51 protein-coding genes and 1 pseudogene are annotated in these 56,959 nt (G+C 71.4%); 29 read left to right on the forward strand and 23 right to left on the reverse strand.

Features of this window, described 5'->3' with window-relative positions; translation table 11 throughout:
* Nucleotides 1–82 precede the first annotated feature (82 nt).
* The gene (locus KUM44_RS24310) at nt 83–865 is read right to left on the reverse strand and encodes a TSUP family transporter (protein ID WP_217211033.1); all 783 of its coding nucleotides are present in this window, start codon (nt 863–865) and stop codon (nt 83–85) included.
* A 203-nt stretch (nt 866–1,068) separates the two neighbouring features.
* Between KUM44_RS24310 and KUM44_RS24315 the strand changes: the two genes are divergently transcribed.
* The 4 genes and pseudogenes from KUM44_RS24315 to KUM44_RS24330 all read left to right on the forward strand — a co-directional run.
* Nucleotides 1,069–2,280, forward strand: coding sequence for an NAD(P)/FAD-dependent oxidoreductase (locus tag KUM44_RS24315; protein ID WP_217211034.1), 1,212 nt, complete (start codon nt 1,069–1,071; stop codon nt 2,278–2,280).
* A complete protein-coding gene (nirB, locus tag KUM44_RS24320) occupies nt 2,280–4,886 on the forward strand; it encodes a nitrite reductase large subunit NirB (RefSeq protein ID WP_217211035.1) in 2,607 nt (868 codons plus the stop codon). Before KUM44_RS24315 ends, nirB begins: the two co-directional genes overlap by 1 nt.
* The gene (gene nirD / locus KUM44_RS24325) at nt 4,883–5,233 is read left to right on the forward strand and encodes a nitrite reductase small subunit NirD (protein WP_217211036.1); all 351 of its coding nucleotides are present in this window, start codon (nt 4,883–4,885) and stop codon (nt 5,231–5,233) included. Before nirB ends, nirD begins: the two co-directional genes overlap by 4 nt.
* 712 nt (nt 5,234–5,945) lie before the next feature.
* Nucleotides 5,946–6,335: pseudogene (locus KUM44_RS24330) on the forward strand (glycosyltransferase); the annotation flags it as partial.
* Here KUM44_RS24330 and KUM44_RS24335 read toward each other — a convergent pair.
* From KUM44_RS24335 to KUM44_RS24355, 5 genes are all read right to left on the reverse strand, one after another.
* Nucleotides 6,317–6,502: a hypothetical protein gene (locus KUM44_RS24335; RefSeq protein WP_217211037.1), complete on the reverse strand. Its 186-nt coding sequence runs from the start codon at nt 6,500–6,502 to the stop codon at nt 6,317–6,319. The pseudogene KUM44_RS24330 and the gene KUM44_RS24335 overlap by 19 nt on opposite strands.
* A gap of 14 nt (nt 6,503–6,516) precedes the next feature.
* A complete protein-coding gene (locus tag KUM44_RS24340) occupies nt 6,517–7,284 on the reverse strand; it encodes a hypothetical protein (protein ID WP_217211039.1) in 768 nt (255 codons plus the stop codon).
* A gap of 616 nt (nt 7,285–7,900) precedes the next feature.
* Nucleotides 7,901–8,434 (reverse strand): chloramphenicol phosphotransferase CPT, encoded by a 534-nt coding sequence (gene cpt, locus KUM44_RS24345; protein ID WP_217211041.1) that lies wholly within the window; start codon nt 8,432–8,434, stop codon nt 7,901–7,903.
* A 52-nt stretch (nt 8,435–8,486) separates the two neighbouring features.
* A complete protein-coding gene (locus KUM44_RS24350; RefSeq protein WP_217211043.1) occupies nt 8,487–10,214 on the reverse strand; it encodes a SulP family inorganic anion transporter in 1,728 nt (575 codons plus the stop codon).
* Nucleotides 10,211–10,816, reverse strand: coding sequence for a carbonic anhydrase (locus KUM44_RS24355; protein WP_217211045.1), 606 nt, complete (start codon nt 10,814–10,816; stop codon nt 10,211–10,213). Before KUM44_RS24355 ends, KUM44_RS24350 begins: the two co-directional genes overlap by 4 nt.
* Nucleotides 10,817–11,008: 192 nt before the next feature.
* On the opposite strand from KUM44_RS24355, the gene KUM44_RS24360 reads away from it, so the two are divergent.
* The 4 genes from KUM44_RS24360 to KUM44_RS24375 all read left to right on the forward strand — a co-directional run bounded on the left by KUM44_RS24360 (nt 11,009) and on the right by KUM44_RS24375 (nt 15,313).
* Nucleotides 11,009–11,842, forward strand: coding sequence for a response regulator transcription factor (locus KUM44_RS24360; protein WP_217211047.1), 834 nt, complete (start codon nt 11,009–11,011; stop codon nt 11,840–11,842).
* Nucleotides 11,839–13,323 (forward strand): HAMP domain-containing sensor histidine kinase, encoded by a 1,485-nt coding sequence (locus tag KUM44_RS24365; RefSeq protein WP_217211049.1) that lies wholly within the window; start codon nt 11,839–11,841, stop codon nt 13,321–13,323. Before KUM44_RS24360 ends, KUM44_RS24365 begins: the two co-directional genes overlap by 4 nt.
* 270 nt (nt 13,324–13,593) lie before the next feature.
* The gene (locus tag KUM44_RS24370) at nt 13,594–14,754 is read left to right on the forward strand and encodes an alkaline phosphatase PhoX (protein ID WP_217211050.1); all 1,161 of its coding nucleotides are present in this window, start codon (nt 13,594–13,596) and stop codon (nt 14,752–14,754) included.
* Between the two features lie 85 nt (nt 14,755–14,839).
* Nucleotides 14,840–15,313, forward strand: coding sequence for an excalibur calcium-binding domain-containing protein (locus KUM44_RS24375; RefSeq protein WP_217211056.1), 474 nt, complete (start codon nt 14,840–14,842; stop codon nt 15,311–15,313).
* Nucleotides 15,314–15,478: 165 nt separating this feature from the next.
* Here KUM44_RS24375 and ppdK read toward each other — a convergent pair whose 3' ends face one another.
* Both ppdK and KUM44_RS24385 read right to left on the reverse strand, forming a co-directional pair.
* Entirely contained in the window at nt 15,479–18,199 is a 2,721-nt protein-coding gene (ppdK, locus tag KUM44_RS24380) for a pyruvate, phosphate dikinase (protein WP_217211058.1), read from the reverse strand.
* A gap of 453 nt (nt 18,200–18,652) precedes the next feature.
* Nucleotides 18,653–19,849: an ROK family transcriptional regulator gene (locus KUM44_RS24385; protein WP_217211199.1), complete on the reverse strand. Its 1,197-nt coding sequence runs from the start codon at nt 19,847–19,849 to the stop codon at nt 18,653–18,655.
* A 135-nt stretch (nt 19,850–19,984) separates the two neighbouring features.
* Between KUM44_RS24385 and KUM44_RS24390 the strand changes: the two genes are divergently transcribed.
* The 3 genes from KUM44_RS24390 to KUM44_RS24400 all read left to right on the forward strand — a co-directional run bounded on the left by KUM44_RS24390 (nt 19,985) and on the right by KUM44_RS24400 (nt 26,118).
* Nucleotides 19,985–21,391, forward strand: coding sequence for a hypothetical protein (locus KUM44_RS24390; RefSeq protein ID WP_217211060.1), 1,407 nt, complete (start codon nt 19,985–19,987; stop codon nt 21,389–21,391).
* Nucleotides 21,388–23,325 carry a glycogen debranching N-terminal domain-containing protein gene (locus tag KUM44_RS24395; protein WP_217211062.1) on the forward strand — a complete coding sequence of 646 codons (1,938 nt, stop codon included), beginning with the start codon at nt 21,388–21,390 and terminating at the stop codon, nt 23,323–23,325. Before KUM44_RS24390 ends, KUM44_RS24395 begins: the two co-directional genes overlap by 4 nt.
* Nucleotides 23,326–24,450: 1,125 nt before the next feature.
* On the forward strand, nt 24,451–26,118 hold the full coding sequence (locus tag KUM44_RS24400; protein WP_308402714.1) for a sulfatase-like hydrolase/transferase: 1,668 nt from the start codon (nt 24,451–24,453) through the stop codon (nt 26,116–26,118).
* On the opposite strand, the gene dusB is transcribed toward KUM44_RS24400, so the two are convergent.
* The gene (gene dusB / locus KUM44_RS24405) at nt 26,119–27,285 is read right to left on the reverse strand and encodes a tRNA dihydrouridine synthase DusB (RefSeq protein WP_217211064.1); all 1,167 of its coding nucleotides are present in this window, start codon (nt 27,283–27,285) and stop codon (nt 26,119–26,121) included.
* Nucleotides 27,286–27,349: 64 nt separating this feature from the next.
* On the opposite strand from dusB, the gene KUM44_RS24410 reads away from it, so the two are divergent.
* The 3 genes from KUM44_RS24410 to KUM44_RS24420 all read left to right on the forward strand — a co-directional run bounded on the left by KUM44_RS24410 (nt 27,350) and on the right by KUM44_RS24420 (nt 29,817).
* Nucleotides 27,350–28,795: an MFS transporter gene (locus KUM44_RS24410; RefSeq protein ID WP_217211066.1), complete on the forward strand. Its 1,446-nt coding sequence runs from the start codon at nt 27,350–27,352 to the stop codon at nt 28,793–28,795.
* 171 nt (nt 28,796–28,966) lie between these two features.
* Entirely contained in the window at nt 28,967–29,185 is a 219-nt protein-coding gene (locus tag KUM44_RS24415) for a hypothetical protein (RefSeq protein ID WP_217211068.1), read from the forward strand.
* A complete protein-coding gene (locus KUM44_RS24420) occupies nt 29,182–29,817 on the forward strand; it encodes an N-acetyltransferase (protein WP_217211069.1) in 636 nt (211 codons plus the stop codon). The genes KUM44_RS24415 and KUM44_RS24420 overlap by 4 nt, the downstream gene beginning before the upstream one ends.
* Nucleotides 29,818–29,841: 24 nt before the next feature.
* On the opposite strand, the gene KUM44_RS24425 is transcribed toward KUM44_RS24420, so the two are convergent.
* The 3 genes from KUM44_RS24425 to bla all read right to left on the reverse strand — a co-directional run bounded on the left by KUM44_RS24425 (nt 29,842) and on the right by bla (nt 32,558).
* Nucleotides 29,842–30,438, reverse strand: a complete 597-nt coding sequence (locus KUM44_RS24425) for a TetR family transcriptional regulator (RefSeq protein WP_217211076.1) — start codon at nt 30,436–30,438, stop codon at nt 29,842–29,844.
* 31 nt (nt 30,439–30,469) lie between these two features.
* A complete protein-coding gene (locus tag KUM44_RS24430; RefSeq protein ID WP_254390032.1) occupies nt 30,470–31,495 on the reverse strand; it encodes an aldo/keto reductase in 1,026 nt (341 codons plus the stop codon).
* 85 nt (nt 31,496–31,580) lie between these two features.
* On the reverse strand, nt 31,581–32,558 hold the full coding sequence (bla, locus tag KUM44_RS24435) for a class A beta-lactamase (RefSeq protein ID WP_217211081.1): 978 nt from the start codon (nt 32,556–32,558) through the stop codon (nt 31,581–31,583).
* 160 nt (nt 32,559–32,718) lie between these two features.
* Between bla and KUM44_RS24440 the strand changes: the two genes are divergently transcribed.
* Nucleotides 32,719–33,624, forward strand: a complete 906-nt coding sequence (locus KUM44_RS24440) for a LysR family transcriptional regulator (protein WP_217211082.1) — start codon at nt 32,719–32,721, stop codon at nt 33,622–33,624.
* Nucleotides 33,625–33,942: 318 nt separating this feature from the next.
* Here the strand turns inward: KUM44_RS24440 and KUM44_RS24445 are convergent, their stop codons facing one another.
* Together KUM44_RS24445 and KUM44_RS24450 are read right to left on the reverse strand one after the other, a co-directional pair.
* On the reverse strand, nt 33,943–34,200 hold the full coding sequence (locus KUM44_RS24445) for a DUF3263 domain-containing protein (RefSeq protein WP_217211083.1): 258 nt from the start codon (nt 34,198–34,200) through the stop codon (nt 33,943–33,945).
* Between the two features lie 44 nt (nt 34,201–34,244).
* Entirely contained in the window at nt 34,245–35,537 is a 1,293-nt protein-coding gene (locus KUM44_RS24450; protein ID WP_217211202.1) for an ABC transporter substrate-binding protein, read from the reverse strand.
* Between the two features lie 99 nt (nt 35,538–35,636).
* On the opposite strand from KUM44_RS24450, the gene KUM44_RS24455 reads away from it, so the two are divergent.
* The 3 genes from KUM44_RS24455 (at nt 35,637) to KUM44_RS24465 (ending at nt 38,965) form a co-directional block, all read left to right on the forward strand.
* Nucleotides 35,637–36,638: an ROK family protein gene (locus KUM44_RS24455; RefSeq protein ID WP_217211084.1), complete on the forward strand. Its 1,002-nt coding sequence runs from the start codon at nt 35,637–35,639 to the stop codon at nt 36,636–36,638.
* Between the two features lie 131 nt (nt 36,639–36,769).
* Nucleotides 36,770–37,876 (forward strand): N-acetylglucosamine-6-phosphate deacetylase, encoded by a 1,107-nt coding sequence (gene nagA, locus KUM44_RS24460; protein WP_254390033.1) that lies wholly within the window; start codon nt 36,770–36,772, stop codon nt 37,874–37,876.
* Between the two features lie 159 nt (nt 37,877–38,035).
* Nucleotides 38,036–38,965, forward strand: coding sequence for a 1-phosphofructokinase family hexose kinase (locus KUM44_RS24465; RefSeq protein ID WP_217211090.1), 930 nt, complete (start codon nt 38,036–38,038; stop codon nt 38,963–38,965).
* A 10-nt stretch (nt 38,966–38,975) separates the two neighbouring features.
* Here KUM44_RS24465 and KUM44_RS24470 read toward each other — a convergent pair whose 3' ends face one another.
* Both KUM44_RS24470 and cdgB read right to left on the reverse strand, forming a co-directional pair.
* On the reverse strand, nt 38,976–39,941 hold the full coding sequence (locus KUM44_RS24470) for a CBM35 domain-containing protein (RefSeq protein WP_217211091.1): 966 nt from the start codon (nt 39,939–39,941) through the stop codon (nt 38,976–38,978).
* Between the two features lie 119 nt (nt 39,942–40,060).
* A complete protein-coding gene (gene cdgB / locus KUM44_RS24475; protein WP_217211095.1) occupies nt 40,061–41,752 on the reverse strand; it encodes a diguanylate cyclase CdgB in 1,692 nt (563 codons plus the stop codon).
* Between the two features lie 339 nt (nt 41,753–42,091).
* Here cdgB and KUM44_RS24480 point away from each other — a divergent pair, with 339 nt between their 5' ends.
* Both KUM44_RS24480 and KUM44_RS24485 read left to right on the forward strand, forming a co-directional pair.
* Nucleotides 42,092–42,700, forward strand: coding sequence for a flavin reductase family protein (locus KUM44_RS24480; RefSeq protein WP_217211099.1), 609 nt, complete (start codon nt 42,092–42,094; stop codon nt 42,698–42,700).
* Between the two features lie 102 nt (nt 42,701–42,802).
* Nucleotides 42,803–43,306: a GNAT family N-acetyltransferase gene (locus tag KUM44_RS24485; RefSeq protein ID WP_217211100.1), complete on the forward strand. Its 504-nt coding sequence runs from the start codon at nt 42,803–42,805 to the stop codon at nt 43,304–43,306.
* A gap of 145 nt (nt 43,307–43,451) precedes the next feature.
* On the opposite strand, the gene arfB is transcribed toward KUM44_RS24485, so the two are convergent.
* A complete protein-coding gene (arfB, locus tag KUM44_RS24490) occupies nt 43,452–43,889 on the reverse strand; it encodes an alternative ribosome rescue aminoacyl-tRNA hydrolase ArfB (RefSeq protein ID WP_217211101.1) in 438 nt (145 codons plus the stop codon).
* Nucleotides 43,890–44,071: 182 nt separating this feature from the next.
* Here arfB and KUM44_RS24495 point away from each other — a divergent pair, with 182 nt between their 5' ends.
* The 3 genes from KUM44_RS24495 to KUM44_RS24505 all read left to right on the forward strand — a co-directional run bounded on the left by KUM44_RS24495 (nt 44,072) and on the right by KUM44_RS24505 (nt 45,863).
* A complete protein-coding gene (locus tag KUM44_RS24495; protein ID WP_030050335.1) occupies nt 44,072–44,647 on the forward strand; it encodes a TerD family protein in 576 nt (191 codons plus the stop codon).
* Nucleotides 44,648–44,822: 175 nt separating this feature from the next.
* Nucleotides 44,823–45,383 carry a GNAT family N-acetyltransferase gene (locus tag KUM44_RS24500; protein WP_217211102.1) on the forward strand — a complete coding sequence of 187 codons (561 nt, stop codon included), beginning with the start codon at nt 44,823–44,825 and terminating at the stop codon, nt 45,381–45,383.
* A 21-nt stretch (nt 45,384–45,404) separates the two neighbouring features.
* Nucleotides 45,405–45,863, forward strand: coding sequence for a hypothetical protein (locus KUM44_RS24505; RefSeq protein ID WP_217211104.1), 459 nt, complete (start codon nt 45,405–45,407; stop codon nt 45,861–45,863).
* 14 nt (nt 45,864–45,877) lie between these two features.
* Here KUM44_RS24505 and KUM44_RS24510 read toward each other — a convergent pair whose 3' ends face one another.
* The gene (locus tag KUM44_RS24510; RefSeq protein WP_217211106.1) at nt 45,878–47,278 is read right to left on the reverse strand and encodes a M1 family metallopeptidase; all 1,401 of its coding nucleotides are present in this window, start codon (nt 47,276–47,278) and stop codon (nt 45,878–45,880) included.
* Between the two features lie 41 nt (nt 47,279–47,319).
* On the opposite strand from KUM44_RS24510, the gene KUM44_RS24515 reads away from it, so the two are divergent.
* The gene (locus KUM44_RS24515; protein WP_217211108.1) at nt 47,320–47,820 is read left to right on the forward strand and encodes a hypothetical protein; all 501 of its coding nucleotides are present in this window, start codon (nt 47,320–47,322) and stop codon (nt 47,818–47,820) included.
* A gap of 293 nt (nt 47,821–48,113) precedes the next feature.
* Here the strand turns inward: KUM44_RS24515 and KUM44_RS24520 are convergent, their stop codons facing one another.
* On the reverse strand, nt 48,114–48,830 hold the full coding sequence (locus tag KUM44_RS24520; protein ID WP_217211110.1) for a pentapeptide repeat-containing protein: 717 nt from the start codon (nt 48,828–48,830) through the stop codon (nt 48,114–48,116).
* A 151-nt stretch (nt 48,831–48,981) separates the two neighbouring features.
* On the opposite strand from KUM44_RS24520, the gene KUM44_RS24525 reads away from it, so the two are divergent.
* From KUM44_RS24525 to KUM44_RS24545, 5 genes are all read left to right on the forward strand, one after another.
* Complete coding sequence (locus KUM44_RS24525; protein ID WP_217211112.1) at nt 48,982–50,184, forward strand: FAD-dependent oxidoreductase; 1,203 nt, start codon at nt 48,982–48,984, stop codon at nt 50,182–50,184.
* A 79-nt stretch (nt 50,185–50,263) separates the two neighbouring features.
* Nucleotides 50,264–51,244, forward strand: coding sequence for a zinc-binding dehydrogenase (locus KUM44_RS24530; RefSeq protein ID WP_217211113.1), 981 nt, complete (start codon nt 50,264–50,266; stop codon nt 51,242–51,244).
* A 61-nt stretch (nt 51,245–51,305) separates the two neighbouring features.
* Complete coding sequence (locus KUM44_RS24535) at nt 51,306–52,229, forward strand: aminoglycoside phosphotransferase family protein (RefSeq protein ID WP_374202071.1); 924 nt, start codon at nt 51,306–51,308, stop codon at nt 52,227–52,229.
* 9 nt (nt 52,230–52,238) lie between these two features.
* On the forward strand, nt 52,239–52,724 hold the full coding sequence (locus KUM44_RS24540) for a GNAT family N-acetyltransferase (protein ID WP_217211116.1): 486 nt from the start codon (nt 52,239–52,241) through the stop codon (nt 52,722–52,724).
* Complete coding sequence (locus KUM44_RS24545; protein ID WP_217211219.1) at nt 52,721–52,870, forward strand: hypothetical protein; 150 nt, start codon at nt 52,721–52,723, stop codon at nt 52,868–52,870. The genes KUM44_RS24540 and KUM44_RS24545 overlap by 4 nt, the downstream gene beginning before the upstream one ends.
* Here the strand turns inward: KUM44_RS24545 and KUM44_RS24550 are convergent.
* The 4 genes from KUM44_RS24550 to KUM44_RS24565 are packed head-to-tail and all read right to left on the reverse strand — an operon-like array spanning nt 52,849 to nt 56,919.
* On the reverse strand, nt 52,849–54,129 hold the full coding sequence (locus KUM44_RS24550; protein WP_217211117.1) for a wax ester/triacylglycerol synthase domain-containing protein: 1,281 nt from the start codon (nt 54,127–54,129) through the stop codon (nt 52,849–52,851). The genes KUM44_RS24545 and KUM44_RS24550 overlap by 22 nt on opposite strands.
* A complete protein-coding gene (locus KUM44_RS24555) occupies nt 54,126–55,343 on the reverse strand; it encodes a beta-ketoacyl synthase (RefSeq protein WP_217211119.1) in 1,218 nt (405 codons plus the stop codon). Before KUM44_RS24555 ends, KUM44_RS24550 begins: the two co-directional genes overlap by 4 nt.
* Nucleotides 55,340–55,615, reverse strand: coding sequence for an acyl carrier protein (locus tag KUM44_RS24560; protein ID WP_217211121.1), 276 nt, complete (start codon nt 55,613–55,615; stop codon nt 55,340–55,342). Before KUM44_RS24560 ends, KUM44_RS24555 begins: the two co-directional genes overlap by 4 nt.
* Before the next feature lie 26 nt (nt 55,616–55,641).
* Complete coding sequence (locus KUM44_RS24565; protein WP_217211123.1) at nt 55,642–56,919, reverse strand: WS/DGAT domain-containing protein; 1,278 nt, start codon at nt 56,917–56,919, stop codon at nt 55,642–55,644.
* Nucleotides 56,920–56,959: the final 40 nt, after the last annotated feature.

Here is a 56,959-nt window from a genome sequence, read left to right on the forward strand (position 1 = left end):
CCGAAGCCGAAGCCGAAGCCGAAGCCGAAGCCGAAGCCGAAGCCGAAGCCGAAGCCGAAGCCGAAGCCGAAGCCGACAGAACCTAGGCCACCCACTGCTCGTACGCCAGCTTCGCCACCAGTGCGAACACCACCGTCAGCAGTACCACCCGGACGAATCCGCTCCCCTTCTTCAGCGCCGTGCGCGCCCCCAGCATGCCGCCCGCCAGGTTGAACACAGCCATCACCACGGCCAGCTGCCACAGGACCGTGCCCTGCCAGGCGAAGGTGGCGAGCGCTCCGGCGTTGGTGCAGCAGTTGACGATCTTGGCGGTGGCGGAGGCGGTGACGAGATCGAGGTGGAGGACGGCGGTGAGGGCGAGGACCAGGAAGGTGCCGGTGCCGGGGCCGATCAGGCCGTCGTAGAAGCCGATGCCCAAGCCGGCCAGGCCGATCGCGGCGAGGACGCGGCGCGGGGAGGCCGGGCCGGTCGCCGGGGCGGTGCCGAAGGCGGGGCGCAGGATGACGAAGGCGGCGACGGCGAGCAGCACCACCATGATCACGGGCTTCAGCACCTCGGTGCTCATGCCGGCCGCGAAGAAGGCGCCGCCGGAGGAGCCCGCGAGCGCCGCGAGGCCGATGCGCACGGCGAGCCGCACGTCCACGGGTGCCTTGCGGGCGTACGTCACGGCGGCGCCGGTCGTGCCTACGATCGCGACCGCCTTGTTGGTGCCGAGCGCGTAGGCGGCGGGGGTGTTCGCGGGGAGTCCGAGCAGCAGGGCCGGGAGCAGCAGGAGGCCGCCGCCTCCGACCACGGCGTCGATCCAGCCGGCCACCAGGGCCGCGAGGCACAGGACGACGACCATGGTCAGCGATATGTCGGGCATGATCGCGACCCTAGGCAGCGGATGCGTGTGCCGTCCATGTACATGAGGAGTATCTGAGGTTCGGCCGCGCCCGGCCTCACAGCCCGCCCGCACCGTGCCCGCCGAACCCTCACACCCGCCCCTCGCGCCCGCTGAGGGCAGCGTTCCTCACGGGAAACAGATGCGATGCGGTCGGGAAACACCGGCACCGCACGCTCGATGCCATGACCTCGAATACGCGTGTGGTGGTGATCGGCGCCGGCCTCGCGGGCGTACGACTCGCCCGGCGGCTCGGCGAGCTCGGCACGCCCGTGACGCTCGTCGGCGACGAGGAGCACCGCCCGTACAACCGGGTGCTGCTCGCCGAGGTGCTGGCCGGCCGGTACAGCCCCGAGGTGATCGCCCTCCCGGCGCCCGCGGAGCTGACGCGCGGCCGGGTCACCGGCATCGACCGCGAGATGCGAGCCGTACATCTCGCGGACGGGTCGGAGATCGCATACGACACACTGGTGCTGGCCACCGGCTCGAACCCGGTACTGCCGCCGCTGCGCGGCCTGTTCACGCCCGACCACGAGCTGCCGGAGGGCGTCCACGCCTTCCGCACCATGGACGACTGCCTGGGCCTGTCCAAGGCAGTCCGGCCGGGCGTGCGGGCGGTCGTGATCGGCGGCGGGCTCCTCGGGGTCTCCGCGGCCCGCGCGCTCGCGCTGCGCGGCGCGCAGGTCGTGCTCGCCCAGCAGGGCGAGCGGCTCATGGAGCGCCAGCTCGACCCGAGCGCCTCGAAGCTCGTGCAGCGGCATCTGAAGGACCTCGGCGTCGAGATCCACACCGAGTGCCGCGTGCGGGACGTGCGCTGCGTCGGCGGCGCGGTCCGCTCGGTGGAGATGGCCGACGGATACGCCCTCGACGCCGACCTCGTCGTCCTGGCCTGCGGTGTCCACCCGCGCGCGGGCCTCGCCAAGGACGCGGGGCTCGCCGTCCACAAGGGCGTCCTCGTCGACGACGAGCTGCGTACGTCCGACCCGCACATCCGGGCGATCGGCGACTGCGCGCAGCACGACGGCACGGTGTACGGGCTGGCCGCGCCCGCGCTCGAACAGGCCGATGCGCTGGCCGAGTTGCTCGCCGGGGACGGCGCCGCCCGCTACACCGGCACCCGCGCGCTGACCCGGCTGACGCTGGCCGGTGAGGGCTTCTTCGACCTCGCCGCGTTCGGCGAGACCGAGCCGCGTCCCGGGGACGACGTCGTCCAGCTCACGGACGCCACCCGCGGCACCTACCGCAAGGTCGTCGTCCGCGACGACCGCCTGGTCGGCGGGGTTCTCGTCGGCGAACTCGGCACGGTCGGCGCGCTCGCCCGCGCCTGGGAGGGAGCAGAGCCGCTCCCCGACGACGGCCCGCTGCTCCACCTGCTCACCAACGATGGAGGCTCCTGATGACCGCCACCCCGGAGGCCACGGAGGCCACCCCCACGATCGTGCTCGTCGGCCACGGCATGGTCGGCCAGCGCTTCCTCGAAGCGCTCGCCGCGCGCGGCCTGACCGCCACGCACCGCGTGGTCGTGCTGTGCGAGGAGCCGCGTCCGGCGTACGACCGCGTCGCCCTCACCTCGTACTTCTCGGGCAAGACGCCCGAGGACCTCTCCATGACGGACATGGAGTTCATCAAGGACCACGGCATCGAGCTGTACATCGGTGACCCGGCCGTCTCCGTCGACCGCGAGGCGAGGAAGGTCACCGCCCGGTCCGGCGAGGTCTTCGAGTACGGCACCCTCGTCCTCGCCACCGGCTCCTACCCCTTCGTACCGCCGGTCCCGAACAAGGACGCCACCGGCTGTTTCGTCTACCGCACGATCGAGGACCTCCTCGCGATCGAGGAGTACGCGAAGACGAAGGCCACGACCGGTGCCGTGGTCGGCGGCGGTCTGCTCGGCCTGGAGGCGGCCGGTGCGCTGAAGGGCCTGGGCGTCGAGGCGCACATCGTGGAGTTCGCGCCGCGTCTGATGCCGGTGCAGGTCGACGACGGCGGCGGCGCCGCGCTGCTGCGCACCATCGAGGACATGGGCCTGAGCGTCCACACGGGCGTCGGCACGCAGGAGATCGTGGTCGACGCCGAAGGCGCCGTCACCGGCATGAAGCTGTCCGACGGCTCCGAACTCGCCACCGACATGGTGGTGTTCAGCGCCGGTGTCCGCCCCCGCGACCAGCTGGCCCGCGACTGCGGGCTGACGGTCGGCGAGCGCGGCGGCATCACCGTCGACGAGCAGTGCCGTACGGTCGCCGACCCGCACGTCTTCGCGATCGGCGAGTGCGCGCTGGCCTCCGACGGCCGGGTGTACGGCCTGGTGGCCCCGGGTTACGAGCAGGCCGAGACGGCCGCCGCGACCATCGCGCAGGACGAGGCGGAGTTCACCGGCGCCGACCTCTCCACCAAGCTGAAGCTGCTCGGCGTGGACGTGGCGTCCTTCGGTGACGCGCACGGCACCGCCGAGGACTGCCTGGACGTCGTCTACTCCGACTCCCGTGCGGGCCTGTACAAGAAGCTGGTCATCGGCCGCGACGGCACGCTGCTCGGCGGCATCCTGGTCGGCGACGCGGAGGCGTACGGCACGCTGAAGGCGTTCACCGGCTCGGTCCCGCCGGTCTCCCCCGAGTCTCTGGTCCTGCCGGCCGGCGCCGGTGCGCCCGCCCAGCTCGGCCCGTCCGCGCTGCCGGACGAGGCGATCATCTGCTCCTGCAACAACGTCACCAAGGGCACGATCCGCGGCGCGGTCACGGACCACCGGTGCACCACCGTGCCCGAGGTGAAGAAGTGCACCAAGGCCGGTACGACCTGCGGCAGTTGCGTCAAGGTCCTCGGCCAGCTGGTCACCGCCGAGCTGGAGGCGTCCGGCGTCGAGGTCGACAAGGGCCTGTGCGGCTGCTTCTCGCAGACCCGCGAGGAGCTGTACGAGATCGTCCTCGCCCTGCGCATCAACACCTACCAGGACCTCCTGGACCGTTACGGCCGTGACGGCGCCAAGGGCGGCGACGGCTGCGAGATCTGCAAGCCGGCGGTCGGCTCGATCATCGCCTCCCTCGCCCCGACCATCGGCGCGAGCGGCTACGTCCTGGACGGCGAGCAGGCCTCCCTCCAGGACTCCAACGACCACTTCCTGGCCAACCTCCAGAAGAACGGCTCGTACTCGGTCGTCCCGCGCATCCCCGGCGGTGAGATCACCCCCGAGGGCCTCATCGTGATCGGTGAGATCGCCCGCGACTTCGGTCTCTACACGAAGATCACCGGCGGCCAGCGGATCGACATGTTCGGCGCGCGGGTCGAGCAACTCCCCCTCATCTGGACCCGGTTGGTGGACGCCGGCTTCGAGTCCGGCCACGCCTACGGCAAGTCGCTGCGCACGGTGAAGTCCTGCGTCGGCCAGACCTGGTGCCGCTACGGCGTCCAGGACTCGGTCCGCATGGCGATCGACCTGGAGCTGCGCTACCGGGGCCTGCGCTCCCCGCACAAGCTCAAGTCGGCGGTGTCGGGCTGCGCCCGCGAGTGCGCCGAGGCCCAGTCGAAGGACTTCGGCGTCATCGCCACTTCGGCCGGCTGGAACCTGTACGTCGGCGGCAACGGCGGCGCGACCCCGCGCCACGCGGACCTGCTCGCCCAGGACCTGTCCGACGCCGAACTGATCAGGCTGATCGACCGTTTCCTGATGTTCTACATCCGCACCGCCGACCGCCTGGAGCGCACCTCGACCTGGCTGGAGCGGATCCCCGGCGGCCTGGACCACGTCCGCGACGTCGTCGTGGAGGACTCCCTCGGCATCTGCGAGGAGCTGGAGTCCCTGATGGCGGCCCACGTGGCGCACTACGCCGACGAGTGGGCGACCACCATCAACGACCCCGAGAAGCTCGCCCGGTTCGTGTCCTTCGTGAACGCCCCCGACACCCCCGACCCGGTCGTCGGCTTCGTCCCCGAGCGCGACCAGATCAAGCCCGACCTGCCGCTGCTGACCATCGGCCACCGCCCCCTGGAAGGAAGCGCCCAGCGATGACCCTGGCACCCGAGACGACCGACCTGAAGATCGAACTCCAACTGGAGAACGGCTGGTTCACGGTCTGCGAACTGTCCCGGCTGCTCCCCGGCCGCGGCGTGGCGGCCCTGCTGCCCGACGGCCGTCAGGCCGCCCTGTTCCGCGACCGCTCCGGCAAGCTGTACGCCATCGACAACCGCGACCCGTTCGGCGGCGCGGCAGTCCTCTCCCGCGGCCTGACCGGCACCCACCAGGGCCGCCCGTTCGTCGCCTCGCCCCTGCTGAAGCAGCGCTTCGACCTGGAGACCGGGGTGTGCCTGGACGACGAGTCGGTGCGGGTGGCGACGTACGAGGTGCGGGTCGCGTAAGCGGACTTCTTGACGGCCTACGTGATCAACAGCGCGCTCGCCCGGCTCGATGCCCTCCCAAACCCCGGCCGACCAGCAGCGTCCCGTTGGCGGAAATCTCCGCCCTGAACGACCGGAGAGGGTCCGTCAGCAAGCTGACGGACCCTCATGCAAGACCGAGGTCAGGAAGGAATCCAGGTCCACAGGTAATAGATAACGCCGTGGTCAGTGACCTGGCGCTCACACTTCCATCCGTAACCGGAGTTACTGGTGTAGGACCGTCCCCTCGCCTCGCATTTCGCCAGCGTGGAGTGACTGCTCTCGATTCCCCAGGTGACCGCTGCGGGGCCGTAGCTCTGGTGTGCGGCCGCGGCAGTACTGCTGGGCTCTGACTGCGCGATGGCCGGAGACGCTATGCCCATCGCTCCCACCGCGGCCAGCATGAGCACGGACGCCACATGTCGCACCTTCACGGTGTCCCGCCGTACAGGCGTCATGTGCACTCCCCTTTCTTGTGTCGTTCATGTCCGCTTCCAGGTACGTGCACCGTCAGCATGGAGAACGCCCACTGCTCTGCGTACCTATAACCTTCAAGGGTCGGAACCACCGATCCGGGCTATGGCGGGGTGCGCAGTTGAGGCCGACCAGCGGGCGGCCCAACGGCCACTCGTCTGAAGGCGCGCCGGCTGCACGGAAGTCAATACGGCTGTAGGCCGGCTGGAAGCCCTCCGCCCTGGTGGCCCGCTACTACCTGACCGGGTTCGTCGGCAGCGAGCTGCCCGATGTGCTGGCTCTGGCCGATGTGGTGATCTCCCGCAGCGGTGCCGGGACGATCGCCGAACTGACCGCACTGGGCAAGGCCGCGGTGTTCATCCCTCTGGCGTCGTCGGCCGGTAACGAGCAGGCGCACAACGCCCGTCATTTGCAGGACGCCGGTGCCGCCGTCGCCCTGTTGGGCGAGGTGTCACCGGCGAGCCTGGAGGCAGCTGTCGGTCCGCTGCTGACCGACGGCGGACGGCGCGCCAGTGTCGCCGAGCGGGCACGTGCTCACGGCCGCCCCGACGCGGCGGACCGGCTGGTCGATGCGATCCTGTCGGCCGCGGGTCAGCCGTCCGGACGCTGAAGGTGGCGGGCGGCGCCCGCGACGATCGTGTCGATGCAGCCGTGGAAGGCGCTGTCCGGCTGCCCGAACGGGTCGGGTACGTCGCGGTCGCCCAGGTAGAGCACGAGTCGGCCGACCGTGTGCGCGTCGGCCGACTCGTGCGACGCCGCCAGGTTCGAGGCGTCCATGGCCAGGAATGCGGCTAGATGCTTGATCCGCCGCCGGAGGTGTTGTTCCACCAGGCGCTGTAGGAGTTCAGCGAGTACCGCTTCTGTACGCCGCTGGTCGAGGTGATCTCGAGGCCGAACTGCATCGTGTCGAAGGTCGTGTTGCGCAGGAGGTTCTGCGACGCGGCCCATCGCCAGACCGCCGCGGCGTCGATGGTGCCGGTGTTGCTCTGCTGGGCGGGGATGAACTGGAGGACGTTCCAGCCGGGATCGGCCTGCCAGACCGACGCGTACCGGACGCCGCCGATGGTCACGTTGGACGCGACCTGCCTTCCCCAGCCGCCCAGCGGTCCCGGGGTCCAGCTGGTGAAGACCATGATCTCGTCCTGGTTGTTGGTGGACCAGAGGTCGGCCGTCCAGCCCCAGTTGTCACCGCCGGCGGCGGGAGCCGACGACGTGTTGTACCAGAAGCCCGCCGAGTTCAACTGCGACAGCGGCGTCTGGGGCCGGACCGAGGTGTTCGAGTAGGACTTGATCCCGCCGCCGGAGTGGTTCGCATCGATGTACCAGGACTTGATGCTGTCGACGGTCAGGCACTGCCTGCCGTGGTTGTCGCCCCATAGGTTGTTGTGGATCGTCCAGGTGCCCTGGGTGTACTGACCGTACCGCTCGCAGGTGGAGTACACCGCTGCCTGCGCCGGAGACGCGAAGCTCAGGAATCCGGCGATCACGGCGACGATCAGGGCCAGCCGACCGAACCCGGCCGACTTGCCGCTTATGGATTTACGGGCTTGCCATCTCATGTGTCCCTCCAAGGACGGCGATGGGTGGTTCTTCCGGCCCCCCCGGTCTGGTGGCGGACTCTGGCGCCGCGAGGTGTCGCTCGCCGGCGAGTCCTGGCTCGGGACGGCGCGACTCAGCTCCGTCCGAGGTGCTTGCGCAGCTGGCCGACCGATCGGCTCCGTAAGCGAGGCGGCCGAGACGGTCGATCAGCTGACGTGTTGACACCTTCGCTCCGTTCGCATGCGGTGCTGCTCGCGATGGTGGGTGGCTCGTGTCGTCGAGGTGGCGCGCTCAAGAACTGCGGGAACGGTGCTCGGTCCCCTTACTTCCAAGCACCGGGCTTGCCAGACGCAGGCGCTGAAGTGTCGAAGCGCTTGCGTCTGCGGGGACAGTAATGATGGGGTCTTTGAACAGCAAGACTCTGCGCAGGCGGACACATTTCTTTCACCTGCGGACGCCATCGTCGAATCGCTTCGAATGACATCGGCCGCGTCCGCCACCTGGCCTTCACGGAACCGCGACTGGCCCTGGTGGATGTGGCGGAAGGTGCCGAGGCAGGTGCCGGGGCAGGTGCCGATGTGACGGGTGAAGAACTTCCCGAAGTCGGTGGGGTCGGGAAAACCCAGACGGCGGACCTCAGCCGACCCGTGCGGCGATGGCCCGAGCGCACTCCAGGGACTCGGTGTGCGTGGTGTCGACCTCCAGGTCGTAGACCACGCCCTCGTGCACCATGTCCGCCTGCAATGCGGCCATTCCCGGGGCCCGGTCCCCGCGCGCGATCTCACGGCCCGCCGCGACCGCGCTCTCGCACCTGACGCCGACCCACAGCACGTCCAGGTCGCCGAGATGCCGCCGCCACCGCCGCTGGGTCGCCGCCGCGCCGAGGAAGACGTCGTCGACAACGACCCTGGAGCCCGCGCGGACCATCGCCACGACGCCCTCCGCCCAGGCCGCCTGAAGCTCCATGAAGTCCGCCCCGACGCTCACCCCGCCGTCCGCGGCGAACGTGATCCCCGCGTCCGACGCCTGCATCCTCGCGGGCAGCGCCTCGACGAACGAGTCGCACCCGAACGTCAGCCACGGCTCCGGCAGTACGGCCTGGAGACACCGCACGATCCCCGACTTCCCCGAGCTGGAACCGCCGTTGAGGATGATCATCCGCGTGGTCATCACGTCACAGTAGGGCGCCGCCCACATGGAGCGAAGCGATTTTCGGCGCCGCTCAGCCCACGAGCGGTGGGCGCTGCGCGTAGCCGGTGGCGTCGGTCGGCAGTGGCCGGGTGTCCAGGTAGAACCACTCGGCGTCCGGGCCGGGAGCGGACGGTGCGGCCGTCGGGGGCGGTGCCGGCATCGGTGCTGGTGTCGGCTCCGGCTCGGTCGTCGTGGGAGCCGGCTTCGCCGGGCCCGGCATCAGCAGCTCCACCCGCAGGCCCAGCCCCCGCTGCTGTGCCGTGAACTCCTCCACCTGGTTGCGGCAGGCGTGGTCCAGATGGGTGATGCCGGTCAGGTCGAGGCGGATGCGGGGCCTGCCCGAGGCCGCGGCGGCTTCCAGTGCCTCGATGACCTGGGGCAGCCGGAGGAACGTCGCGTTGCCGGCCATGACGACCTTCGCGGTGTCGTCCTCGACGTGCTGCCGGATCACCGTATGCGACATGCGCAGGGCGGCCAGCACGATCCCGGCGGCCAGTCCGATGAGGACCCCCTCCAGCAGCGCCGTCGCCACGATGACCACGGTCGTCACCGTCATCACCACGAACTCGCCCCGGTCCTGCCGCCACATCTTCGGGAACTCCTCCGGTGCGAACAGCTTCCAGCCGCTGTGCACGAGGACGCCCGCGAGCACCGAGATCGGGATCAGGGCCAGGACCTGCGGCAGCAGCAGCGCGAAGGCCAGCAGCCACAGGCCGTGCAGGGTGCGGGAGATACGGGTCTTCGCGCCGGCCTGGACGTTCGCCGAGCTGCGCGCCACGACCGCCGTGACGGGGAGGGCGCCGAGGACGCCCGCGACCGTGTTTCCGGCGCCCTGGGCGATGAGTTCGGTGTTGTAGCGGGTGCGTGGGCCGCTGTGCATACGGTCCACGGCGGCCGCGGTGAACAGGCTCTCCGCCGAGGCGATCACCGTGAAGGTGAGGATGGAGGTGAGGATCGCGGGCTGCGCGAGACCCGCGAACTGCTCGGCCCCCGGCACCTGCACCGACGCCAGCAGATTGCCGACCTGGAGCGTCTTCACGTCCACGCCGGGCAGTGCGGCGACCGCGATGCCGATGCCGACCGCGACCAGCGCGGCCGGGATCTTCTTCGCCGGGCCCGGCACCTTCTTCCACACGAAGCTCAGCACGATCGTGGCGACGCCGAGCAGCGTGGCGATCATCGCCTGGGGGTTGGTCAGGATGCCGGCGAACAGGCCCGGGATGCCGGCCATGTTCTCGATCGGCGTGCCGGGCGCCTTGGCGTCGGCCATCGGGTAGGCCTGGCTGAACATCAGCGGCAGCCCGATGCCGGCCAGCATGCCCTGGACCACGGCGAGGGAGATCGCCTGGAACATCCGCCCGAGGCGCACCACCCCGAGCACGATCTGGAGGATGCCCGAGAACAGCACGATCACACCGAGCATCGCCACGCCGTGCTCCAGCACCGTCTCCGCGACCAGCGCGGCGAGCCCGGCGGCCGGCCCGCTGACCTGGAGCGTACTGCCCCGGACCGCGCCGACGACCAGACCGCCGATCACCCCGGAGATGATGCCGAGTTCGGCGGGGACACCGGAGGCGACGGCCACGCCGATGCACAGGGGCAGGGCGACCAGGAAGACGACGAGGGAGGCGGTGATCTCGCCCGCCAGGTCGAGCTTCGCACCCCCGGCCTTCGGCACCTCGGCGGCGCCACCCCCACCCCTCGGCGCGCTCACCTTCGTACGCCCGGGACCCCTACCGCGCGCATGCGCCCCGCTCATCCGGTATGCACCCGGAACAGCCCGTCGCCCTCCAGCTCGTGCACCTGCCCGGTGTCGACCTCGTAGTACCAGCCGTGCAGCCGCAGCCGCCCGCCGTCCAGCCGCTGCCGCACCACCGGGTAGCTCCGCAGTACGGCAAGCTGGTTGACGACATTGCCCTGGGCCACGTCGGGCAGCGACGGGTCGTCGGACGCGGCGTCGAGGACCGGCGCCAGTTCGGGACGGGCCAGCCGCAGCCAGGCGTCCACGCCCGGGAGCGCGGACAGGTCGTCGCCCGCCTTCAGCGCGCCCATCGCACCGCAGTGTGAGTGACCGCACACGACGATGTCCTGAACCCCGAGCACCTCCAGCGCGTACTCGATGGTGGCGGCCTCCCCGGACACGCCGGGGCTGCCGTACGGCGGCACGATATTGCCCGCGTTGCGCAGCTCGAATATCTCTCCGGGCCGGGCGCCGGTAATCAGGGCGGGAATCACCCGCGAGTCCGAGCAGGTAATGAAGAGTGCTTCGGGATATTGCCCCTCGGCCAGTTTCCGGTATTCACCGCTCTCGAAATCGACCCGACGCTTGAACGAGCGGGCACGGTCCAGCAGCGCCTTCAACGATGCCTCCTCGATGGGGAGTTCGGCCAGTTGACAGCACCGTAGAGGAGCGCGCGCCAGCGGAAGGTTAAGCAAAGGCCAGAGCACGTCCAGTAATTGGACATTCTTTGTCGCAATGCCCTGCAAGCGCTTGTCTCTTGTAGCGTGTCGACGTCAGGGCAGAGAATGCAAATTCACGGAGAGACAGGACGCATGGGCATACGAGTGCTGCTCATCGAGGACGACGAGACGATCGCCGAACCGCTCGCCGAGGGCCTCGGGCACTTCGGACTGACGGTGGATCATGTGACCACCGGCGCCGAGGGACTGAGAAGACCGTACGGTGATGTCGTCCTGCTCGACCTCGGGTTGCCGGACATGGACGGCATCGACGTCTGCCGCGGCATCCGGCGGGTCTCGGACGTGCCGGTCATCATCCTGAGTGCGCGGGGTGAGGAGGCCGACCGGGTGCTGGGGCTGGAGCTGGGCGCGGACGACTATCTGGCGAAGCCGTTCAGCGTACGGGAGTTGGTGGCGCGGGTGCGGGCGGTGACCCGGCGGACCCAGCGCACGGAGGCGGTGGTGGCGGAGCTGGGCACGGCACCGCTTCCGTCGTTCGAGACGATGACGCCGCCCCTGTCGTACGAGGCGACGACACCGCCGGCCTACGACGCCCTGCCGCCGTCGCCGTCCCCGGCGTACGACGAACCCGCGCCCCAGCCCACGTACACCGCACCCGGCCCCCTCGTCGTGGACCGCCGCACCCGTCAGGTCTGGGTCGGCGAGATCCCCGTCACGCTCACCCCGAAGGAGTTCGAGCTGCTGGCGCTGCTCACCGAGGACCCCGGCGCGGTCTACTCCCGGCAGCAGATCCTGGACCGGGTGTGGGACCCGCACTACGAGGGGCCGACGAAGACACTGGACGTCCATGTCGCCGCGCTGCGGCGGAAGTTGGGGCACCCGGGGTGGATCCAGACCTTGCGCGGGGTCGGGTTCCGGCTGGCGGTGCAGAGCGAGCCGGGCGGGCCGCAGGTGTCCTCGCCGTGACCCGCCGGCTGCTGCTCAGCTATCTCTCGCTCGCCGCGCTCGTGCTGCTCTGTCTGGAGGTCCCGCTGGGCTTCGTGTACTCGCGCAGTGAGCGGGAGCGGGTGGTGAGCGCGGCGAAGGACGAGGCCGAGTCGGTCTCCGCGTACGCCTCGCTGTCGCTCAGCACGGGCCGGGCCGAACGGGATCTGGCGCGCCGGGTGGCGCACTGCGCCGAGCGGATCGGCGGGAAGGTGGTCGTCGTGGACGCCTCGGGCGCCCTGCTCGCCACCTCGCATCCGCTGGCCGCCATCATGTCGTCGAACCTCGCCTCCCGCCCGGGCATCGCGGCCGCGCTGCGGGGCACCTCCACGGTGGACGTCCGTACGTCGACCATCGGCGGCGTCGAGTACCTGTCGGTCGCCGGGCCGGTCCAGCGCGACGGGCGGCTCCAGGGTGCCGTATGGCTGACGTTGCCGACGCAGACGGTGCACGAACGCGTCCATCATGTCTGGCTGTTGCTGGCACTCGGCGGGCTCGGGGTGCTCACGGCGGTGGCCGTGGTCGGGTTCGCCATCGCCTGCTGGGCCGGGCGGCCGATCCGTGAACTGGAGCGCGCCACCCATGAGTTGGCGGAGGGCGGCCGGGCCAGGCCGGTGACGATGACGAAGGGGCCGCCCGAGGTCCGCCGGCTGGCCACCGCGTTCAACCGTACGGCGGCCCGGCTCGCCCATCTCCTCGCCGCACAGCGCGCGTTCGCGGGCGAGGCCTCCCACCAGCTGAAGACGCCGCTCGCGGCGCTGCGGCTGAGGCTGGAGAACCTGGAGCCGAACGTCTCCGACCGGGGCCTGGGCAGTCTCACGGCCGCCGTGACGGAGACCGACCGGCTCGCACGGATGGTGGAAGGGCTCCTGGCCATGGCCCGCCTGGAGGAGGACTCCGCGACGCCCGCGCCGGTCGACGTGGGCGCGATCTGCGCCGAACGGCACCGCACCTGGTTGCCCCTCTTCGAGCGGCAGCGGGTCTCCCTGGTGCTGTTCGCGGGCAGTGTCGGGCCGGTCCTCGCGGTCCCCGGCGGGGTCGAGCAGATCGTGGACAACCTGCTCTCCAACGCCCTGCGCGCCTCCCCGCCCGACAGCACCGTGACCATGGAACTACGGCTCCACGTCCCCGCCCGGCGCGCCCTGCGCGACGCCCGCCCCGCCTGGGTCGACCTGCACATCACCGACGAGGGCCCCGGCATGACCGCGGACCAGCGCGCCCGGGCCTTCGACCGCTTCTGGCGCGCCCCGACCGCTCCCAAGGGCGGCACGGGCCTGGGCCTGTCCCTGGTCCAGCGCCTCACGCACGCGAGCGGCGGCGAGGCGAGCCTGCGGGCCTCGGCCGCGGGCGGCGTGGACGCGGTGATCCGCCTGCCGTCGGCGGAACCGCCGCGCGAGGGGCACGGCCCGGGCCACGACAAGCCCGGGCAGCGGAAGCGGGCGGTGCCGGCCTTGCGCGCGTGAGCGCGCCCGGGTGACGGCACTCGGGGGAGCGGACGCGGACGGTGTCACTCCGGGGAGCGCACGGGGGTATCTGCACTCCGGGGAGCGCACGCGAGGGGCACTCACCTGAGCACTCATGGTCAGCGCACAGGCAGCACCCAGGCACGCCGTCCGACGGCCATGCGTTGGCCACGGTCCGTCCACCATCCGCCCCTAGGTTCCATGCCGCCCCCCGCGCACGACCCCGTCGTCAACCGACGGCGGGGCGGTACGGCATCTCTTGGAGTGAGAGTGGAACGTCGTAACCTCCTGCGTGCGGCCGTCCTCGGCGGCTCTGCCGCCGTGTTCGGCGGAACTCTGTGGCGCGGCGCCGCATACGCCGCCCCCGCCCAGCCCGGCACCGGCCCCTATGGTGCGCTGGGCTCCCCCGACGCCAACGGCATCAGACTCCCCAGCGGCTTCACCAGCCGCGTCATCGCCCGCTCCGGCCAGACGGTCACCGGCACGTCGTACACCTGGCACAACGCCCCTGACGGCGGCGCCTGTTACGTCGACGGCAGCGGCTGGATCTATGTCTCCAACTCCGAGATCAACCCCTCCGGGGGCGCGAGCGCGGTCAAGTTCTCCTCGACGGGCGCGATCACGGCCGCGTACCGCATCCTCTCCTCCACCCGGCAGAACTGCGCCGGCGGCAAGACCCCATGGAACACCTGGCTGTCCTGCGAGGAGGTGTCCCTCGGCTACGTCTACGAGACCGACCCGTGGGGCACGAACGCGGCGATCCGCCGGGACGCGATGGGCCGCTTCAAGCACGAGGCGGCGGCCGCCGACCCGGTGCGCAAGGTGATCTACCTGACCGAGGACGAGTCGAACGGCCGCTTCTACCGCTTCGTCCCGACGACCTGGGGCAACCTCTCCTCCGGCACCCTCCAGGTCATGGTCGCGGGCAGCGCCACCTCCGGCTCCTTCACCTGGGCGAACGTCCCCGACCCGGACGGCTCCCCGACGGCCACCCGCTCCCAGGTCTCGGGCTCGAAGTCCTTCAACGGCGGCGAGGGCTGCCACTACGCCGACGACACGGTGTGGTTCACCACCAAGGGCGACAACCGTGTCTGGCAACTCAACCTGACGTCGAACACGTACGAGCTGGCGTACGACGACTCCCTCGTCACCTCCGGCACGGCCCCGCTCACCGGCGTCGACAACATCACCGGCTCCTCCTCCGGCGACCTGTTCGTCGCCGAGGACGGCGGCAACATGGAGATCTGCGTCATCACGCCGGACGACGTCATCGCCCCGTTCCTGCGGATCGACGGCCAGTCGGGTTCGGAGATCACGGGCCCGGCGTTCTCCCCCGACGGCACTCGCCTCTACTTCTCCAGCCAGCGCGGCACCACCGGCAGTTCGTCGGGCGGGATCACCTACGAGGTGAAGGGCCCCTTCCGCGCATAGCGGTCACGAAACAGGCACATCTCCTCCACAACTGGTCGCCGGGCATTACGGTCATCCCCTCACGCACCACCAGTGGGGGGATGACATGACCAGTCCGTACACCACGGCACCGATACCGCAGCCGCCGTTCCGCCCGGCCCCGAAGTGGGCCCGCAAGCGCTACGTGCTGCCCGCTCTCGCCCTGGCCTTCTTCCTGGGCATCGGCGCGGGCGGCGCGTCCGGCGGGGGCGCGAAGAACACCGCCGCGGCACCCAGGGCGGCATCGCCGCAGCCCACGGTCACCGTCACCATGACGGCCCAGGCGAAGGAACCGGAGCCGGCACCGACGGTGACGGCCACCAAGACGGTCAAGGTCAAGGTCACCACGACGGTCACCGCCACCCCCGCCGCGGACCCCGGCTCCGCCTCCGACGACGACAGCGACTCCTCCGGCGGCGACGTCTACTACGCCAACTGCACCGAGGCCCGCGCGGCCGGCGCGGCCCCGATCCACCGCGGCGAGCCGGGATACGCCTCCCACCTCGACCGGGACAACGACGGGGTGGGCTGCGACAGCTGACGCGGCGGTACGCGTCCCCGGAAGCAGGCGAGGGCGGCACCCCCGCACAGGATGCCGCCCTCTTTAGTGCACCGGAGTCGCCGCCCATCGGTCTTGAGGGTCGGGGACAGGCGACGACTCCGGGGTTTCTGTGGCCGTAGGCCCCAGCAGCGGTGGCCGTAGGACCTACCGGTGGTCGCTCCCCGCCGACTGCGAGGCCGCGCGCCCCGCCTCAAGGCGCGCCACCGGGATCCGGAACGGCGAGCAGGAGACGTAGTCGAGGCCGACCTCGTGGAAGAAGTGGACGGACTCGGGGTCACCGCCGTGCTCGCCGCAGACGCCGAGCTTCAGGTCGGGCCGGGTCTCGCGGCCCGCCTTCGCGGCGGCGGCGACCAGGGAGCCGACGCCGTCCTTGTCGATGGTCTCGAAGGGGGATACGCCGAAGATGCCCTTCTCCAGGTAGGCCGTGAAGAAGGAGGCCTCCACGTCGTCCCGGCTGAAGCCCCACACCGTCTGGGTGAGGTCGTTCGTGCCGAAGGAGAAGAACTCCGCGGCCTCGGCGATCTGACCGGCGGTCAGCGCGGCGCGCGGCAGCTCGATCATCGTGCCGATCGACAGCTTCAGCTTCACACCCGTCGCCGCCTCGACCTCCGCGACGACCTGGTCGGCCTCCTCGCGGACGATCTCCAGCTCCTGGACCGTGCCGACGAGCGGGATCATGATCTCGGCGCGCGGGTCGCCCTTGGCGTTCTTGCGCTCGGCGGCAGCCTCGGCGATGGCGCGGACCTGCATCGTGAACAGGCCGGGGATGACCAGGCCCAGGCGTACGCCGCGCAGACCGAGCATCGGGTTCTGCTCGTGCAGCCGGTGCACGGCCTGGAGCAGGCGCAGCTCGTTCTCGTGCGGCTCCTGACGGGACTCCGCCAGCGCCACACGCACCGACAACTCCGTGATGTCCGGCAGGAACTCGTGCAGCGGCGGGTCGAGGAGCCGGATCGTCACCGGCAGGCCGTCCATCGCCGAGAAGAGCTCCACGAAGTCCTGCTTCTGGAGCGGGAGCAGCTCCTTCAGCGACTCCTCGCGCTCGGCCTCCGTGTCGGCCAGGATGAGGCGTTCGACCAGCTCACGGCGGTCGCCGAGGAACATGTGCTCCGTACGGCACAGGCCGATGCCCTGGGCGCCGAAGCGACGGGCGCGCAGCGCGTCCTCGGCGTTGTCCGCGTTGGCACGGACACGGAGACGGCGCTTGCGGTCGGCGAAGGCCATGATCCGGTGCACGGCCTCGACGAGCTCGTCGGCGTCCTGCGCACCGGCGTGCATGCGGCCCTCGAAGTACTCCACGACGGGGGAGGGGACCACCGGGACCTCGCCCAGGTAGACCTTGCCGGACGAGCCGTCGATCGAGATGACGTCGCCTTCCTCCACCACGTGTCCGCCGGGGACCGTCATGCGGCGGCGCTTGGTGTCGACCTCGAGCTCCTCCGCGCCGCAGACGCAGGTCTTGCCCATGCCGCGCGCGACGACGGCCGCGTGGGACGTCTTGCCGCCACGGGAAGTGAGGATGCCCTCCGCCGCGATCATGCCGTCCAGGTCGTCGGGGTTGGTCTCCCGGCGGACCAGGATGACCTTCTCACCCGAACGCGACCACTTCACGGCCGTGTACGAGTCGAAGACCGCCTTGCCGACCGCCGCACCCGGCGACGCCGCGATGCCCCGGCCGACCTGCTCGACCTTCGCCTCCTCGTCGAACTTCGGGAACATCAGCTGCGCGAGCTGGGCGCCGTTGACGCGCTGGAGCGCCTCCGCCTCGTCGATGAGGCCCTGGTCGACGAGCTGCGTGGCGATACGGAAGGCCGCGCCCGCCGTGCGCTTGCCGACCCGGGTCTGGAGCATCCACAGCTGACCGCGCTCGATGGTGAACTCGATGTCGCAGAGGTCCTTGTAGTGGTTCTCCAGCGTCTCCATGATCTGCATCAGCTGGTCGTACGACTTCTTGTCGATCGTCTCCAGCTCGGCCAGCGGGACGGTGTTGCGGATGCCCGCGACCACGTCCTCGCCCTGGGCGTTCTGGAGGTAGTCGCCGTAGACGCCCTGGTGGCCCGAGGCGGGGTCACGGGTGAAGGCGACGCCGGTGCCGGAGTCGGGGCCGAGGTTGCCGAAGACCATGGAACAGATGTTGACGGCCGTGCCGAGGTCGCCCGGGATGCGCTCCTGGCGGCGGTAGAGCTTGGCGCGGTCGCCGTTCCAGGAGTCGAAGACCGCGTGGATGGCGAGGTCCATCTGCTCGCGCGGGTCCTGCGGGAAGTCCCGGCCGGCCTCCTTCTTGACGATCTTCTTGAAGGCGGAGACGAGCCTCTTCAGGTCGGCGGCCTCCAGGTCGGTGTCGACCGTGACCTTCTTGGCCTCCTTGGCCTTGTCGAGGGCCTCCTCGAAGAGGTCGCCGTCGACGCCGAGGACGGTCTTGCCGAACATCTGGATGAGGCGGCGGTAGGAGTCCCAGGCGAACCGCTCGTCGCCGGCCTGGTCGGCGAGGCCCTTCACGGACTTGTCGGAGAGCCCGATGTTGAGGACCGTGTCCATCATTCCGGGCATGGAGAACTTCGCGCCGGAACGGACGGAGACCAGCAGGGGGTTGTCGGCCTGGCCGAGCTTCTTGCCCATCTTGGTCTCGAGGGCGTCGAGGTGCGCACTCACCTCGTCACGCAGTGCCGCCGGCTCCTCGCCGCTGTCGAGGTAGACCTTGCAGGCTTCCGTCGTGATCGTGAACCCGGGGGGAACGGGAAGGCCCAGGTTGGTCATCTCGGCGAGGTTGGCGCCCTTGCCACCCAGAAGGTCCTTGAGGTCCTTGTTTCCCTCGGTGAAGTCGTAAACGAACTTCGCTACGTGGGGTTCTTTGTTTTCCGACACGGTCTCGACTCCCTCGAGGACGCGGTGGCTGCCCTGACGGCGAGGAACATACCCAGATCGAAGGCGCCTGGGTACGTCTACTCACGCGTCATACGCCTGTAACCACCCGTCCGCCAGTGGATCGAAAGTCAAGGCTTGGCAAGCGGTGACGGGCGGATGTTTTCACTTCTTGAACGCAAGAGCGTCCATGAGTGCGGTTTCCCGCTCATCTGAGCAGTCATCCCGCACGTCTGATTTCGATCGATGAACGATCAAGGGGTGGCACCCAGTGCCACCCCTTGGAGAAGTGCAGCCGCTCAAGATCCGCTCATCTGAGCGCAACCCTTATCAAGGGTGGCGAGAATCACGCTGCCACAGAGGCCCGGATTTCACCATGCGGACGTGCACCCGGGACGGAAACGCGCCCGTCACAGGCACCCGTCGCACACGACGGCGCACACCGGCCACTCCCCCTCACACACCCAGCGCGACCAGCCGTTCTTCCACCCGCTCGGGCGCGAACAGATACTCCACGACCAGCGCCCCGGCCCCCACCAGTGCGGCCCTCTCCCCCAGCCGTGACGTCATGACGTCCAGATGAGCGGTGGAGCGCGGCAGCGCCCGCTGGTAGAGCAGCTCCCGCACACCTGTGAGGAAGGCCGTCCCGGCCAGGTCCCCGGCGATCATCAGCACCCCGGGGTTGAGCAGCGTCACCACGGTCGCCAGCACGTCCCCGACCTGCCGCCCGGCCTCCCGCGCCAGCGCGGCCGCCCCCGGGTCCCCGGCCGCCAGCAGATCCCGCACATCCGATCCGGAGGCCGCGGGCACGCCCGTCTCGGCCAGCCGCCGGGCCACGGCACCGCCACTGGCCACGGCGGCCAGGCAGCCGTACGAACCGCACCGGCACAGCGCGTCGGCGCCCACCCGGATGTGCCCGATGTCGCCCGCGCCTCCGTCGACGCCCCGGTAGATCGACCCGTCGACCACCACCCCCGCACCGATACCGGTCGAGACCTTGACCAGGACGAACGCCGAGCAGTCGGGGTAGGCCGTGCGCTGTTCTCCGTACGCCATGAGGTTGGCGTCGTTGTCGACGAGGACCGGCACCGCGGCGGCCCCCGTGTGCTCGCTGAAGGCCCGGGCCAGCCGCTCCCTTATGTCGTAGCCGTCCCACCCGGGCATGATCGGCGGCTGGACGACCCGGCCGGTCTCGCTGTCCACCGGCCCCGGCACCGCGAGCCCGATGCCGCCCACCTCGCCGGCCCGGCGCCCGGCCTTCTCCAGCAGTTCGGCGAACCAGTGCCCCAGCTCGCCCAGCACCACGTCCGGCCCGTCCTCGACGACCAGCGCGCCGCTGTGCTCGGCGAGGATCTCGCCGGTCAGCGACAGCACGGCGGCACGTGCGTGCCGGGTGTCGAGGTCGGCGGCGAGGACGACGGCATGCTCGTCGTCGAACTCCAGCGTGATGGAGGGGCGGCCGCCCAACGGCGAGTCCACCCGCCCCCCGGCGCCCTCGCGCAGCCACCCCGCCCGGAAGAGCCGGTCGAGGCGCTGGCCGACGGTGGCCCGGGAGAGCCCGGTGACCTGCTGGAGCGCCCCGCGCGTGACGGCCCGGCCGCTGCGCACCAGTTGGAGCAGATCCCCGGCGCCGGTCTGCCCCCGTCCCGTCATGCCCCGTCCCGTCATGCGCACCCCCTTGTGTTTCTCAAGCGTGCATTACATATTGAGTTTTGCGTGTTAAATAGACGTAACTCTACGGTCGCACTGGCCGAACCTGTCAGCCGTACGTCTCTCGGGGAGTGCCGAGTGGATCGCACCGCCCAACTCGTCGCCCGTTCCACGGAACGCTCGATCGCATACGATCCCCCTGGTTCACCGCCTTCACTGCACGTCAGGGCCGCGAAGGTGCTGGAGGACAACTGGACCGGCGTCTCAACGGTCCCGTCCCGCAGCCTGTATCCGCACCAGTGGTCCTGGGACTCGGCGTTCATCGCGATCGGCCTCAGGCACATCTCGCCGTTACGGGCGCAGACGGAGCTGGAGACGCTGCTCGCCGCCCAGTGGGGCGACGGGCGTGTCCCGCACATCGTCTTCAACCCCTTGGTCCCCCTCGACGCCTACTTCCCGAGCCCCGACTTCTGGCGCTCCTCGACCGCGGGCCGAGCCGCGGGCGCCCCGCGCACCGTACAGACCTCCGGCATCGTCCAGCCACCGGTGCACGCGCTGGCGGCCTGGCTGGTGCACCGCGCCGACCCCGGACTGTCCCGGGCGCGCGGCTTCCTCGCCCGGATGTATCCCCGCCTGGCCGCCTGGCACCGCTATCTGCTGCACCGCCGGGACCTGGGCGGCGGCGGCCTCGCGTCGGTCGTGCACCCCTGGGAACAGGGCATGGACAACAGCCCCTGCTGGGACGCCCCGCTGGCCCGCGTCACTCCCGCCCCGGCCCGCTCCTTCCGCCGGGCCGACCTCGACCACGGGGCGCCCGAGGACCGCCCGACGGACCTGGACTACGGCCGCTACGTCCGACTGGCGGCGGACTACCGGAAGGGCGACTACAAGGACGGCGGAGGCGACTTCGCGGTCGAGGATCCCTCCTTCAACGCCCTGCTCATCGCCTCCGAGCACGCGCTCGCCCGGATCGCCGAGGAACTGGGCGCGACCGGCACGGCCCGGCAGGCACGGGCGAGGCGGCTGACGGCGACACTGATCGACCGCCTCTGGGACCCGGCGAGGAACATGTTCTTCTGCCGCGACATCCGGGGCGGGGGACTCGTCCCCGAGCGAGCCGTCTCCGGCCTGATCCCCCTCCTCCTGCCCGACCTGCCCCGGGACATCTCCTCAAGCCTCGTCCGGACGGCGGCATCCGCCCACTTCGGCCTCGGCACCTCCACCCGCCTGGTCCCGAGCTACGACCTCCTCGGTGAGGCCTTCGACCCGCACCGCTACTGGCGCGGCCCGGCCTGGTTCAACACGAACTGGCTGCTGGAGCGGGGCCTGCGGACCCACGGGGAGCACCGCCGGGCCGACGAGCTGCGCCAGGCGGTCCTGGACATCGCACACAGCTCCGACTTCGCCGAGTACGTCGACCCGTACACCGGCGAGGCCTGCGGGGCGACCGGCTTCAGCTGGACCGCCGCGCTCTCGCTGGACCTGCTGCACAGCCACACCGAACCCAACGCGGTCAAGGAACTAAAGGGAGGGAACCGGGGATGACGGACCGGCATCATCTGCTCGTGTTCGGGGGAACGTTCGCCGCCGTGGGCGACGGCGGCGACATCAGCGGCGTACGGACCGCCGGCTCCCCGGAGGGATTATTCGTACGCGACGCCCGCCACCTCAGCCGCTGGCAGCTCACCGTGGACGGAGCGGTGCCCGAGACCCTGACCCCGGTCGCCGACGGAGACACGGCCCGCTGCGTCCTGGTCCCCCGCGGCGGCCGCAACGAACCCCCCGCCTACACCCTCTTCCGCGAACAGGCCGTCGGCGACAACTCGTTCGTCGAGTCTCTCCGCGTCACCAGCAACCGCCCCGTCCCGACGACGATCCACCTCGCGATCACCGCCGACGCCGACTTCACCGACCAGTTCGAGCTGCGCTCGGACCACCGCACCTACGCCAAGTCCGGCGCCACCCGCTCCCGCCAAGTCCTGGACCACGGAGTGGAGTTCACATACCGGCGAGCCGAGTGGCGCTCACTGACCACCGTGACGGCCGACCCGGCCCCCGACGCCGTGGAGGAGACCGGCACAGGCGCCCGCCGCCTCCTGTGGACCCTCGACCTGCCCCCACACGGCACCAAGGAACTGACCCTCCGAGTGATCGCCCGCCCCCACGGCGACAAACGGGCCCTGCGTGTCCCCCGTTCCCCCTCGGCTCTCACCACCCAACTCCTCTCCTTGGAAGGCGAGTTCGTCGAGGGAGTGGCCTTCCCGACCGGCTGGCCCGAACTGGCCGCCGCCTGTGCCCGAGGCCTCGCCGACCTGGCCGCGCTCCAGGTCCCGGCGACGGGCCCCGACGGCGAGGAGCTCCGCGTCCCCGCGGCCGGTGCCCCCTGGTTCCTGACCCTCCTCGGCCGGGACGCCCTCCTCACCTCCCTCTTCGCCCTCCCCTACCGCCCCCGCCTGGCCGCCGCCACGCTCCCCGCGCTCGCCGCGACCCAGGCGACGGAGACCGGTCTCGAGGCCGTCTCCCAGCCCGGCAAGATCGTGCACGAGGTACGGCACGGCGAGCTGGCGCACTTCGCCCAGGTGCCGTACGGCCGCTACTACGGCTCGGTGGACGCCACGCCGCTCTTCCTGATCCTGCTGGGCACCTACGTGGAACAGACAGGCGACACGCTCCTCGCCCAGCGCCTCGAACCCCACGCCCGCGCGGCGATCGGCTGGATGCTGGACCACGGCGGCCTGACCTCCCGCGGCTACCTGGTCTACCGGGCCGACCAGGGCGGCCTGGCCAACCAGAACTGGAAGGACTCCCCCGGCGCCATCTGCTCCGCCGACGGCACCCGCCCCGGCGGCCCCGTGATGGCTGCGGGCGCCCAGGGCTACGCGTACGACGCCCTGCGCCGCACGGCATGGCTGGCCCGCACGGTCTGGCAGGACGAGACCTACGCGGCCCTACTGGAACAGGCGGCCGCCGACCTGCGCGACCGCTTCCAGCAGGACTTCTGGATGCCGGAACACTCGTTCCCGGCCCTGGCCCTGGACGGCGGGGGCCACCAGGTCAACGCACTCGCCTCGGACGCCGGCCACCTGCTCTGGTCCGGCCTGCTGGACAAGGAGTACGGCGAGGCGGTCGGCCGCCGTCTCCTCGAACCGGACTTCTTCTCGGGCTGGGGCGTCCGCACCCTCGCCGCGGGCCAGCCCGCCTACCACCCCCTCTCCTACCACCGAGGCTCCGTCTGGCCGCACGACAACGCCCTGATCACCCTGGGCCTGGCCCGCTACGGCCTGCACGACGAGGCCCGCACGGTCGCCCACGCCCTGGTGGACGCGGCCACCACAACCGGCCACCGCCTGCCCGAGGTCCTCGCCGGCTACGGCCGCGACACCCACACCGAGCCGGTGCCGTACCCGCACGCCTGCGTACGCGAATCCCGCTCGGCAGCGGCCCCATTGGCCCTGCTCACGGCGGTGGGCGGAGCGTAGAGAGGGTGCGGTGAGGGGGAAGCCGCGGGCCGCCGCGGACGTGTTGGCCCGGCGTTTGCCGGGTGTTTGCCGAGCGCTGGGGCGCAGTGGCTGAACACGGCCCGGCGGCGGCCCGTACGAGGGTATGGCGGGCCCCCAGCCTCCCCAGCGAGGCCCGCCACACACTCCACCAGGGGACTCGCACGGAAGGACCTCCGGGTGCCCGTCCACACACGCCTCAGCAGCTCCAACCAGCCGGACGACGACATCCCCACGCCACCGTCCGCAACCGTGCAGGAACCGGAGGGGTGTGAGGGAGCGTCAGGGTACAAGGCCGGGCCCGAGCCGGAGACGCCGACCACGACCGCGACCACGACCGCGACCGCGCAGGTTGCCTCGGCGAGGCGTGATACCGAGGCGGAGGCCCACCCTCAGACGGACACCGGAGCCGAGCCGGAACTGGACGCCGACCCCGAACCGAAGCCGGACGCCGGGCCCGAGCCGGAGCTGGACACCGAGCCGAAGCCCGACGCCGAGCCCAAGCCGAAGCCCGACGCCGACCCCAAGCCGAAGCCGGACACCAAGCCCGAACTGGACACCGAGGCGGAGCCCGACGCCGGAGCCGAGCCGGAACTGGACACCGAGCCGGAGCCCGACGCCAAGCCCCAGCCCAAGCCGGACACCAAGCCCGCGCTGAAGGCCGAGCCGAAGCCGGACGCCGAGCCCGAGCCGGAACTGGACACCGAACCCGAACCCGACGCCGACCCCAAGCCGAAGCCGGACACCAAGCCCGAACTGGACACTGAGGCGGAGCCCGACGCCGGGGCCGAGTCGGAACTGGACACCGAGCCCGACGCCGGGCCCAAGCCGAAGCCCGAAGACGACCGCAAGCCGAAGCCGGACACCAAGCCCGCGCTGAAGGCCCAGGCGGAGCCGGACGCCGGAGCCGGGCCGGCGCCCGGCACCGAGCCCAAGCCGGAGCCGGACACCGAGCCGGAGGCCGACGCCGAGTCCGAGTCGGAGCTGGACGCAGGGTCCGCTTCAGGATTCGGAGGTGTGAGCGGATCCGTGGCGGACGACCGCGTCGGGGGCGAGGTGGAAGCCGGCGCCAGGGCCGGAGGGGGCGGCAGCGGGCTCGGAGCCCGGATCGCCCACCTGCTCGCCTGGCGCGACCGGCACCCGCGGGCCGCTCGTGGTCTCTACTGGACGACCACCGTCCTGGCGCTCGTCCTGGTGCTCGGTGCGCTGGTCATGCCCGGCACGCTGGCCAGTCTTCAGCCGAACCGGTTCACGCGGATCCCGGCGGAGGCGATCGTCGGGGCCGTCGTGATGCTCGGGCTGCCCCGGCTGCCACGGCTGGTGGTGGCGGCGCTGTACGGGGTCGGCCTCGCCGTGCTGACCGTGCTGAACCTCCTCGACATGGGATTCAACGAATACCTGGGCCGGGGTTTCAACGCCGCCCTCGACTGGGATCTGCTGCCCGACGCCCAGTCGTACGTCGCCGACACTCTGGGCGGCACCGTGGCCACGGCCGCCGCGGTCGGCGCCGTCGTCCTGGTCCTGCTGCTGATGGCCGTCATGGCCGCCGCGACGATCCGGCTCGGCAACCTGCTGGCCCGGCACAAGGCCCGGGCCGGCCACGGCACACTCGTCGCCGGCACCGTCTGGATCACCTGCACCATGCTCGGTCTCCAGAACTCCGGCATGCCGATCGCCTCCGACCGTGCCGCCGGAGCCCTCAAGACCCACGTGCAGCGGACGGTGGACTCGCTGCGGGACGAGGCGGCGTTCGCCGAGTCGGCCAAGGCGGACACCTTCGGCAACACCCCCGCCGACCAGTTGCTGCCTGACCTGCGCGGCAAGGACGTGGTCTTCACGTTCATCGAGAGCTACGGCCGCAGCGCCATCGAGGACCCGGTCATGGCTCCCGGGGTCGACAGGACTCTCGACGCGAGCACCGAGGCCCTGACCGAGGCCGGCTTCCACGCCCGCAGCGGCTGGCTGACCTCGGCGACGTACGGCGGCAGCAGCTGGCTCGGTCACTCCACGACCATGTCGGGTCTGTGGATCGACAACCAGCGGCGCTACCGCACCGTCACCGCCGGGGACCATCTCACCCTCACCAAGGCCTTCCAGAGGACCGGCGCCTGGGACACGGTCGGCGTGATGCCCGGTGTGCAGAAGGGCTGGCCGGAGTCGAAGTGGTACGGCCTCGACGAGATGTACAACGCCTTCCAACTGGGCTACAAGGGCCCGAAGTTCAGCTGGTCGACGATGCCCGACCAGTACGCCCTGGAGGCCTTCCAGCGGCAGATCCACGGCAAGAAGCGCGACAAACCCTTGATGTCCTTCGTCATCCTCACCTCCAGCCACCAGCCCTGGGCGCCGATCCCGGACATGGTCGACTGGGACGACCTCGGCGACGGCTCGGTCTTCAAGGCCGTTCAGAAGGCCGGCAAGAAGCCGGGGGACATCATCACCGACACCACGAAGTCCCGCGAGGAGTACGCCAGGTCGATCCAGTACTCGGTCACCAGCCTCACCCAGTGGCTGGAGCGCTACGGCACCGACGACACCGTCCTGGTCTTCCTCGGCGACCACCAGCCCATGGCCCGCGTCAGCGGCGACCACGCCAGTCGGGACGTCCCGATCTCCGTCGTCGCCAAGGACCCGAAGATCCTGGACAAGATCGCCGACTGGAACTGGACGGACGGCCTCAAGCCCGCCAAGGACGCCCCCGTCTGGAAGATGAGCTCTTTCCGGGACCGCTTCCTGACGGCGTTCGGCTCGACCCCGCACCCCTCGAAGGGCTGATCAGCCCCCGGACGTGTCCAGCTCCGCGTCCTCGCTCACACCCGCGCAGTCGTACGGGTCCTTCAGCCAGCCGTCCGGCAGCACCACCCGGTTGTTGCCGGACGTACGGCCGCGTGGCCCGTCGGCGCCGACTGGCCACGGCTGGTCCAGGTCCAGTTCCTCCAGCCCGGACCGGAGTTCCGCCAGCGACGACGTGATCGCCAGCCGCTTGCGCATCTCCGAACCGACCGCGAAGCCCTTCAGATACCAGGCCACATGCTTACGGAAGTCGATGACGCCCCGCGCCTCGTCCCCGATCCACTCCCCGAGCAGCGTGGCATGGCGCACCATGACGTCGGCGACCTCGTGCAGGGTCGGCCGCGCGCAGTATCCATCAGCGCCTCCGGCACGGGCGGCCGTACGCCCCTCGAAGGCCGCGACCAGGTCCGAGAACAGCCACGGCCGCCCCAGGCAGCCCCGCCCGACGACGACCCCGTCGCAGCCGGTCTCGCGCACCATCCGCACCGCGTCCTCGGCCGACCAGATGTCGCCGTTGCCCAGCACGGGGATCTCCGGCACATGCTCCTTCAGCCGCGCGATGGCGTCCCAGTCGGCCGTGCCGCCGTAGTGCTGGGCGGCCGTACGCCCGTGCAGGGCGATGGCCGTCACACCCTCCTCGACGGCGATCCGCCCGGCGTCGAGGTAGGTGATGTGGTCGTCGTCGATGCCCTTGCGCATCTTCATCGTGACCGGCAGGTCCCCGGCCCCGCTGACCGCCTCCCGCAGGATCGCCCGCAGCAGGTTCCGCTTGAACGGCAGCGCGGAGCCGCCGCCCTTGCGGGTCACCTTGGGCACCGGGCAGCCGAAGTTCAGGTCGATGTGATCGGCCAGCCCCTCCTCCGCGATCATGCGGACGGCCTTGCCGACGGTGGCGGGGTCGACCCCGTACAGCTGGATCGAACGAGGCTTCTCGCTCTCGTCGAAGTGGATCAGCTGCATGGTCTTCTCGTTGCGCTCGACCAGCGCCCGGGTCGTGATCATCTCGCTGACGAACAGCCCCTTGCCCCCGCTGAACTCACGGCACAGCGTGCGGAAGGGCGCGTTGGTGATCCCGGCCATCGGCGCCAGGACGACGGGCGGCTGGACGGTGTGCGGGCCGATCTGGAGGGGCGCGGCGGTCATGGACATCCCCCCATTCTCACGTACCGGACGGACAGCGGCGAAATTCATTAGTTAGGCGTACTATTCAAGAATGCCGGAGCTCAGCCCCCGCCGCCGCCTGCTGGTCCTCGCGATCTGCTGCATGAGCCTGCTGATCGTGAGCCTCGACACCACGGCCCTCAACGTCGCCCTCCCCGCGATGCAACGCGACCTCGACGCCGGCACGTCAGGCCTCCAGTGGACGATCGACGCGTACACCCTCGTCCTGGCATCCCTCCTGATGCTGGCCGGCTCCACGGCGGACCGCATCGGCCGCAGACGCGTCTTCATGGCGGGCCTCGTCCTCTTCACCATCGGCTCGGCACTGTGCTCCCTCGCCCCGAACCTCGACTCGCTGATCGCCTTCCGGATGGTGCAGGCGGTGGGCGGCTCGATGCTGAACCCGGTGGCGATGTCGATCATCACCAACACCTTCGTGGACCCGCGTGAACGCGCACGGGCGATAGGTGCATGGGGAGCGGTCGTCGGCATCTCGATGGGCGCGGGCCCGCTGGTCGGCGGCCTGCTCGTGGACTCGGTGGGCTGGCGGGCGATCTTCTGGGTCAACCTGCCGGTGGGCCTGGCCGCCCTCCTCCTCACCTTGCTCCACGTCCCCGAGTCCCGCGCCCCCAGGGCCCGCCGCCTCGACCCGGTCGGCCAGCTCCTGGTGATCGCGCTGTTCGGCTCACTGACGTACGCGATCATCGAGGCGCCGAACGCCGGGTTCACAGCAGTACTGCCCCTCGCGATCACCGCCCTCGCGGCCCTGCTCGGCCTCCTCTGGTACGAGCCGCGCCGCACCGAACCCCTCATCGACCTGCGGTTCTTCCGTTCGGCCCCGTTCAGCGGCGCCACGGTGATCGCCATCGGCGCGTTCGCCGCGCTGGGCGGGTTCCTGTTCCTGTCGACGCTGTACCTACAGAACGTACGGGGGCTGGACGCCCTGCACGCGGGTCTGTGGATGCTCCCGATGGCGACCCCGATGTTCCTGTGCGCGCCGCTCTCCGGGCGACTGGTCGGCACGCGGGGGCCCCGGCTGCCGTTGCTGATCGCCGGCACCGCGATGACGCTGAGCGCGGCGCTGTTCGCCCTGTTCGAGGCCGAGACGTCCAACGTCACGCTGGTCCTCGGGTACACGGTGTTCGGGATCGGGTTCGGGTTCGTCAACGCGCCGATCACCAACACGGCGGTCTCCGGGATGCCGCGGGCGCAGGCCGGCGTCGCGGCGGCCGTCGCCTCCACGAGCCGTCAGCTGGGGCAGACGCTGGGAGTGGCGGTGGTCGGGGCCGTTCTGGCGGCCGGGGTGGGGGCGTCGTCCTACAGGGAGTCGTTCGTTTCCGCCGCCGGGCCCGGGTGGTGGATTGTCACCGGGTGCGGACTCCTGGTTCTCGTGGCGGGGTTGGCGACCAGCGGGCCCTGGGCTCGGCGCACTGCCGAACGTACGGCTGAGAGGCTGGAGTCGGCTGAGATTCGCGGTGCGTCGAGGGTTGTTGCGTAGGCTGCCGCGCACCGTCGGTTGATCGTCCGGTGAGGGTGTGGCCACAGGTTGGTCAACTCGCCGGGCCGGAGTCCCTGTTGATGTTGGTCTTGCTGCACACTCCTTGCTGCGCGGGGAGCCGGCCGGCGCCGCGCGCGCGAAGACTCGATGTCCTCGGACGCTGGAGGCGTCATGCTGGAGATCAACACGAGCAAGGTGAGCCGCTGGGACCACCACGGACGCGAGCACGTCGTACGGGTACAGCGCAAGGGCGCGCAACGCACGATCAGATGCGACACCTGCGGCTGGCGCAAGGGCGCGCAGTTCCTGCCCTGGCTGAAGGCGGAGGAGCATCTGGCGGAGGCGCATCAGGCGACGGTGGACCCGACCGAGGCGCAGTCGGAGCGATGACGACACGCATCCGCCGGTACCGCCCCGAGGACCGGGAGGCCGTCGAGGACATCTGCGTCCGCACGGCCCACGAGGGCGGCGACAGCCGGCCGCACTACCGGGACCCGGGCATCTTCCCAACGACCTTCGCGATCCCGTACGTCGTCCTCGAACCGGACCTCGCCTTCGTCCTGGACGACGGGGCGGGCCGGGCGGTCGGCTATGTCCTCGGCACCGCGGACACTCCACGCTTCGTCGAGCGGTTCCGCACCGAGTGGCTCCCGTCGGCGGCCGAGCGCTACCCGCAGCCGGACGACCCCCCGAACCCCGCGTCCGCTCCGGACGAGTTGATGATCCGTCTCCTGCACCACCCGGAGCGCATGCTCGTCCCGGAGGTCTCCGCCTACCCGGCCCACCTGCACATCGACCTGCTCCCGGCGTGGCAGGGCCAGGGCCACGGCCGCACGCTGATGCGCACCCTGCTGCGGGCCCTCCGGGACAAGGGCGTCCCTGCCGTGCACCTCGCCATGGTCACGGCCAACACCCCGGCCAGAGCCTTCTACGACCGCCTCGGCTTCCACGAGATCGCCGTCCCGGAGCCGGGCCCGGTCACCTACCTCGGGCGTACGACGAAGGAACTCGACAGCCTGTGACGGCCCCTCCGCTGCCCTGACATCTCAGTCGCGGGCCCGCAGCCCTCGCACCAGCAGGTCCACGACCGCCTCCAACTCCCCCTCCGCGCCGGGCTGTTCCCACTCCCGGGCATAACGGGGGTCGTGGAAGCGGCCCGTGGCGTGGAACAGGGCGCGGGCGGTGGTCGCGGGGTCGGCGGCCGTGAAGATGCCCGCGTCGACGCCCGACTGGACGATCCGGGTCAGCTGGCCGGTCAGGTCGGCGATGTGCTGGCCGACCGCCTCGCCGTTCTCGATGGCGAGCACGGAGAAGGTGGCGAACAGCTCGGGTTCGTCGCCCGCTTTGCGGCGCTTGGCGGCGAACAGGCCCGTGAACCAGGCGCGCAGGCGTGCCTCCGGGTCGAGGTCGTCGGCGGTGACGATGCCGGAGAGGGAGTCGAAGGTCCGGTCCAGCCACCTCTTCGTGACCGCGTCCCGCAGCGCCGCCTTCGTACGGAAGTGCCGGTAGACGCTGCCATGGCTGACGCCGAGCGCGCGGGCCACGTCGACCACGGTGGCCTTGGCCGGTCCGTGGCGGCGCAGCACCTCCTCGGTGGCTTCGAGGATGCGCTCGGCGGTCAGGGTCTCGCTGGTCGGAGGCATGCCTAGACGGTACCCGGGCCCGGCACCGCGATCAGCGCTCGCTGTCGAGCATGGCCATCTGGGCGGGGGCGTACCGCTCGCCGGCCGCCGCGTCCGCGGGTACGGCGGCCTCGATGGCGGCGAGGTCGGCCGCGTCCAGGGTCACGTCCAGGGCACCCAGCGCCTCGTCGAGCCGGGCCCGGGTACGGGCGCCGACCAGCGGCACGATGTCCGTGTTGTGCCGCGGGCCCTGGGAGAGCACCCAGGCGATGGCGATCTGGGTGACGGAGACGCCCTTCTGCTCGGCGATCTTGCGCAGGGACTCGACCAGGGCGAGGTTGTGCTGGAGGTTCTCCCCCTGGAAGCGGGGCGAGTGGGCGCGGAAGTCGTTCGCCGCGTACTCCTGGCCGGGCGTGACATGGCCCGAGATCAGCCCGCGGGAGAGCACGCCGTACGCGGTGACGGCGATGCCCAGCTCGCGCAGGGTGGGCAGGATCTCCCGCTCGGGGCCGCGGGAGATGAGCGCGTACTCGATCTGGAGGTCGGCGATCGGGGCGGTGGCGGCGGCCCGGCGGATGGTGTCCGCACCGACCTCGCTGAGCCCGATGTGGCGGACGTACCCCTTCTCGACCAGTTCCGCCATCGCGCCGACGGTCTCCTCGATCGGCACGTCGGGGTCGAGCCGGGCGGGGCGGTAGACGTCGATGTGGTCGACGCCGAGGCGCTGGAGGGAGTAGGCGGCGGAGGTCTTCACGGCGGCCGGGCTCCCGTCGAAGCCGTACCACTCGCCGTCCGGGCCGCGCTGGGCGCCGAACTTCACGCTGAGCAGCGCGTTCTCGCGCAGGGCGGCCGGGGCGGTGCGCAGGGCCTCGTTGATCAGCAGTTCGTTGTGGCCCATGCCGTAGAAGTCGCCGGTGTCGAGCAGGGTCACGCCGGCCTCCAGGGCGGCGTGGATGGTGGCGACGGACTCGGCGCGGTCCGCCTCGCCGTACATGCCGGACATGCCCATGCAGCCGAGGCCGATCGCGGAGACCTGGGGGCCGGTGGTTCCGAGGGTGCGGGTTCGTGTCGTCGTCATGCCTCCAGCCTGACATGACAGCTGACAGATTTCAATATCTGTCATTCCAACTCCGTCACTGCCTACTCCGTCACTGCCTACTCCGTCACTGCCTCGGGCCGCTGGACGGCCGCCAACGTCCGAGGCCCTCGACCGCCACGGTGGCCGCCTTGGCGATCAGGGCGTCGTGACGCTCGGCGTCCTTCTCGCCGCGGGTGGACATGACCGCCATGACGACGGGATTGCCACCGTCGTCCGGCCACAGCACGGCGATGTTGTTGCGTCCCCCGTAGCCGGCGGTGCCGCTCTTGTCGGCCACCTCCCAGCCGTCGGGGACGCCCGCCTTGATCAGCGTGCCGCCGGTCACGTTCGTCGTCATCCACCTCCGGAGAAGCTCGCGTTCGTCCCGCTTGAGGGCATCGCCGAGCAGGAAGGCCCGCAGGCTTCCCGCCATCGCGCGCGGGGTGCTCGTGTCCCGGATGTCGCCCGGCCTGCCTTCGCTCATGTCCGTCTCGTACCGGTCCATCTCGGTGACGTCGTCGCCGAGATCCTCCAGCACCCGCTCCAGGCCGTCGGGGCCGCCGAGTTCGCGGAGGAGGAGATTGACCGCGGTGTTGTCGCTGTACCAGAGGGTCGCGGCGCACAGCCCGCGCAGACTCATGCCGGTCTCGACGAAGTTCTCGGAGACGGGCGAGTTCTCGACCAGGTCGTCGCGCGAGAACCTGACCACCTTGTCGATGCCGTCCGTCCCGAACTTGCGGAGGACGGCCCCCGCCGCCAGCGCCTTGAACGTGGAGGCGTACGCGAACCGGTCGTTCACCCGGTACCCGACCGACCGCCCCGTGCCGGTGTCCAGGGCGTAGACACCGAGCCGCGCGTCGAACTCCCGCTCCAGCGCCCGGAACTCACCGGAGGTGGGTTTCGTGGCGGCCGCAGCCGAGGCGGAGCGCGCCGCGCCGGCAGGTGAGCCCGACCCGGCGCCCGCCCCGGAATCCTGACTCCCGCACGCCGGAAGCGCGGCGAGAGCGAGCAGTCCGGCCACCGTCCAGGCGGCGCCCCGGCGAGTGCGCGGCGAATACGACATGGGATGGACCTCCGAACCATAGGGGACATACGGCACCTGCCCGCCCGAGGGGCAAGGCCCAGAGCAGCGGCGACCGTTCACCGGCACTCTCGGGCCATCAGGAGGCCGGGGTCCAAGACTCGAACGCTCGCTTCCATGCTGTTTTGGCATAGTGGGGCGCGTGGATCTTGTCGCGGCGTGCCGGGCCTTCGTCAGTGTGAGCGAGCACGGCAGTTTCACGGTGGGCGCGGCGGCGGCCCGTACGGCCCAGTCGGTGGTGAGCCGCCGTATCGCCGCGCTGGAGCAACGCCTGGGCGACCGGCTGCTGGACCGGTCCGCGCGGGCGGTGACGCTGACGCCCTTCGGCCGGGACCTGCTGCCGACTGCGCGGCAACTCGTGCGGCTCGCCGACCGGTTGGAGCACGAGGCGGAGGCCGCTCGGCACCGTCCGCTGCGGCTGGCCGTCCCCTCCGGCTGCCCGACCGCCGCACTGGCCCGCCTCATCGCGGAGGCGCACGAGCAGGGGGTCCTCCTCGACCCCTTCCCCGCCGGACCGGCCGAGCGGGCCGACCTCGTGGCGTCCCGCCAGGTGCGTGCGGCACTGCTCGTGGTGGCGCCCACCGAGGCGACCTGGACGGTCCCGCTGGGCCTGGCGGTCGCCCACGACCCGGGCGGCGGACCGATCTACCTGGACACCCTGCGCCCCGGCCGGTCCGACCGCGACCGGCGGCCCCGACGCGTGTGGCTCCAGCCGGAGGACGACGTACCGCACATCCGGGACCGCCTCACCCGCCTGCGCGACGCGGTGGGCCTACGCCCGTCACAGCTGGCGGTCGCGCCGACCGTGGCCGCCGCGGCGGCGCACGTACTCAGCCACGACGACGCCCTGCTCTGTTCGGCTCCCGAGGCCCACGGACTGCACCTGCACTGGCGCCCCCTCGGCGAACTGGGCCCCGCCCTCGCCCGCGGCTTCTCCCTGACCGTCACGGACGGGACGGACACCGAAGCGCTCCGCCTCCGCCAGACCTGCGCAACCGGCATCGCCCGATGCCTCGACGCGCCGGACCCCCCGGAGAAGTCTCCATGACCACGAGCACCGTCCCGACCTTCGCCCCCGCCGCCCCTACCCGTCCCATCCTCCTGGGGCTCCGCCCCAGACCCCGCTCCTCAAACGCCGGAGGGGCTGGATTTACCACCCGGCGTGCATCTTTCAGCCCGCCCGGCGTTCGAAGACAAGGCCACCACCGCCCCGAACCCCCACCCACCCGCAGCGGGCTACGCCGGGCCTGGATATCTCAGCCCGTCCGGCGTTTGAGGACGAGGCCCGGAGGGCCGACAGCGGGGGGCTGGGGGCGCAGCCCCCAGGGACGGGACGGGTAGGGGCGGCGGGGGCGAAAATCGTCCGTCAGCGTTCGCCGCGGCGCGTCTCCCGTAGCCGCCGCAACCGGTTCACCGTCACGGGGTCGTGGGCGAGGGCCCGCGGGTCATCCAGCAGGGCGTTCAGCAGCTGGTAGTAGCGAACCGGCGCCAGCCCCAGCTCCTCACGGATCGCCCGCTCCTTCGCCCCGGGCCCCGAGAACCCCCGGCGCTCCAGAGCGAGAACGGCCCGCTCACGCTCGGCGAGGGCGTCGGGCTCGGGCTCGGGCTCGGGATCCTGACTCATGCGCCGCACAGTAGCCCCCACCACTGACACCCCCGAACCGACAACTACTCCGCACTCTCCGCCCGCGAAGCCGCCGCCTGCAACCGCCCAAGAATCGCCGACGGACTCCCCCCTGAAGCGACCGCCCCACCAATCCGCTTCTTGACACCCGCACTGACCGCGGCCCAGGAAGTCCGCCCCACCGGATACAGCTCGGACAGCGACAGCTGCTCCAGGAAGGGCTTGAGGTCGGCGTCCTGAGGAGCCCCGCTCATCACCGTCGACGCGGAGTTCGTGACGGGCAGCAGGTCGTACTCCCGGGAGAAGTCGAGGACGTTCTCCTTGTCGTATACGAAGTCGAGGAAGTCGCCCACCTGCTCCGCATGGCCGTTCTGCTTGAAGGCCGTCATCCAGTCGGCGACACCCATGGAGACCTTGGTCGGCCCCTCCCGCCCGGGCATCGGCACCATGCCGAACTTCACGCCCTTCTTCGCGGCCATCTGCATCAGGGAAGGGTGACCGTTGAGCATGCCGACATCGCCCGCCGCGAAGGCGGAGAACGCGTCGGCCCGGTTGAGCCGACCGGGCGCGACCGGCCCGGTGAGCCCCTTGCCGACGAGGTTGTTCTTCAGCCAGTTGAAGGTGGCGACGTTCTCCGTGGAGTCGATGCTGTACGTGCCGAGCTCGGCATCGGTGTACCCACCTCCACCGCTGAGCAGCCACTGCATGGTCTCGGCCTGCGCCTCCTCGGCCCCGAGCGGCAGCGCGTACGGGTACTTCACGCCCTCCGCCTTGAGCGCCTCGGCGTCGGCGGCCAGCTCCTGCCAGGTGGTCGGCGGGGTGAGGCCGGCCTTCTGGAAGAGGGTCTTGTTGTAGAAGAGCAGACGCGTGGAGGAGGCGAAGGGGATGCCGTACTGCACGCCGTTCACCTGCCCCGCGTCCGCGAGCTGCGCGACGAGGTCGGCCTGGACCGGGATGGAGAGGAGATCGTCGGCCTCGTAGAGAAGGTCCTGCGCCGCGTAGTCGGCGTACGCGCCGATCTGCGCCATGTCCGGCGCGTGCCCGGCGTCGACCATCTCCTTGACCTTGGCGTCGACGTCGTTCCAGGAGTACACCGTGACGTCGACCCGCACGCCCGCGTGTTCCTCCTCGAACTCCTCGACGAGCTTGTCCCAGTACTTCTGGGAGCTGTTCGCCTCGCTGTCGCCGTAGTCGGCGGCGACCAGTTTCAGCGTCACCTCGCCCGAATCACCGGTCAGCCCACAGCCGCCCAGAGTCGCCACCAGCCCCAGCACGGACCCCGCCGCGATCGTCCCCGTACGCCTACGCCGCTGCACGCAGAACCGCCCCACACCCATCATCCGAAACTTTCGAAACGTCATACATATTGCCTCCATAAGGTCTACACCACGTAAGTGGACTAGACCTCTCGCGGGTGGGCGAGCCACACTGTCCCCGTGAGACATGTCATCGCCCTCGATGTGGGCGGCACCGGGATGAAGGCCGCCCTGGCAGGGGCGAGCGGCACTGTGCCTCGTGGGGGTGGCATCGATCAGCGGCTGCCGCCGCAGACCCCCACGACCCCCCTCCTCCATCAGGTCCGCCGCCCGACCGGGCGCGAGCGCGGGCCGGACGCGGTCGTCGAGGGCATCCTCGAATTCGCCGCCGAGCTGCGCGCGTACGGCGAACAGCGCTTCGGCGAGCCCGCGGCCGCCGTCGGTGTCGCGGTCCCCGGCATCGTCGACGAGGCCCAGGGCATCGCCGCCTACGCGGCCAACCTCGGCTGGCGGGACGTACCCCTGCGGCAGCTGCTGTCCGACCGGCTCGGCGGCATCCCCGTCGCCCTCGGCCACGACGTGCGCACCGGCGGTCTCGCGGAGGGCCGGATCGGCGCGGGCCAGGGCGCCGACCGCTTCCTCTTCGTGCCGCTCGGCACCGGCATCGCCGGCGCCATCGGCATCGACGGCCGGGTGGAGTCGGGCGCACACGGCTTCGCGGGCGAGATCGGCCACATCGTCGTACGGCCCGGCGGCACCCCCTGTCCGTGCGGGCAGCGCGGCTGCCTGGAACGGTTCGCGTCCGCGGCGGCGGTGAGCGAGGCGTGGGCCGCCGCCTGCGGGGACCCGGAAGCGGACGCGGCCGACTGCGCCAAGGCCGTCGCGTCCGGTGACCCGAACGCCGTACGAGTCTGGCAGCAGGCCGTGGACGCCCTCGCCGACGGCCTGGTCACCGCCCTCACCCTGCTGGACCCCCGCACCCTGATCATCGGTGGCGGCCTCGCCGAGGCGGGGGAAACCTTGTTCACACCACTGCGGGACGCCGTCCGGCGCCGGGTGACGTTCCAGAAGCTGCCGTCCATCGTCCCTGCGGCGCTGGGCGACACGGCGGGATGCCTGGGCGCGGGCCTCCTGGCCTGGGATCTCCTCGACAACACCGACGGTACGGAGGTAACTCCCTAATGGCAGCCGACCTAGGGGCGCGGGACAGCGCTGAATATGCGACTGACGCCGCGTGGGCGCGACCAGCCACAACGCACCCGCAGCCCGCAACGGACAAAGCGCCCCTGATCCTGTCCGGCGCCAACGCGGTCATGCCCACAGGAACCGTCAAAGACGCCCAAGTGATCATCGACGGCCCTCGAATCGCCCGCACAGCCCCAGAGAACGCCTACCGCCTCGACCTCACCGGCCACTGGCTCCTGCCGGGATTCGTAGACATCCACAACCACGGCGGCGGTGGAGCTTCGTTCACATCAGGCACGCCAGACGACGTAGTCACCGGCATCCACACCCACCGCCTCCACGGCACCACCACCCTCGTCGCCTCCACCGTCACCGGCGACATGGACTTCCTCACCCGGCGCGCTGGCCTGCTCAGCGAACTCGCCGAGCAGGGCGACATCGCCGGCATCCACTTCGAGGGCCCCTTCATCTCCCCGTGCCGCAAGGGCGCGCACTCCGAGGCGCTGCTGCGCGACCCCGACCCGGCGGAGGTCCGCAAACTGATCGACGCGGCACGCGGACACGCGGCGATGGTCACCCTCGCCACCGAACTGCCGGGCGGCCTCGACTCCGTACGCCTCCTCACCGAACACGGCGTCATCGCGGCGATCGGGCACACGGACGCGACGTACGAGCAGACGGTGGAGGCGATCGAGGCGGGGGCGACGGTCGCCACGCATCTGTTCAACGCGATGCCACCGCTGGGCCACCGCGAGCCGGGCCCGATCGCCGCCCTGCTGGAGGACGAGCGGGTGACCGTCGAGCTGATCAACGACGGCACCCATCTGCACCCGGCGGCCCTGGAGCTGGCGTTCCGTCACGCGGGGGCGGACCGGGTCGCGTTCATCACGGACGCCATGGACGCGGCCGGCTTCGGCGACGGCCGCTACATGCTCGGCCCGCTGGAGGTGGAGGTCGCCGACGGCGTGGCCCGCCTCGTCGAGGGCGGCTCGATCGCGGGGTCCACCCTCACCCTGGACCGCGCCTTCAAGCGGGCGGTGACGATCGACCGGCTGCCGGTCGAGGACGCGGTGGCGGCCCTGTCCGTCAACCCGGCCAAGCTGCTCGGCCGCTACGACCGCATCGGCTCCCTGGAACCCGGCAAGGACGCCGACCTGCTCGTGCTGGACGCGGACTTCGATCTCAAGGGCGTGATGCGCCGCGGCGAATGGGTGGTCGATCCGCAACTGGGGTGATCTGTCCTGCTGTTGGGGGCGGCGGTTGTCCTGGGAGACTGGGGCGGCCGCCGTCCTTTTGGCATGATCAATGTCTCCAGGCGGAGCGTCCGGCGGACAGCCGGCGAACGCGTTCTGTACTGCTCGCATTCTGAACTTCTTCGGGGGAGGCCGGCCCAGGTGATCCTCACGGTCACGCTGAACACCGCTCTCGACATCACCTACCGCGTACGGGCACTGCGGCCCCACGCCTCCCACCGGGTCTCCGAGGTGACCGAACGCCCCGGCGGCAAGGGTCTGAACGTGGCCCGGGTGCTGGCGGCCCTCGGGCACGAGGTGACGGTCACCGGCTTCGCGGGCGGCGCGACGGGCCGTGTCGTACAGGAGCGGCTCACGGCGACGCCCGGCGTGGTGGACGCACTGGTCCCGGTGGCGGGCGCGACCCGGCGCACGATCGCCGTGGTCGACGAGCACACCGGCGACACGACCCAGCTCAACGAGCCCGGCCCGACGGTCACCCCCGCCGAGTGGTCCGCCTTCCAGAAGGCATACGAGGACCTGCTCGCGTCGGCCTCCGCGGTGGCCCTGTGCGGCAGCCTGCCGCCGGGAGTGCCGGTGGGCGCGTATGCCGGTCTGGTGCGGGCCGCTCGCGCGGCGAAGGTTCCGGTGCTGCTGGACACCAGCGGCGAGGCACTGCGCCGGGGCGTCGCCGCCCGCCCGGACATCATCAAGCCCAACGCCGACGAGCTGGCCGAGCTCACCGGCTCCCACGAGCCGTCGCGGGCGACGCAGGACGCCCGTCGACGCGGGGCACGTGCGGTGGTCGCCTCCCTCGGCACGGAGGGCCTGCTCGCGGTGACCCCCGAGGGCCGCTGGCGCGCCACCCCGCCGACCCGCCTCCACGGCAACCCGACCGGCGCCGGCGACGCGGCGGTCGCGGGCCTGCTCGCGGGGTTGGTGGAGGGTCTGCCGTGGCCTGATCGGCTGGCCCGGGCCGCGGCGCTCAGCGCGGCGAGCGTGCTGGCACCGGTGGCGGGCGAGGTCGACCGGGGGGCGTACGAGGAGCTGCTGGGGCGGGTGGCGGTGACCGGGGAGGTCACCGCCGCCTGAGGCCGACCGACTAGGAGTCGACCCAGCCGTTCACCAGCCACATCTGGTCGATGAGGGCGTCGCACTGGTTGCCCTGCTCACAGGACACCTTGATCGTGTTGGTGCCCTTGTTGAGCTGGATCCAGTTGTACGTCTTCGTCCAGCCCTTCTGGTAGTCGCCCGCGGGGCCGTCCGCCCAGTTCTTCAGGTCGACCGGGGTACTGGCCGGCGTGCCGTTGACCGCAAGGGTGGCGTTCTGGTCCTTGCCCGGGACGCTGTAGCCGACGTAGACGGTGTACTTGCCGGACTTCGGGATGCCGTTGACCGTCCAGGTGACCGAGGAGCCGACCGCGTTGAAGCCGGTGACATAGACGCCGCCGTCCGCCTTGGCGCCCTTGATGTCGGACGCCGTGGTGGCGCCGCCCGCGAGAGCCAGGGCCTTGGCGTCGATCGTCGGCAGGTCGTCCTTGGCCGCCTGGCTGTTGCTGTTCGACGGGCTGGGCGCGCTGCTCTGCTGGGACTGCGTCGGGGTCGAGTCGGCCTGGTTGTCCTTGTCGCCCGGATCGTCGTCCCCGCCCAGCATCGCGACACCGATCCCGATCACGACCGCCGCGACCACGGCGACCGCGCCGATCAGCAGCCCCTTGGTGTTCGGACCCCCACCGCGGCCGCCCCCGGATCCGCTGCCGCCGCTGTACGACGGCTGCTGCTGGACGGTCTGTGCCCCGCCGGGGTGCGTCTCCGGCGCCGCGTAGTGGGCGTTCGGCTGGCCGTAGGCGCCCTGCTGTTGCGGTATCTGGCCGTAGGCCGACGTCGGCTGCTGCTGGCCGTACTGACGCTGGCCGACCGAGCGCACCCGGTTGACCGACCCGGGATAGCCGTAGCCACCGCCACCGGAGGGCGGCTGGGCTCCGTTGGCCTGCCCGTCGGCGTAGAGGTAGCCGAACGGGTCGTCGTCCTCGGGCGGCGTGTTCGCGCCGTTGTTGCCGGACGTCATCCCTGTGGTACTCCTCACCAGGTGCGGGCGAATGCGATAGGTCTGAAGAATGGCGAGCCTACCCGCTCCTGCTGCCCCAAACGGGTGACTCGGATCGCATCAGCTCACTGACCTGGGCGTTACCCGGCGCGTCTGTGTTGTTTGGGACGAGATCGTTTCTCTACGTACATCCGCTCGTCGGCGGACTTCAACACTTCGTCCGCGGTCATCCCGCAGTGCGCCCACCCGATGCCGAAGCTGGCGCCGACCCGTACGGCCCGCCCTTCGGCCCGGATGGGCTGGATGATCTCGTTGCGCAGACGTACGGCGAGGTCCTGGGCGTCGGCCCGGCCGAGCCCGTCGGCGAGGATCACGAACTCGTCGCCGCCGAGACGGGCGACGGTGTCGCCGTCGCGGACACCGCGGGAGAGACGGCGCGCGACCTCGATGAGCACCGCGTCCCCCGCGTTGTGCCCGAACCGGTCGTTGATCGACTTGAAGCCGTCGAGGTCGCAGAAGAGCACCGCGAGCCCCTTGGCTCCGTCGTCCCGCTCGCCCTCGGCCGGGGCCACGGTGTGGACGTGGTGGTCGAAGGCGTCGAACGCCGCCGCGCCGGGCCGGAAGTCGAAGCCGTGGCCGTTGGCGTCGTAGGCGGGGTGGCCGTAGGCCGCGTCGACCGGCTCCAGGGCGCCGAGCTGGGTCCCGCCGCGGGCGGAGTCGAGGGCCTGGGGGATCGAGGAGCGCTGGCAGAGCCGGGAGGAGAGACGGGCCCGCAGCTCGGCGGAGTTCGGCAGGCCGGTGAGCGAGTCGTGGGAGGCGCGGTGGGCGAGCTGGAGCTCGCGGCGCTTGCGCTCCTCGATGTCCTCGACATGGGTGAGCAGGAAGCGGGGGCCGTCGGCGGCGTCGGCGACCACGCTGTTGCGCAGGCTGACCCAGACGTACGTACCGTCCCGGCGCCCGAGCCTGAGCTCCGCCCGGCCGCCCTCGGCGGACGTCCGCAGCAGGGTGCCGATGTCCTCGGGGTGGACGAGGTCGGAGAAGGCGTAGCGGCGCATCGCGGAGGCGGGGCGGCCCAGCAGGCGGCACAGGGCGTCGTTGGTGCGCAGGATCCGGCCGTGCTGGTCGCCGCCCATCTCGGCGATGGCCATGCCGGACGGGGCGTACTCGAAGGCCTGCCTGAAGCTTTCCTCACTTGCGCGCAGGGCCTGCTGCTCGCGTTCGAGCCGGACCAGCGCCCGCTGCATATTCGCGCGTAGACGTGCGTTGCTGATCGCGATGGCGGCCTGGAACGCGTACATCTGGAGCGCCTCGCGCCCCCATGCGCCCGGGAGCCTGCCGTTGCGCGGCCGGTCCACGGACAGGACGCCGATCAGCTCGCCGCACGCGCCGCCCTGCACGCCGGGCGTGTACATCGGCGCGAAGAGCCGGTCGCTCGGGTGCCACTCGTCCTCGAAGCGCGGCGCGGGGCCGTCGGTGTACCACTGCGGGACGTCGTCGTCGTCGAGGACCCAGCCCTCGGTGTGCGGGATGAAGACCAGGTCGCCCCAGTGCCGGCCCATGCTCAGCCGGCGATCCCAGGAGTCGCGCGAGCCGACGCGGCCGGTGATCAGGGCCTCGGCGGCGGGGTTGCCGGCGAAGGCGGCGACGACGAGATCTCCGTCGGGGCGTACGAGGTTGACGCAGGCGAGCTCATAGCCGAGGCCGGTGACGACGCCGTCGGCGACCGTTTGCAGCGTGTCCGCCAGGCTGCGGGCCGTGTTCATGTCAGCCATGACCTGGTGCAGTTGCCGCAGGGTCGCAAGGCGGACATACGGCTCCGACTCGGTCTCCATGCTCGCCCTCCCCCCGAGACCTCGCAGCGAATCAAGGGTGCTCTTCGGCGTATCTTCCTTGCTCGGTTCACCGCCACTGAATCACAGCGCGCTGCTCACTCGGTACACAGGGTCAACAATTAATGGCCCTTGTGACTCAAGTCACAGGTAAACGTGAACAATTGAGCGGTGTTTCCGCGTTTTTCCTGTGCGTTTACTGAACGCAAACTCTGTGTGCGTGTGGAGACGGCACGAAACGGTTCTGAACGGGGCTCGGCCGCTGTCCGTCGGTAGTCCTAGGACCCTTCTCGGGCGAAGGCCCGATGTCGGGTGCCGGGGACCGACATTAGCGTTTTCGGCGTGCCGAACACTTCCCCGCTCCCGTCGCCCGCGCCGCCCGCGACCACCGTCCTCCCCGCCGCCCGCAGCGCCTTTGGGCATGCTGAGGGAGTGAGCAACGACGAGTTCCGTGCCGCCATGTCGCGGTTGGCCGCGGGTGTGGTCCTGGTGACCGCGCTGGAGCCACCGCTGGACCCGGACGACCCGCACGCGCCGGCCGGCGAGGACGTCGGCATGACCGCCACCGCGTTCATGTCGGTGTCCCTGGATCCGCCATTGGTGCTGGTCAGCCTGCGTGAGGGGTCCCGGATGGACGACCTGCTCGCCGAGCAGCCCCTGTGGGCGGTGTCGGTCCTCACCGAGAGCCAGCGCCATATCGCGGGCCGCTTCGCCATGAAGGGCCGCGTCAGCGACCGCCTGCTGTTCGCCGACATTCCGTACGTCCGCGGTCTGGAGACCGGCGCCCCGCTGGTGGGCGGCGCCCTGGCCACCCTGGAGTGCCGCACCGAGCAACGCGTCACGGCCGGCGACCACACCCTGGTGATCGGCCGCGTCCTGTCGGCCTCGCTGCCGAGCTCGGACGGGGGGCCGTTGACGTATTTCCGGGGGCGGTACCGGCAGTTGGGGTGAAGATCACGGATCAGGCGCCCCGGAACGCAGGCAGGAACACAGGCAGGAACACAGGGACGAAAATCCGTGGCCGCCGGTGATCATCCGTCATAGGTTCCCCCGGTGACATCGACTCCGACACCTCAGACGCCTCCCACCCCGCGCCTCGAAAAGATCACACCCGGAAACTTCGAAGCGGCAACCGGCATACGAGTCCGCCCCGACCAGGAATTCGCGGTCTCCCCGGTGATGCAGTCCCTCGCCGAGGCATACGTCCATCCCGACGGCGTCGCCTGGCCCCGCCTGATCGTCGACGGCGACCGCCCGGTCGGGTTCCTGATGGCCTTCTTCGACATCGACTGGCACGGCGACGGCACCCTCTTCCGTTCAGGCCTGTGGCGCCTGAACATCGCCGCCGGGGAACAGGGCCGCGGCTACGGCCGCTTCGCGGTCGACTCCGTGTCCGCGGAGATCCGCCGCCGCGGCGGCAGCCGGCTCTACGTCACCTGGCATCCCGGCCCGAACGGCCCCGAGGCCTTCTACCACCGTCTCGGCTTCCGCCCCGACGGGGAGACCAGCGAGGGCGAGACGGTGGGGGTGCTGGAGCTGGACGGGGTGGGCGGGTAGGGGGTCGAGGCCGGAGGGCCCGCGCCGCCGGCCTGACCTGGAGCCGGGACAGTCGTGTGGGATCCGTCACGATGTCGATCACGGTGATCCGGTCCCGTACGAACGCAAACATCAGGGCACGTTCCAGCCGCCCCCAGCGGCGGCCCTACCTCCAGCCCTGCCCGGACCGACCCCGCTTGGTGTCCGAGCGCTGCTTCTTCTCCCTCAGGCGGCGCTCGTTGATCCCGCGAGGGATACGGGTCGGCTTGCGCGGCTTCGGCGGCGGGGCCGTCGCCTCGGCGAGGAGCGCCGCGAGGCGTACGGCGGCGGTCTCGCGGTTGCGCCACTGGGAGCGGTGCTCGGAGGCGCGGACGGAGACGACGCCGTCGACGAGGCGGGACGCCAGCCGCTGGAGCGCCCGCTGCTTCCACACCTCGGGCAGCGCCTCCGTGCCCGCGAGGTCGAAACGCAGCTCGACCTGGGAGTCACTGGTGTTGACGTGCTGGCCGCCCGGGCCGCTCGACCGCGAGAAACGCCACATGAGCTCGGCCTCGGGAAGGGAGACGGAGCCACGGATGACGTAGGGACCAGACATGCCGTCCATGTTCCCGCCTCTGTCCGGTCCACGTCACGCGAATATCCCCGGCTCCGCTCCCCCGGAGTCCCCTGAGAGTGCTCTTTGGCAAAGAAAGTAAAGACACATGGAACTTGGGGTACCCCTCTTCGCGTTCATAGAGGTAGCTGTAGCTTCTAGCCGTACCGCAACGAGGGAAGGGACTCCCAACAATGGCTGTAAGCCTGTCCAAGGGTGGCAACGTCTCGCTCACCAAGGAGGCTCCGGGCCTGACCGCCGTCACCGTGGGCCTCGGCTGGGACGTCCGCACCACCACCGGCACGGACTTCGACCTCGACGCCTCGGCGATCGCGGTCAACCCCACGGGCAAGGTCTACTCGGACGCCCACTTCGTCTTCTTCAACAACAAGCAGACCCCGGACAGCACCATCGTCCACACCGGTGACAACCGCACCGGCGAGGGCGCGGGCGACGACGAGGCGATCAACGTCAACCTGGCCGGTCTCCCGGCAGACGTCGACAAGATCGTCTTCCCGGTCTCGATCTACGACGCGGAGAACCGCTCGCAGAACTTCGGCCAGGTGCGCAACGCCTACATCCGCATCGTCAACCAGGCCGGCGGCGCCGAGATCGCCCGCTACGACCTCTCCGAGGACGCGGCCACCGAGACCGCCATGGTCTTCGGCGAGCTCTACCGCAACGGCGCCGAGTGGAAGTTCCGCGCCGTCGGCCAGGGCTACGCCTCGGGCCTCGTGGGCATCGCGCAGGACTTCGGCGTGAACGTCTGACGGACGCCGAGCTGTGCTGGAACCCCTGGCTTCGGCTGGGGGTTTCGGCGTTCCAGGGGGTGCTTTGAAGTCCCGTGCGGCGCCCGTGCCCGCCGGGCGCCGTGGGTGCTGTGGGTCCTGGGGGTGCTGTGCGGGACTTTCAAGACACCACCTGGGGCTTCGATAGGTTGCCCGAGTGATTCTCGACTCGCTCGTCCTCGCCCCCGACCACGACATCCCGGCCCCTCTCCTCACCGAACTCACCGCCCTCTACGCCTCCAATCGCGACTTCCACGCGCTCAGCGGCGAATTCCCGGACCCGGACGACATCCGGCCGGAGCAGGTGGCCGCCGCGCTGGCGGACGAGTTTCTGGTCCCCGGGGCGGAGGTCCTGCTGGCACGCAGCGAGGGCCGGCTGGTCGGCATCGCCGTCACCCTGGCCCGCCACCCCGACCCCGTCGACCCGGATCCGTGGATCGGCCTGCTGATGGTGGACGCGACGGCCCACGGCCAGGGGTTCGGCAGGCGGCTGGCCTCCCTCGTCGAGGACCGTTTCCGCACGTCAGGCCGCACCGCCGTACGCCTCGCCGTCCTCGACAACAACCCCAAGGCCCTCGACTTCTGGACCGCCCTCGGATACGAGACCCTCGGCTACGGACGAGACCGCCGGCTCGACCGCGCCTGCACGGTCCTGCGCAAGCAGCTCACCACCCCGACCGCACCCCCCGCCGCCGCCCCCGGCACCGACGGCGCCTGAACCGTCATGGACTGGACGCCCTTGGCCGGCACAGCCCTCGGCGCGCTCGTCGGCGTCGGCTCGACCCTGCTCGCGGACCGGACCCGCTGGCGCCGCGAGCAGGCCGACCGGACCCGGCAGGAACGCCGGGACATCTATGTGACCGTCCTGACGAAGTACCGGCTGGCCTACGAGGCCATGCACGCGGCCGCCGTCACCGGACGCGATCAGGGCGGCGCGGTGCGGGAGGCTGCCGTACGGGAGGCGTTCCGGGCGTCGGGCTGTGACGAGGCCCGGGAGACCGCCCTGATCTGCGCACCGCAGGAGATGTCCGACCTGCTGGAGGACGTCTACGCGACCTTGCGGGACCTCCAGGAGGTGTTCGCCGCCGGTGATCCGCCACTGGACTCACCGGAGTTGCAGGAGCGACGGCTCAAGCACGCCGAGGCGATCTGGGCGGCGCGTGCGGCGATGCGACGGGACCTCGATCGGCCGGCCTGAAAGGCGGACCGCCGTCACGGGTGGTCGGGTTTGCCGTCCCCGTACAGCCAGTCCTCCCAGACGGAGGTGAACTCCTCGTCCGGCGCCTTCTCCTCCACGTACGCGGTGAAGTCGCCGGTGTCCGCGTTGCCGTGCCGGTGGTCGGCCGCCCAGCCCTGGACGATGTCGTAGAAGGTGTCGTCGCCGACGGTCTGGCGGATCTTGTGGATGACCATCGCGCCGCGCTGGTACACGGGGTTGTCGGAGATGTGCGCGGCACTCGTGGGCTTGGCCGGCGGGAAGGACCAGAGGTCCTCGTGGTCGTCCTCGCCGTGGTCGTACAGCGCGTCGAAGGTCTCCTGCGCGCTGTCGCCACCGTGGTCCTCCTCCCACAGCCACTCCGCGTACGTCGCGAAGCCCTCGTTCAGCCACATGTCCCGCCAGCTCTTTGGCGTCACGGAGTTGCCGAACCACTGGTGGGCGAGCTCGTGGACGAGCAGGTCGGTGTCGGGGGCGCCGGGGAAGACGGGCCGGTTCTGAGTCTCCAGGGCGTAGGCGGCGTCGCCCTCCTCGGCGACGATCGCGCCGGTGGAGGCGAAGGGGTAGGGGCCGAAGTTGGTCTCGGCCCACTCGATGATCTCCGGCAGCTCGGCGAGGACGTCACGGCTGGCCTCGTCCTGGCCGGGGGTCACCGCGGTGTAGACGGGCAGCTTGCTGTTGCCGGCGGCGGAGACGGTGGAGCGACGGATGTCGTAGTCGCCGATCGCGAGCGCGGCGACATGACTCGCCATGGGTTCGGCGGCGCGCCAGTGGAACGTCGTACGGCCGTCGTCGCTGGTCCGGTCGGCCAACTCGCCGTTGGAGACGACCTCGAGGTCGTCCGGGACGGTGACCGAGATGTCGTACGACGCCTTGTCGGAGGGGTGGTGGTTGCCGGGGAACCACGCCATGGATCCCGTCGGCTCCCCGAGGGCGAGCGCGCCGTCGGCGGTGGGCAGCCAGCCCTCCTCGGAGCCGTCGGGGTCGGTGACGGTCTGCGGGGTGCCGGAGTAGCGGACGGTGAGCCGGAAGGTCTCGCCGCGGTCGAGGTCGTCGTGCGGGCGGACGACGAGCTCCTGGCCGTTACGGCTCCAGCGGGCCTGCTCGCCCTCCACCGTGACCCGCTCGACGTCCATGCCCTGGAGATCGAGGTCGAAGGCGGAGAGGTCCTTGTCGGCGCGTGCGGTGATCTCGGCGGTGCCGCTGAGGTGGCCGTCGTCGGGGTCGTAGGCGAGGTCGAGGGCGTAGTGGGTGACGTCGTAGCCGCCGTTGCCGGCCTTGGGGAAGTACGGGTCGCGCACGCCGGAGCCACCGGGGGTGCCCTGGACGCCGCCGCACGCGGTGAGGACGAGCAGGGCAGAGGCGACGGTCAGGGCAACGGGCGCGAAACGGGACACGCCAGTGATCCTACGAGCTCGGGCGTGACACCATCACCTGCGTGCTCGACATCGGCTACGCCCTCTCCACCCGCTTCCCGGACCCTCCGCAGACGGACTACCGTCGCGCTGACGTCCGTGCCCTGCGGCACGACCTGTTCTGCGGTGACGTCTACCTCGCCGACACCAAGGCGGACCGGGAGTTGTCCACAGCCTGGGGATGGGTGCCGGTGCTCGACTTCGCCTGGGCCCTGTGCGACATCGCCGAGCGGCTCGACCAGGACCCGGCGGGCTCCCGCGCCTCCCGCCCCCAGCACGCGGAGCTGGACTTCACCGAGTCCACGGACCGCATGCTCTTCGAGCGCCGCTTCGGCTGGGTGGACATCGAGGCGGACTGGATGCCGGCGGAGGAGGCCCCGCTGACCTTCTCGCACAGCGAACTGCGCCGCGAGGCGCGCGACTTCCTGCACGACCTGCTCGCCGACCTGATCGACCTGCACGAGGACCTGGGCGAGAACCCGGCGATCTGGACGCTCCAGGCCCAGTACCCCAGGGTGTCGTAGGCCTGGCGGGGGCCCGCCGGACAAAGCGAAGGAGCCCCATCCCGCGAACGTGGGACGAGGCTCCTGATCCGAGCGCCGGGCAGGCCTTGCACCTGCATTTCCCCGCAGGAAGCGGGGCGTCTTTCCTTGGACCACCAACGCAGCACCGGCCGCCGGGAGTTCCGGCGAGCAGCTCAAGATCAATCATACCGGATCCGGGCCAGTGCCCCCTACGCCCGGCCGCCGTCGCCCTCGTGCCAGCCCGTTGCCTTCGTGCCACCCCGGCGCCCTCGTGCCACCCCGTCGCCCTCGCACTACGCCCCGTCCTCCACCCGGATCCCCAACTGCGCCGCCAACACCGGTGCCAGATCCAGCAGTTGGCCCGAGCTGATCACCGCTCCCGACAGCCGGTCCACCCCGCGCGCGATGTCCAGCTCGGCCGCTCCCCGCAGGTCCACCTCGGCCAGCGTCACCCCGGTGAGGTCCACTCCCTTCAGCGCACAGTCCACGAACTCCACCCGCTCCAGCCGGGCGCCCCCGAAGTCCGGCTCGACCAGGACGCAGCCCTCGAAGACGACGTCCTTGAGCTTGGCCTTGCGCAGGTTCAGATAGTCGATCTTGCCGCCCCGGATCACGACCCGCTCCAGCACGGCCCCGTGCAACTGCACACCGCCCAGCCGGGCGTCCACCAGCTCCACATCCCGCAGCGTCGACTCGGCGAGGTCGGTGCCGACGCCCCGTAGACCCGTGAGGACCGAGTCGAGGATCCGGGCGTGGTGAAGTCTCGTCTCGTCCAGCGCGCACCCGGTCAGCGCGCAGTCCATGAAGCGGGCGCCCGCGCCGTCCTGTCCGGTGAGGTCCTCCTCCCGGAACTCCAGCCCGTCGTAGTCCCCGTCAGGCTCCAACCCCCCGTCCCGGAACGGCTCCAGCGGCGGCAACCGCACCTCGGGCCGACGCGCCCCCTTCACGCCACCCCTGCCCGGACCGCCGCCCCTGCCCGGACGGCCCTCACCCATCGCTCTCCTCGCCATGCCCCCATGCTGCACCCCGCTACTGACAATTCCCCTGACCTGCGACAACACGGCCCCGGCAGCCACGCCGCCATCGAGCCGCCCACCCGGCCGCCGCCCCGATGTCACATTCGGGCGCCCAGCACCGTCGTAGTCACAGAGAAGGCCAGAAATGCGAACCCGAGCACGAGGGAGACCCCCAGCCATGCATCGCATCACCGTCATCGGCGGCGGCTTCGCCGGACTCACCGCCGCCATCACCGCCGCCGAGGCGGGCGCCAAGGTCACCGTGTACGAGGCCCACCACACCCTCGGCGGGCGGGCGCGGACCGCCGAGGGGCCGTACCGGACGAACGAGGGCCCGCACGCCCTGTACAGCGGTGGCCCGCACTGGGCCTGGCTCAGGCAGCGCGACCTCATCGGGCCGCTCGCGCCGATCCCGCCCCTTGAGGCCGCCCGGCTCCGGCTGCGGTACCGGGGAGTCCTGCGCCGCACCCCGCCCTTCGCCCTGCTCAAGCTGTTGCGGCGGGGCCTGCCGCAGGCGCCCGTCGACGTCGACTTCATGACGTGGGCCACCGGCATCGCGGGCGAGGAGGGCGCCCGTGCCGCCGCGCACTACTCGGCCGTCGCCCTCTTCCATCACGACCCCGGCGCCCTGTCCGCCGCGTTCGTGCAGGAGCGGCTGCGCCGGGCCACCAAGCTGCCACCGGAGGCGCACTATCCGCGCGGCGGCTGGGCGACCGTGATCGACCGGATGGCGGCGCGGGCCTGGAACCTCGGGGTCCGGATGGAGACCCTCTCCCGCGTCGACCGCCTCGACAGCCGGGCGGCCGGCGCGCCCGTCGTCGTCGCCACCTCCCTCGACGCCGCCCGCCGCCTCCTCAAGGACGACTCGCTGACCTGGAGCAGCGGCCGTACGGCGCTCCTCGACCTCGCGGTGCGGACCCGGCGCGGGGACGCCTTCGTCGTCTCCGACCTCGACGCGACCGGCTGGCTGGAGCGGTTCACCGCGCAGGACCGGTCCCTCGCGCCGGCCGGTGAACAGCTGATCCAGGGCCAGATCCCGGTCGCCCCGCACGAGTCCAGGGCCGATGGCATCGCCCGTGCCGAACAGCTCCTCGACCTCGGCTTCCCCGGCTGGCGCGGGCGCGTCACCTGGCGGCGCGAGTCCATGGCGAACGGCCGTACCGGCGCCGTCGACCTGCCCGGCACCAGCTGGCGGGACCGCCCGGCCGTGGACCGCGGCGCCGGGGTCTATCTGGCGGGCGATCAGGTCGCCGCCCCCGGCGTTCTGTCCGAGGTCTCCTTCAACAGCGCCCTCACCGCCGTGTCCCTTGCCCTCGGGCGGCACGCCCTTGACCTCAAGGGAGCTTGAGGTTGCAGCATCGATCAGCCGGCCCCGGTGGCGGGGCGGGCGCCCTGACCACCCGAGTCCACGACGATGGGGGACCCCGATGCACGCCATCCGCCTGCACGCCTTCGGCCCGGCAGAGAACCTCACGTACGAGGAGACCGACGACCCCACGCCCGGCCCCGGCCAGGTCCGGATCGCCGTGCGGGCCGCAGGGGTCCATCTCCTCGACACGGCCCTGCGCGAGGGCATCCAGGGCCCGGCGCCGCAGCCGCCGACGCTGCCCACGATCCCCGGCCGCGAGGTCGCCGGCGTCGTCGAGTCCCTCGGTGAGGGAGTCGCGGAACTCTGGCTCGGCAAGCGCGTCGTCGCCCACCTCGGCTTCGCGCCGGGCGGCTACGCCGAACTCGCCGTCGCCGACGTCGACCGCGTCCACGAGATCCCGGCGGGCCTCGACCCGGCCGAGGCCGTCGCCATGATCGGCACGGGCCGTACGACGATGGGGATCCTCCAGTTCGCCGAGCTCGGCCCGGACGCGGTGGCCGTGATCCCGGCGGCCGCGGGCGGCATCGGCACGCTGCTCGTGCAGTACGCCAAGAACGCGGGCGCCGTCGTCATCGGCCTCGCGGGCGGTCCCGAGAAGGTCGCGCGCGTCCAGGAGAACGGCGCCGACCTGGCCGTCGACTACAAGGACCCCGTGTGGCCGCAGAAGGTCCGCGCGTTCCTCGGCGGGCGGGCCGCGACCGTCGTCTTCGACGGCGTCGGCGGGGACGTGGCCCGCGAGGCGGTCGCCCTGCTCGGCCCCGGCGGCCGGCACCTGGTCTTCGGCTGGTCCGGCGCGGGCCTGCACGACGGCACGCCCTACCTCGTCGACGGCGTCTCCCAGCAGGTCCTCGGCCCGCCGATGATGCAGCGGGCCGGCGGTCCCCACCCCGTACGGACCCTCGAACTGCGCGCCCTCGCCGAGGCCGCCGAGGGCCGTCTCACCCCGGCCGTACAGCGCTTCCCGCTGGCCGAGGCGGCGGCCGCCCATCGCGCCCTCGAAACGCGCGGAACCACCGGAAAGGTCGTACTGGAGCCATGACCAGCCGCAAGCCCCCGCGGGACCGCATACCTCAGCAGTCCCGCCGGCCTGTCTGATTCGCGTGAGCCGTTCCCGGGAGCCCAGTAGGGTCCGAAAGGTGATCGACATCCCGCAGGAGCTCGCCGCATCACAGCAGGAGTACAACGGAGAAGCGGGCCGCACGTTCATCGCCGGACTTCCCGCCCTGACCGCCGAGTTCCTCGGCCGCTGGGAACTGAAGGTCGACGGACGTCCGATGCACGGGGTCAGCGCCCTGGTCCTCCCGGTCCTCCGCCGCGACGGCACCCCCGCCGTCCTGAAGCTGCAACTCCTCGACGAGGAGAGCGCGGGCGAGCCGGTGGCCCTGCGCGCATGGGGCGGCGACGGGGCGGTCCGTCTCCTCGACCACGACGAGGCCACCGGCACCATGCTCCTCGAACGCCTCGACTCCTCCCGCATGCTCGCCCACCACCCGGACGTCCACGAGTCCGTCCTGGTCATCGCCGGTCTGCTGGCCCACCTCACGTCCTTCCCCGCCCCCGCCGGCCTGCGTCACCTCGGCGACATCGCCCGGGACATGCTGGAGCAGACGCCCGAGGCTCTCGCCCACATCCCGGACCCCGAGGCCCGCCGCATCGTCGCCGACTGCGCCGCCGCCGTACGCGAGGTGGTCGACGACCCCGGCGACAGCCTCCTCCACTGGGATCTCCACGACGAGAACGTCCTCGCCTCCGAACGTGCCCCCTGGCTCGCCATCGACCCCAAGCCCCTCACCGGCGACCCCGGCTTCGAACTCTGGCCCGCCCTCGCCAACCGCTTCGACCCCACCGACATCCGCTGGCGCTTCGACGCGATGACCGACGTCCTGGGCCTGGACCGTTCACGCGCCCGCGCCTGGACCTACGGCCGCATCCTGCAAAACTCCCTCTGGGACATCGAGGACGGCCGCCCACTGGACGAGGAGCAACTGGACATCGCAAGGCGGCTTCGCGACCCCACCGGCTAGCCTGCGCCCATGATCCGACCCGCCACACCCGCCGATGTCCCCGCCCTCCACACCCTCGTCCGAGAACTCGCCGAGTACGAGAAGGCGTTGGAGGAGGCGAGGGCGACGGAGGAACAGCTCCACGCGGCCCTCTTCGGAGACCACCCGGCCGCCTACGCGCACATCGCGGCCGACGACGCGACCGGCGAGACCGTCGGCTACGCGATCTGGTTCCTGAACTTCTCCACCTGGCGCGGCGTCCACGGCATCTACCTGGAGGACCTCTACGTCCGCCCCACCGCCCGGGGCGCCGGCCACGGCAAGGCCCTGCTCACCGAACTGGCCCGGCTGTGCGTGACGCGCGGCTACCAGCGGCTGGAGTGGTCCGTCCTGAACTGGAACGCCCCCTCCATCGCCTTCTACGAGGCGCTCGGCGCCCGCCCCCAGGACGAGTGGACGGTGTACCGGCTGACGGACGGCCCGCTCGCGGAGCTGGGGGTCCTCCCGGAGGCATGACCGTCCCCAACAGGGACACCTTCACGCCCGGCCTCGAACTCTCCCGCCGCTTCTACACCGAGGCCGTACGCCCCCTGCTGGAGGAGGCCGCCCCCGGCGTCCCCCACTCCGCCCGCACCCTGGGTCACGTCGTACGCAAGCCCTGACCGGCCCGCGCGGCGGACGCCTCGGACGTGGCGAGCGCCTCCAGCTCCCGGGCGACGGCCGCACCGATCATCTCGGCGGCACCGGCACGCGCGTGGCCGACGACCGTGAGCGTGTAGGCGTCGGCGCTGTGGACGAGGCAGAGGTTCGCCGTACCGGGCGGGGAGAGCTGCGGCAGAGGGACGACGCGCGCCAGGGGGCGGCCGTACAGATGGCTGGGGTGGTCCCGCCACTTGAAGGCGGTGCACAGGCTGGTGGTGAGTTCGGGTCGGGCCAGCCGCCGGGCCATCACCCCGGCCAGCCACGGCACGGCACGCGCGGCTCCCTGTAGTGCGGGAAGGATCGCGCGGTGGGCGTCGCAGCGCCGGTCGAACCCCGCGACCTGGTCCTGGCACGCCGTGAGGCGCGCCACGGGGGATTCCAGGTCGACGGGCAGCGGCATCCGCAGCACGGTGACACCGTTGCCGAGCTGCTGCGCGGTACGACGGGTCCGCAGGTCGACCGGCACCGTCGCGTAGAACGGGTTCGTCCCCTTCGGCCAGGTCCGCAGGGGCCCGTGACAGACGCGCAGGGCACCGGCGTACGTACTCAGCAGCAGCTCGTTGAGGGTCGCCCCGCGCCCACCGGCCGGCTGACGGCGGGCCGTACGCATCACCTGCGGATCGAGCTCCACCACCGCCACCGACGGCCGCACCTCGCCGGGGGAGCCCATGGGCAGGGGCCGCCCAAGCGCCCCGATCCGGCGCAACTCCCTGCCCACGGCCGCCGCACTGACGGCTGGGCGCTGCCGTACGGTCGCGGTCGGGTCCGCCGTGGCCGGCACGCGCGGCGGCAGCGGGGGTACGGCGTCGTCCATCAGCAGCCGGAAGACCGTCTCCAGGGACCTGCCGTCCAGCAGCGCGTGATGCGCGAACAGGACGAGGGCGTCGCGCGCGACCAGCAGCCGCCACAGCGGCCGTTCGGGCGGAAGGGGGTGGCTCACACCGTCGGCGAGCAGGTGTCGCAGGTCCTGTTCCGTGGCGGTGATATGCGCGCCGGGATCGAACGGCCAGGCTCTCTCCCAGCGGCGGCCCGACAGCGCCCCCGATCCGGTGGGTGGCCGCAGGACCAGGCTCATCCGCTCCAGCCCGCCCCACCGTTCACGGACCCGGGCCCGCACCCGTTCCAGGTCGAACGGCTCGCCGGAAAACACCCCGGCGATACCGATCGTCCCCGGCAGCCCGTTGCGCAGATGCCCTTCGTCGATGGCCGTCAGCCTCATGTGCCACAGCCATGGGGCGAGTCGAACACGACACAGGCGTTGTGGCCGCCGAAGGCGAAGCTGTTGCTGATCACCGGCCCGTCCAGGATCTTGCGCGGCTCCCCGACGACCATGTCCAGCTCGCATCGGGGATCCAGCCGCGTGAGATGCGCGGTCGGCGGCGCGAGCCCCTCCCGCACGGACAACGCGGTGATCACGGCCTCCAGCGCTCCCGCCAGCCCGAGCCCGTGCCCGGTCACGGCCTTGGGCGCGGTGACCGGCACCGCGCGCGGGCCGAACACGTCGCTGATGGCCCGCGCCTCCGCGAGGTCGTTCAGCTCGGTGCCGGTGCCGTGCGCGTTGACATGGGTGACGGCGTCCGCGGTCGAACCGGCGTCGGCGAGCGCCTGTTCCATGCACGCCCGGGCCCCCGCACCGTCGGGATGCGGTGCCGTCAGGTGGTGGGCGTCGGACGTACGGCCGTACCCGGTCAGGGTGGCGTAGACGCGGGCGCCGCGCGCGCGGGCCAGGTCCAGCCGCTCCAGCACCAGGAACGCCGCCCCTTCGGCGAGGACGAAACCCCGCCGCCCGACGTCGAACGGCCGTGACGCGGAGGCGGGATCCTCGCACTCGGTGACCATCGCCCCGGCCCGCCCGAACGCCAGCGCCGTCGTCGGAGTCAGGGGACTGTCGTGGCCCCCGGCCACCACCACGTCCGCGCACCCCGCCCGGATCATCTGCATCGCCTCACCCACGGCATGCGTACCGGAGGCACAGGCCGTGGACACCGTCAGACTCGGCCCGGCGATCCGGAGCCTGGCGCTGATCCAGTAGGCCCCGGCGTTGTGCATCAGCCGGGGCGCGTAGAGCACGTCAGGCTGCCCGATGCCGTTCTCCTGGCTGATCACCCCGCCGTACCCGGTGCCGGTGACCACGGCCCGCCGGCCGGGACCGACGTGCAGTCCCCCGGCGTCCGCCACGGCGTCCACGGCCGCGCACACGGCCAGCTGCACCGAACGGTCCGTCCGCCGCACCTCTTTGGGCGCCAGACAGCCCGCCGGTTCGAAGGCGGTCATCGCGGCCGCCGGGTACACGACCGTGCCCTCGTCGTCGAAGGCGTGCAGCGCCGTCGCGGAACGGCACCGCACGAGACTCTCCCAGAGCTCCTGCGGACTCGCACCGGCCGCGCAGCGAACTCCGAGGCCGGTGACGGCGACGGCGGGTCGGCCGGTCATCGGGCGAGGGTGTTGTGGACGCCGGGGGTACGCAGCCGCACGATGAGGTCGGCGACATCACCCACGGTGGACACACCGGCCTTGTCGGTGCCTCTCAGACACACCCCGAACAACTCCTCCGAAGCCGCTTCCAGTTCGGTGATGTCCAGGCTGTCGGCGCCCAGGTCGGCGACCAGCCGAGCCTGCGGGACCACCGCCTCCGGCGGCACCGACATCACCCGCGCGCACAGCGGGCGCAGCGCTTCCCATACGTCGCCGTGTTCCGCTTCCATGCAACTGCCTCCATCTCCTGGTGCCGTCAGGGCACTGACGGCGTCGCCATCCCGGCCCATGTCTCGAACTCCGTGACGACCGCGTCGGCGAGCCGCTCCGCGTCGTTCGGGCGCAGGTGGCACACCACGGTGAGCGTGAACGCGTCCCCTGCCTGTGCCAGGGCGAAGCTGACCGTGCCCGGGTGCTGCAAGGGCGGCAGCCCGACCGTGCGCACGAGCCGACGGCCCTGGAAGGTGCCGGTCCCGCCGGGCCACTTCATGGCCGTGGTCGCGGTCGCCGCGAAGCAGTTGTGACGCCCGCGGTCGGCCAGCAGCCCGGTGACCCAGGGGCCCGTCCGGCGAACCGCCTCTGCGGCCGGGAACAGCACGGCGGCGTGGGCGGCGGCCCGCTCGGGCACGTCGGCCATCGCAGCCTGACAGGCCCGCAGCCGCGCCACGGGCCCGTCGACGTCGACGGGCAACGGAACCCGGACGACCGTGAGGGTGTTGCCGAGTTCGCCCGTGGTCGCCCCGGTGCGCAGATCGCACGGTACGGCCGTGTAGACCGGTTCGTCGCGCTGCCGCCACCGCCGCACCGGCCCGTACCGGTCCCGCAGCGCCCCGGCCACGGCGCCGACCAGCAGCTCGTTCAGCGTCGCGCCCCGGCCGTCGGCCGGCTGCCGGCGGGCGGATCGGACCGTGGGCGCGGGCAGTTCGCGCACCGCGACCGAGGAGCACGGCTCCCCGGGCGGCCGCATCGGAAGGGCCTGCCCCGCGGCCGCCATCACCATGAGCTCCCTGCCCGCCGCACGCAGTCCGGCCCGCGGCGGCGGTGCCGACCGCACCGACTCCCTCGCCGCGGGGCCGTCCATCAGCGCGCGCATCAGCGTCGCCAGGGACCGCCCGTCCAACAGCGCGTGCTGGGCCACCAGAGCCAGCGCGAAGTCACCGCCGTGCGCCGCGTCCGGGACCACATGGAGCCGCCAGGGCGGCAGCCCTCCGCTGAGCGGCCGGTCCACGCTCCGCGTCCACAGGTCGTCCAACTTGGTCTGTGCCACGCCGACCTGTGCACCGGGATCGAACCGCCCCGGCACGACCCACCGCATCCGCCCACGCCGCCCGAACAGCCCCTGCCGTACCGCCGCCCCGCCGCCCCGGGGCCCGTCGAGCACGCAGTTCATCCGCTCCAGGCCCGCCCACCGCTCGGCGACGCGCGCGCGCACCTGCTCCACGTCGGGCTGCTCGCCGGAGAGGACCACCGCCAGGCCGATCACACCCGGACACCCGTTGAGCAGCAGCATCTCGTCGGCATAGGACAGTCTCATGCGGTCTCTCCGGCTCGCAGTCCAAACGCCCGCCCCGTGA

Source organism: Streptomyces sp. AC550_RSS872 (assembly GCF_019049285.1).
Taxonomy (GTDB): domain Bacteria; phylum Actinomycetota; class Actinomycetes; order Streptomycetales; family Streptomycetaceae; genus Streptomyces.

Coding starts and splice junctions, on each gene's coding strand:
- nirB (WP_217211035.1), top strand. CDS start 2,280: ATGACCGCCACCCCGGAGGCCACGGAGGCCACCCCCACGATCGTGCTC.
- KUM44_RS24470 (WP_217211091.1), bottom strand. CDS start 39,941: ATGACGTCCGGCAACAACGGCGCGAACACGCCGCCCGAGGACGACGAC.
- KUM44_RS24450 (WP_217211202.1), bottom strand. CDS start 35,537: ATGGGTGTGGGGCGGTTCTGCGTGCAGCGGCGTAGGCGTACGGGGACG.
- KUM44_RS24350 (WP_217211043.1), bottom strand. CDS start 10,214: ATGAGCGGGGCGCATGCGCGCGGTAGGGGTCCCGGGCGTACGAAGGTG.
- KUM44_RS24545 (WP_217211219.1), top strand. CDS start 52,721: ATGACCGTCCCCAACAGGGACACCTTCACGCCCGGCCTCGAACTCTCC.
- KUM44_RS24530 (WP_217211113.1), top strand. CDS start 50,264: ATGCACGCCATCCGCCTGCACGCCTTCGGCCCGGCAGAGAACCTCACG.
- KUM44_RS24425 (WP_217211076.1), bottom strand. CDS start 30,438: ATGCCTCCGACCAGCGAGACCCTGACCGCCGAGCGCATCCTCGAAGCC.
- arfB (WP_217211101.1), bottom strand. CDS start 43,889: ATGGACGGCATGTCTGGTCCCTACGTCATCCGTGGCTCCGTCTCCCTT.
- bla (WP_217211081.1), bottom strand. CDS start 32,558: ATGTCGTATTCGCCGCGCACTCGCCGGGGCGCCGCCTGGACGGTGGCC.
- nirD (WP_217211036.1), top strand. CDS start 4,883: ATGACCCTGGCACCCGAGACGACCGACCTGAAGATCGAACTCCAACTG.
- KUM44_RS24385 (WP_217211199.1), bottom strand. CDS start 19,849: ATGACGGGACGGGGGCAGACCGGCGCCGGGGATCTGCTCCAACTGGTG.
- KUM44_RS24520 (WP_217211110.1), bottom strand. CDS start 48,830: ATGGCGAGGAGAGCGATGGGTGAGGGCCGTCCGGGCAGGGGCGGCGGT.
- nagA (WP_254390033.1), top strand. CDS start 36,770: ATGCCCACAGGAACCGTCAAAGACGCCCAAGTGATCATCGACGGCCCT.
- KUM44_RS24410 (WP_217211066.1), top strand. CDS start 27,350: ATGCCGGAGCTCAGCCCCCGCCGCCGCCTGCTGGTCCTCGCGATCTGC.
- KUM44_RS24360 (WP_217211047.1), top strand. CDS start 11,009: ATGGGCATACGAGTGCTGCTCATCGAGGACGACGAGACGATCGCCGAA.
- KUM44_RS24495 (WP_030050335.1), top strand. CDS start 44,072: ATGGCTGTAAGCCTGTCCAAGGGTGGCAACGTCTCGCTCACCAAGGAG.
- KUM44_RS24375 (WP_217211056.1), top strand. CDS start 14,840: ATGACCAGTCCGTACACCACGGCACCGATACCGCAGCCGCCGTTCCGC.
- KUM44_RS24525 (WP_217211112.1), top strand. CDS start 48,982: ATGCGAACCCGAGCACGAGGGAGACCCCCAGCCATGCATCGCATCACC.
- KUM44_RS24395 (WP_217211062.1), top strand. CDS start 21,388: ATGACGGACCGGCATCATCTGCTCGTGTTCGGGGGAACGTTCGCCGCC.
- KUM44_RS24555 (WP_217211119.1), bottom strand. CDS start 55,343: ATGACCGGCCGACCCGCCGTCGCCGTCACCGGCCTCGGAGTTCGCTGC.
- cpt (WP_217211041.1), bottom strand. CDS start 8,434: ATGACCACGCGGATGATCATCCTCAACGGCGGTTCCAGCTCGGGGAAG.
- KUM44_RS24540 (WP_217211116.1), top strand. CDS start 52,239: ATGATCCGACCCGCCACACCCGCCGATGTCCCCGCCCTCCACACCCTC.
- KUM44_RS24565 (WP_217211123.1), bottom strand. CDS start 56,919: ATGAGACTGTCCTATGCCGACGAGATGCTGCTGCTCAACGGGTGTCCG.
- KUM44_RS24340 (WP_217211039.1), bottom strand. CDS start 7,284: ATGAGATGGCAAGCCCGTAAATCCATAAGCGGCAAGTCGGCCGGGTTC.
- cdgB (WP_217211095.1), bottom strand. CDS start 41,752: ATGGAGACCGAGTCGGAGCCGTATGTCCGCCTTGCGACCCTGCGGCAA.
- KUM44_RS24560 (WP_217211121.1), bottom strand. CDS start 55,615: ATGGAAGCGGAACACGGCGACGTATGGGAAGCGCTGCGCCCGCTGTGC.
- KUM44_RS24550 (WP_217211117.1), bottom strand. CDS start 54,129: ATGAGGCTGACGGCCATCGACGAAGGGCATCTGCGCAACGGGCTGCCG.
- KUM44_RS24310 (WP_217211033.1), bottom strand. CDS start 865: ATGCCCGACATATCGCTGACCATGGTCGTCGTCCTGTGCCTCGCGGCC.
- KUM44_RS24335 (WP_217211037.1), bottom strand. CDS start 6,502: ATGGACGCCTCGAACCTGGCGGCGTCGCACGAGTCGGCCGACGCGCAC.
- KUM44_RS24420 (WP_217211069.1), top strand. CDS start 29,182: ATGACGACACGCATCCGCCGGTACCGCCCCGAGGACCGGGAGGCCGTC.
- KUM44_RS24430 (WP_254390032.1), bottom strand. CDS start 31,495: ATGACGACGACACGAACCCGCACCCTCGGAACCACCGGCCCCCAGGTC.
- KUM44_RS24315 (WP_217211034.1), top strand. CDS start 1,069: ATGACCTCGAATACGCGTGTGGTGGTGATCGGCGCCGGCCTCGCGGGC.
- KUM44_RS24415 (WP_217211068.1), top strand. CDS start 28,967: ATGCTGGAGATCAACACGAGCAAGGTGAGCCGCTGGGACCACCACGGA.
- dusB (WP_217211064.1), bottom strand. CDS start 27,285: ATGTCCATGACCGCCGCGCCCCTCCAGATCGGCCCGCACACCGTCCAG.
- KUM44_RS24445 (WP_217211083.1), bottom strand. CDS start 34,200: ATGAGTCAGGATCCCGAGCCCGAGCCCGAGCCCGACGCCCTCGCCGAG.